A 55,170-nucleotide genomic window follows, 5' to 3' on the forward strand; every position below is an offset into this window, starting at 1 on the left:
CCCGCCGTCGCCCCCCCCCCGGCCGCCCCTCGTCTCCGCCCGCCTCGCCCCCGCCCCCCCCCGCCCCCCCCCCCCCCCCGCGGGGGGGGGGCCCCCGCCACGGGGTTTTCGGGGCGGGCGGGCGTTCGCGGGGCAGGTGGGGACGTGCCGTAGGCTCACCTGAAATCGCTGCGCCGTAGCCGCGCGGACCACCAGCGTGGCGGGGAGTACCCAGAGCAGATGAGCACGGCATCGAGCACCGAGTCGTCCAGCACCGAGCCCGGCGCGCCCGCGGCGCCGGAGGCGGAGCGGCCCGCGGAGCGCTCCGAGGAGCGGGCGGGCCGGCGGCCCGGGCGGTTCGGCACCCTGGTGGAGCGCTTCGCGCCCGCGCTCGGGGCGTACGCGGTGGTCAAGGCCATCGGCCTCACGGTCTTCATGCTGCTGCTGTCGCACACCGGGGACTACCTCAAGAAGAACCCGGGCCGCGGCGGCGGCGCCCAGCCGTGGGACGTGCTGGGCACCTGGGACGGCGTCTGGTACCAGCGGATCGCCGAGAACGGCTACGACCCGCAGCTGCTCCCGATGCACGGCTGGCCGCTGGCCTCCTACTACGAGAACTCGGCCGCCTTCTTCCCGCTCTACCCGTGGCTGATGCGGCTGGTCGGCGCGGTCACCGGGCTCGGCCCGTACGGCTCCGGGATCGCCGTCTCGGTGATCGCCTCGCTCGTCGCGGCGGCGGGGATCTTCGCGATCGCGGAGCGGCTCGGCGGCTTCCGGGCGGGCATGATCGCCGCGGTGATCTGGGGCCTGTTCCCGGGTTCGGGGGTGGAGTGGGCGGTCTACTCGGACTCGCTGTTCGTCGCGCTGTCCGCCTGGGCCTGCTACTGCGTGATGACCCGCCACTGGCTGACGGCCGGCGTGCTGGCGCTGGTGGCGGGCCTCAACCGGCCGACCGCCGCCGCGTTGATCGCCGCGGTGTCGATCGCCGCGCTGGTGGCGCTGATCCGGCGCACCGACGGGGTGGCCCGGCCGCTGACCGCGATGCTGATCACCCCGTGGGGCCTGATCGGGTACGTCGTCTGGGTCGGCTACCGGATGGGCGACTGGGGCGGCTACTTCAAGCTCCAGCGGGGCGCCTGGAACCGCTACTTCGACGGCGGCGCCTCCACGGTCCGCACCGTCATGGACGTGATCACCGGGCACTGGAACTTCTGGCAGTCCAACCCCACCCCGGACCTGATCGCGATCGCCCTGCTGATGGCCCTGCCCGGACTGCTGGTGCTGCTGTGGCGCACCCGGCCGCCGCTGGTGCTGGTGGTCTACACGGTGCTCACCATCGCCACCGCGCTGAGCAGCAACCAGATCTTCGGCAACATCTCGCGCTACCTGCTGCCGGCCTTCCCGCTGTTCATCGGCCTGGCGGTGGCACTGCGCCGGGTGCGGACGTCCTCGCTGGTCGGCCTGCTCGCGATGCCGGTGGTGGCGGCGGGCTGGTACGCGGGGTATGCGCTGTTCGAGTTGGGCATCCCGTAGACCCGGAGTTGGTTGCCAACGGGATCATCCGGCAGCGGACGGGCCGTTGCTAATCTCGGACGTATGACGACGACCCCGCCCGTGCGCCAGATCCGTGACATCTCCGGCCTGCTGGACCACGCGAGCCACGTGCTGGCGACCCGGATGGCGGCCGCCTTCACCGAGCTCGGGATCACCCCCCGCGCGTACTCCGTGCTGTTCCACGCGCAGGAGACCGAGCGCACCCAGATCCAGCTGGCCGAGCTGTCGGACCTGGACAAGACCACCATGGTGGTCACCGTGGACGAGCTGGAGAAGGCGGGCCTGGCCGAGCGCCGCCCGTCCGCGACCGACCGCCGGGCCAGGATCATCTCCGTCACCGAGGCGGGCGAGCGCGCCGTCGAGCGGGGCACCGCGATCGCCGACCGGGTGCACCGGGAGGTGCTGGAGTCGCTGCCCGGCCCGGAGCGGGACGTGTTCGTGTCGGCGCTGACGCGCCTGGTGGACGGGCCGCTGGCGGAGCCGGTGGAGAGCGAACGGGCGGTACGGCGGGCGCGCCGCGCCCGGACGAGCTGACGCGAGGTCACATCCCTTCGTCCCGGCCGCCGTTCGGCGGGCGGGGCGAAGGATTCCGGGAAGTCCTACGGCCAGACCAGGCAGTACAGCTGGTGCCCGGCCTCGTGGAGGCGGTTGGCGAAGTCCTGCCACTCGTGCAGCATGCTGTAGATCACGAAGGCGTCGCGCGGTCCGCGCCGGTCGGGGACGGTGGACCAGATGAAGGCGGCGGCGCCGAGTTCGGTCTCGTCGGCCTTGCGGAGCGGTTCGACGACGTTCTGCGGGAGTTGGACGACGGCGTAGTCGGGGTGCAGCACGACGAGTTCCAGCGGCGGGACCTGGTGCAGCGGGACGCCCTGGATGCCGGTGAGGACCATGGCGCTCATGGTCTCCGGCTTGATCTTGGTGGAGAGGTGGCCGTTGGGGGAGCCGCTGGTCTCCATCAGGTCCCCGAGCCGCCCGAGCGAGCCGAGTTCGCCGGCGTCCAGGCCGAGCCCGCCCGGTCCGAGGGCGGTGGGGACTCTGGCGGCGGTGGCGCGGTCCGGTGCGCCGAAGTACTTGTACGTCACCCCCACGCGTCCCTCACCCCGCCTCTCGCCGCCGCGGCGGCCACGACCCGTGCCCGCTCCCTTACCCCCGCGTGCGGTTTCGGCGGGCCTGCGGGAGCCCCCCGCAGCCTCGTCGTAGCCGTCCTGCGCCTCGGACACTCGGACCATCCTCACCGGAATTCGCCGGAATCGACAGACCCCCGCACGTCCGGCGTCCCTCCGGACGTGCTCCTTACCCGTCATGCGCCGCCGTACCCACTCGCGGTACGCGGCAGTCCTCTCCACACCCCTGCACACAACCGGAACACTTGCGCACTCTGAGTGCACAGTCTGACTGGTCCGTGCTCCGGAGCAGTCAGCGGCCCCGTCTGTACGGACCACCGTACAGACAACGGTGCCCGGATCATCGTTCCAGATGATCGGGTCCGACATGCAGAGCTCAAGGACACGATTTGAGACCATGTCTCCCGTGAGCTACCCCTACGAAGCCCCCCAGTCCCAGTCGCTGTTCGACCGCGCCTCCGTCGTGACGCCCGGCGGCGTCAACTCCCCGGTGCGCGCCTTCCGCGCGGTCGGCGGCACGCCGCGCTTCATGGTGTCCGGCACCGGCCCCTACCTCACCGACGCCGACGGCCGCGAGTACGTCGACCTGGTGTGCTCGTGGGGCCCGATGATCCTCGGCCACGCGCACCCCGCGGTGATCGACGCCGTCCAGCAGGCGGTCACCCGCGGCACCTCCTTCGGCACGCCCGGCCAGGGCGAGGTCGAGCTGGCCGAGGAGATCGTCGGCCGGGTCGCCCCGGTCGAGCAGGTCCGCCTGGTCTCCTCCGGCACCGAGGCCACCATGTCCGCGATCCGGCTGGCCCGCGGCTTCACCGGGCGCGCGAAGGTGGTGAAGTTCGCCGGCTGCTACCACGGCCACGTGGACGCCCTGCTGGCCGCCGCCGGTTCGGGCGTGGCCACCTTCGGCCTGCCGGACACCCCGGGCGTCACCGGCGCCCAGGCCGGCGACACCATCGTGCTGCCCTACAACGACCTGGCCGCCGTCGAGCAGGCCTTCGCCGCCCACCCGGGCGAGATCGCCTGCGTGATCACCGAGGCCTCGCCCGGCAACATGGGCGTCGTCCCGCCGCTGCCCGGCTTCAACGCGGGCCTGGCCCGGCTCTGCCGGACGAACGGCGCGCTGTTCGTCTCGGACGAGGTGATGACCGGCTTCCGCGTCTCCAAGGCCGGCTGGTACGGCCTGGAGGCGGCGAACGAGGGCTGGGCGCCGGACCTGCTGACCTTCGGCAAGGTCATGGGCGGCGGCTTCCCGGCCGCGGCCTTCGGAGGGCGCGCCGACGTGATGGCCCACCTGGCCCCGGCCGGCCCGGTCTACCAGGCGGGCACCCTGTCCGGTAACCCGATCGCCACCGCGGCCGGCCTGGCCCAACTGCGCGGCTGCACCGACGAGGTGTACGCGACCGTGGACAAGGTCGCCGCCGAGATCTCCGGCCTGGTGTCGGAGGCGCTCACCAAGGAGGGCGTGACGCACCGGCTGCAGACCGCCGGGAACATGTTCTCGGTGTTCTTCACCGAGGCCGCCGTCACCAACTACGACGAGGCCAAGACCCAGGAGGCGTACCGTTTCACCGCCTTCTTCCACGCGATGCTCGCCGAGGGTGTCTACCTGCCGCCGTCCGCCTTCGAGTCCTGGTTCGTCTCGGCGGCCCACGACGAGCGGGCGATCGAGCGGATCGCCGCCGCCCTTCCGGCCGCCGCCCGCGCGGCCGCCGCGGCCACGGTCTAGGCCGGACAGGACCCAGGCCCCGATCCATCCCTGCGAGCCCCAGGAGTACTGAGAAGTGAGCGCCAAAGAGATCACCGTCGTCCATCTGATGCGGCACGGTGAGGTGCACAACCCGGAGGGCATCCTGTACGGGCGCCTGCCGGGCTACCGGCTGTCCGAGCTGGGCCGGGAGATGGCCGAGCGGGTCGCCGAGGACCTGGCCGGCCGGGACATCACCCACGTGGTGGCGTCCCCGCTGGAGCGGGCCCAGGAGACCGCCGGGCCGATCGCCAAGGCGCACGGCCTGGACGTCGCGGCGGACGAGCGGCTGATCGAGGCGGACAACATCTTCGAGGGCAAGACCTTCGGCGTCGGCGACGGCTCGCTGCGGAACCCGGGCTACTGGAAGTACCTCACCAACCCGTTCAAGCCCTCCTGGGGAGAGCCCTACCTCGACCAGGTGGTGCGGATGATGGGCGCGCTCGGCGCCGCCCGGGACGCCGCGCGCGGGCACGAGGCGGTCTGCGTCAGCCACCAGCTGCCGATCTGGATCGTCCGCTCCTTCGTCGAGCGCCGCCGGCTCTGGCACGACCCGCGCCGCCGGCAGTGCTCGCTGGCCTCGCTGACCAGCTTCACCTTCGAGGGCGACAAGATCGTCTCGGTCGGCTACCGCGAGCCGGCCCGCGACCTGCTGCCCGCGCACCTGATCGGCAAGGGCGGCAAGGACAAGCCGGTGGGCAAGAGCTTCGGCGCGTGAGCCCGCGGGGCCGTTGGTAAACCCCGCGTAAGTATGGGATCGGGCCGCCCGGCGAGAGCCGGGCGGCCCGACTCCGTCACAGGTCAGAGGGGGTGCGACGCGCTAGGGAGGACCCCGGCGAACCTGCCCGGAACTCCATGCGAAACTTTTCACATGTCTGCCATGGCGCGCCCCCGTCCCCGTGTCGCCGCAGCTGCCGCCACTGTCGCCGCCGCTGCGCTCGTCCTCACCGGCTGTTCGTCCTCGGGCTCGTCGGGCAGCGGCGAAGGCCAGGTCGGCTTCGTCACCGTCAAGGGGACCAACCTGTCGAAGGTGGACACCGGCAAGCGCGGGAGCGCACCGGACATCTCCGGGGAGACCCTGGACGGCGGCCAGACCAAGCTCTCGGACTACCACGGCAAGGTCGTGGTGCTGAACGTCTGGGGCTCCTGGTGCGGGCCGTGCCGGGCCGAGGCGAAGAGCCTCCAGGCCGTCTCGGAGAAGTACAAGGACCAGGGCGTCCAGTTCCTCGGCGTCAACACCCGGGACAGCGACAAGACCAACGCCGTCCGCTTCGAGCAGGAGCAGGGCGTCACCTACCCGAGCATCTTCGACCCGGCGGGCACCCAGCTGCTCAAGTTCCCCAAGGGCAGCCTCAGCCTGCAGTCGCTCCCGACCACCCTGATCGTCGACCGCGACGGCAAGCTGGCCGCCCGCGCCGTCGGCGGCACGACCCAGGACGCGCTGGAGTCCATCCTCCAGCCGGTGGTCGCGGAGCCGAAGCAGTGAGCCTGCCGCTACAGCTCGCCGACAACACCGGGACCCTCCAGAGCGGGGCACTGCTGGTGGCCGCGCCGATCGCGCTGGCGGCCGGGCTGGTGTCGTTCTTCTCGCCCTGCGTGCTGCCGCTCGTCCCCGGCTACCTGTCGTACGTGACCGGCTTCTCCGCCGCAGACCTCGCGGACGCCCGCGGTGCGCGGCGCGGCCGGATGCTGCTCGGGGCGACGCTGTTCATCCTCGGCTTCACCGCGGTCTTCGTCTCGGGCGGGGCGCTGTTCGGCCAGTTCGGCGACACCCTCCAGGCGCACAAGCGGGTCATCTCGATCGTGCTCGGCGCGCTGACCATCGTGATGGGCCTCGCCTTCATGGGCCTCGTCCCCGGCCTGAGCATGCGCGAGGTGCGCTCCCACCGCCGCCCGGCGGTCGGCCTGCTGGGCGCCCCGCTGCTCGGCATGGTGTTCGGCGTCGGCTGGACGCCCTGCATCGGCCCGACCCTGGCGACCGTCCAGAACCTGGCCCTGAACCAGGCCGACGCGGAGCGCGGCGCCCTGCTGATGACCTTCTACTGCCTGGGACTGGGCGTACCGTTCATCGTGGCCGCGCTGGCCTTCCGCCGGGCCCTGGGTGCCTTCGGCTGGGTCAAGCGGCACTACCCGCTCGTCATGCGGATCGGCGGCGGCATGCTCGTCGCGGTCGGTCTGCTGCTCGTCACCGGCATCTGGGACTCGACGATGAGCGAACTGCAGTCCTGGACCGCCGACTTCTCGATCGGAATCTGACCGTGAGCAAGACCACGACCGAGGCCGAGCTGCCCCCGGCGCCGGACGACGCGGCCGCCGAGCGGCTCAGCAGCGCGCCGGTCGAGTCCGAGGGCCCGACCGGCATAGGGGTGTTGGGCTGGGCGCGCTGGATGTGGCGCCAGCTGACCTCGATGCGGGTCGCGCTGATCCTGCTCTTCCTGCTGTCGCTGGCCGCCATCCCGGGCTCGCTGATCCCGCAGTACCAGAACGGCCAGGGCCTGCTCAAGGTCGAGGCGTGGAAGACGCACCACACCACGGTCGCGCCGATCTACGAGAAGCTCCAGCTGTTCGACGTCTACAGCTCGGTCTGGTTCTCCGCGATCTACATCCTGCTGTTCGTCTCGCTGGCCGGCTGCATCGTCCCGCGCACCTGGCAGTTCGTCGGCGTGCTGCGGGCCCAGCCGCCGGCCGCGCCGCGCAACCTGACCCGGATGCCGGTCTACGCGGCCTGGCGCACCGAGGCGGACGCCGACGCGGTGAACGCCGCCGCCCACCGGCTGCTGCGCAAGCGCCGGTTCCGCGCCAACCTGGCCGGCGGCTCGGTGGCCGCAGAGAAGGGCTACCTGCGCGAGGTCGGCAACCTGCTCTTCCACATGTCGCTGTTCGCGCTGCTCGGCGGTTTCGCCTGGGCCAGCCTGGCGTCCGGCACCGGCGGCAAGCTGATGGTCGAGGGCGAGGGCTACTCCAACACCATCACCCAGCTCGACGACTTCAACGGCACGCGGTTCTACGGCACCGAGGACCTCGACCCCTTCTACCTGAAGCTGAACGGGTTCACCGCCAAGTTCCAGGACAAGGGCGACCAGATCGGCGCCGCCCGGCAGTTCACCGCGAACGTCGAGTACACGGCGGGCGAGGACACCTCGAAGCTCAAGCAGGGCACGATCGAGGTCAACCACCCGCTGGAGATCGGCGGCAGCAAGGTCTTCCTGATCGGCCACGGCTACGCCCCGGTCATCACCGTCAAGAACGGCAAGGGCGACGTCGTCTACCGGGGTGCCGTGCCGTTCCTGCCGCAGGACAGCAACCTGACCTCGACCGGTGTCGTGAAGGTCTCCGACTACGGCGCTGGCCCGGACGGCAACCCGACCCAGATGGGCTTCTCCGGCTTCTTCCTGCCGACCGCGCCGCTGAGCTTCGAGGGCACCGGCCCGGTCTCGCTCTACCCCGGCGACGCCGCCCCCGAGCTGGTGCTGAACGCCTTCGCGGGCGACCTGGGCACCGACTCCGGCCTGCCGCAGAACATCTACCAGCTCAACGACCGCAAGCTGACCCAGCTGACCCAGGACGGCCAGCCCGCCAAGGCCCGGCTCAAGCCCGGCCAGGCCTGGGACCTGCCGGACGGCTACGGCAGCGTCACCTTCGAGGGCTACAAGCAGTGGGCCAGCTTCAACGTCTCGCACCGCCCGGGCAACACGATCGCCCTGACCGGTGCGGTGCTGGCGATCCTCGGCCTGATCGGCTCGCTGTTCGTGCAGCGCCGCCGGATCTGGGTGCGCGCGGTCGCCCTGCCGGGCGGCGGCACCCAGGTGGAGCTGGCCGGTCTGGCCCGCAGTGAGTCGGCGAAGATCGCCGAGGAGCTGGCCGAACTCGCGGTGGACCTCCAGGACGACGCCCCGGCGTCGGAGGACGAGGACGACGCCGCACCCGAAGGCCCCGCGCCCGAGGATCCCGCAGCCGAGGATCCCGCAGCCGAGGCCCCCGGACCCGAGGCCGCCGCGGCTTCGGACGCACCCGCAGAACCCGCAGTCCCTGCCGACCAGAACTCCAAGGAGTAGACGGTGCATCTCGCCTCGGGGGTCGACCCACAGCTGGCCGACCTCTCCAACAAGCTGATCTATTCGGCGATGGTGGTCTACACGCTCGCCATGTTCGCCCACATGATCGAGTGGACCTTCGGCAGCAAGGGCGCCGTCGCCGTTCGCTCGACGGAGCAGTCGGGCAGCCTGTCCGAGACCGTCGCCGGGACGAAGGGCGCGAAGAAGGTCACCGTCACCGTGGCGGGGGCCGGCGGCGGCACCACCACGCTCACCCGCACCGCCCTGGCGGGCGAGGGCGCGACGGTGGTCACCAGCGGGCGCGGCGCGGACGAGGAGGACGGTCCGGGCGCGGCCGGCAACAGCACCCGGGCCGACCTGGCCGGCCGGATCGCGGTCTCGCTCACCGTGCTGGGCGCCCTGCTGCACGCCGGCGGCATCGTCACCCGCGGCCTCTCGGTCTCCCGCTGGCCGTGGGGCAACATGTACGAGTTCTCCTGCGCCTTCGCCTTCGCCATGACGGCGGCGTACCTGGTGCTGCTGGCCTCGAAGAAGAACGTCCGCTGGCTCGGCCTGCCGGTCGTGCTCGCGGGGCTGCTGACCCTCGGCATCGCCACCACGGTGCTCTACACCGACTCCGAGCAGCTCGTCCCGGCGCTGCACTCGCCGTGGCTGGCGATCCACGTCTCGACCGCGATCTTCTGCGGCGGCGCCTTCTACGCGGCGTTCATCGCCACGCTGCTCTACCTCGGCAAGGACTCCTTCGACAAGCGGATCGCGGCCGGCCTGACCACCGGCCCGCTGGGCACCCCGGCGTCGGTCTGGCGCCGGCTGCCCGCCGCGTCCACCTTCGACAAGCTGTCCTACCGGATCAACGCCCTGGTCTTCCCGCTCTGGACCTTCACCATCATCGCGGGCGCGATCTGGGCCGAGGCGGCCTGGGGCAAGTACTGGGAGTGGGACCCGAAGGAGACCTGGTCGTTCATCACCTGGGTCGCCTACGCCTGCTACCTGCACGCCCGCGCGACGGCCGGCTGGAAGGGCCGCAAGGCGGCCTACCTGGCGCTGGCGGCCTTCGCCTGCTGGCTCTTCAACTACTACGGCGTGAACATCTTCGTCACCGGCAAGCACTCCTACGCGGGGATCTGACCGGGGCACACAGTCACCCACCGGCCCGGCTCTCCGCAGAAGGTAGCCGGGCCGAGGTGCGACAGGGGTAGTTCGTGCCGGCCGCCGGCCGGCACGGGGAGGAACGAGGAGGAAATCGCGCAATGGAGTGCGACGAGGTCATGCTGACCGTCCGAATCACCGCCGCCGAGCGCACGTTGCTCCGCCGGCTCGCCCAGGGACACCGCAGCGACGTGTCCGAGGTGGTGGCCGACGGCCTGCTGGACATCATCCCCACGCTCAGCTCGCCGGTGGACGCCTACCGCCTGCTGGGCGCCCTGGCGGCGCCGGCGCCGTGCGCGCTGACGGTCTGGCTGCCGACCCCGCTGGCCGACCTGCTGGTGCCCGGCGCGGCACGGATCGCGCAGGTCACCGAGGTCCGGATCGAGTCGGCCAGCGCGATGCTGGGCGCGGCGCTGCGGCTCTGGCTGGCCCAGGACCCGGTCCGGCTGGCCACCAACCTCAGCGTGATGCACGCCGGTCGGCCGTCGGCGCTGGTCGCCGCCTAGCGGGCGGTCGAGGGAGCCCAGGGGGTGCTCAGGGGGCGCTCGGGGGAGGCCGGTTCAACTGGCCAGTGGCAGCCGGGGGCTGCCGATGCCCTGGCCGGCGGGGCGGTCGTCGAAGGCCTCCCGCCGGGCGGGCACCGTCGGCGGCTCGCCCGGTCTGTCGCCCGATCTGTCACCCCGCCTGTCGGCCGGCCTGTCCGCCGATCCGTCGGCGGGACCGTCGATCGGTTCGGTGAGCAGCCGGCAGTCGGCCGCCGTCCGCCCGTCCTGGACCAGCAGCACCCGGACGGGCAGCCGGCGGCCGTCCGGCGCCTGCTCGTGGACCGCCTGGACGAGGCAGGGCCGGTCCAGCTCGATGTAGCGGTCGAAGGACGTCACCAGCTCGACCGGCACCACCGGTTCGGGGTGGCGCAGCCGCTGGGCGGCCTGCCGGGCGGCCTCCAGCACCAGCATCCCGGGCACGTGGTCCAGCTCGTGGTCGAACAGCACCGGGTGCCCGGCGTCGGTGCGCAGCAGCCAGGTGTCGGGCCGCAGGGTGGGGCTGAGCACGACGTCCGTGGGCTGTGCGCGGCCGACCAGTTCGGGCGCGGTGGGCGCGGGCGGCCGGGGCAGGGTGGCGGCCCGCCGCTCGGGGCCGCGCAGCCGGGCGTAGGAGGCGGGGGAGACGACCCGCAACTGGCCGGAGCCGTGGCCGATCGGGTGGCCGTCCCGGGATATGTCGATGTGCACCCGCAGCGAGACCAGCCGCCCGTGCCGCATCCGGACGTCCTCGCAGCCGACCGCGAGCATCAGCGAGGCCGGTCCGGTGGTGACGGCCAGGCCGCGCAGGCCGTCCGGGCCGAGCGCGTAGGAGAGGTCCTCCATGACGAAGTGGTGGCCGCGCGGCACCCCGAAGCCGGCGTGGCCGATCAGCAGTCCGGCCTGCCGGATGGTCTCGGCCATCAGCACCGGGTCGTGGAAGCGGTCCCCGGGCAGGCGGTAGAAGGCGTGCAGCCGGGGCCACTGGGCGCCGAGCAGGAAGTCGTACGGACCGGTGGCCTGCCAGCCGGTGAGGAACACCTCGGACACCGAGGTGCGGTGCACCAGGTGGCGGGAGACGGTCCGCTCGTGGAAGTCGTAGCCGGGACCGGGGTGGGCGTACGGACCGTGGGCGTCCGGCTCTACGATCAATGGCATGACGGGCCCTACTCCAGGGTGGCGGTCGAGCGGCCGGTACGGCCGCCTGAAACAAAACATACAGACCACCCGGTTTCTCTTCTGCGTCTGGGGTGGCCCCTGCCGCGCAGCCCGACGCGACCACGCTACCCGGCCTCTGGACTGGGGTAATGGCCGCCCAGGGGGTGGCAGGCCCGGGGTGGGGGTGCTCCCCACTGGACGGCGGGGTCGGCGAAGGAGCTAGATTAGATACCAACCATGCGGTTTCGGTCGGCGCCGTCCGCATGCGAGGCGTCGCCCCCAACGGCGGCGCGCTGACAGCAGCGGGGCGGGCGGGGGGAAACGCGTCCGGCCGAGTCCGGAGGGGCCCAGTGGTCAAGCAGGAACGCGCGGGGCGGACCAGGCGTGCCGTGCTGCTCGCCGCGGCGGACACGTTCGCCGGCGTGGGCTTCGAGGCCGCCAGCCTGGTCGACATCAGCCGCCGGGCCGGGGTGAGCAAGGGCGCCCTCTACTTCCACTTCGTCTCCAAGCAGGCCCTCGCCGACGGCGTGCGCGCCGCCGCCGGGCGCGAGATCGGCTCGGCCGCGCTGCGCGCCCTGCGCTCCGGCGGACCGGCCCTCCAGGGCCTGATCGACTTCTCGCACGAACTCGCCCGGCTGCTGCGCGAGGACGTGATGGTCCGGGCCGGCGTCCGGCTCGGCCGCCAGGGCCCACCCCGGGCCGACACCCCGGACGGCCCGCCCGGCGCGGACGCCGCCTGGCGCAGCCTCACCGCCGTCGTCCACCGGCTGCTGGACCGCGCCGCCGAGGCCGGCGAGCTGCGCCCCGGGCTGGACCGCCGGGCCGCCGCCGAACTGCTGACGACGATGGCGGCCGGCCAGGTGCTGCTCGCCGCCGAGGAGGCCGACCGGCCCGGGCCGGAGGCCGTCGGCCGGCTCTGGGCGGCCGCGCTGCCGGCCCTGGTGGCGGTGGAGCACTGCGCCGGCTACCGGCTCCGAGCGGCCGTGGGCGGACAGCTCCGGCAAGCGCCCTGAGAAACGCCCGGGAGGCGTCGCGGGAGGTGCCCCGGAGCGCCCGGCGTGATCCGGAGGAGAGCCCCTGAGCCCCTAGGAGGGCACGCGCTCGGCGACGCTCAGCCGGGCGAGCGCGTGCGGCTGGACCAGGCCGGGCAGCACCAGCGTCCACAGGTCGGACATCCGCTGGATCAGGTCCCGCCGGTCGGTCAGCACCTGGGAGCTCAGCTGGATCCCGGTGACGGCCCCGGTGATCACCCCGGCGGCGGCCGCCAGATCGATCCCCGGGTGGAGGTCCCCGGCGTCCCGGGCGCGTTCCAGCAGCCCGCGGGCCACGTCGGACCAGCCCTGGTAGGCGGCGATCTGCGGCTGGGTGAAGCTGCCGTGCTCGATCGTCAGCCGGATGCTGCCGCGCACCAGCGGGTCGTCCTGGAGGGCGTGGGCGAAGGCGTACCCGAGGTCGATCAGGGTCTGCACCGGGCTGTCCGAGGACGGCTGCCAGGTGCCCAGCCAGGCGCCCTGCCCCTCGATGACGGCGAGCGCCAGCTCCTCCTTGGAGCGGAAGTGGAAGTACAGCGCGCCCTTGGTGACACCGGCCCGGTCCAGGATCTCGGACATCGTGGCGGCGGCGTAGCCCCGCTCGTCGAACACCTCGGCCGCCGCGAGGAGTACCGTCTGGCGGGTCGCCAGCGCGCGGGCCTGCCTGGCCATCGCAGCCTCCCTGGATAGTTCTGGTCCATCGGCAGCGGCCGATCCTATGGGGGCCGACGGGGCGGCGGGCCGCATACCGTCCAGTAGGTATTCTACCGAGCCGCGCCGGGGCGGAGCGGACACCCGGTGGTCGGACCGGCCGGGCCCGGTGGTCCGGGCCGCCGGGAAGGCCGGAAGGCCGGCCACCCGGGTGGGGTGACCGGCCGTCGCGGGAGGTTCCGGGCCGTCAGGCGGCCTGCTGCCAGCTGACCGGCGAGTAGTAGGCCGGGCGGCGCTCCAGGCGCTGCCAGTTGGCGATCGGCTCGACCTGCGCGGTCGCGGCGGCCTGCTGCGCGACGGCCGCCCGGGCCATCAGCACGGCGGTGAGGGCGGCCAGCTCCTCGTCGGAGAGCGAGCCGCGGACGATACGGACGAGGGGTTCGGCGGAAGCAGTCATGGTCTGGTTTTCTCCCCCGGTGGCTTGTGGTGTGTGGTGGTCGCTCGGAACTGCGTGCTGCGGGCCGCGCGTGGGCGCGGGCGTTACATCGGCGGGTTGCCGTGCTTGCGGCTGGGCAGGTCGGCGTGCTTGGTGCGGAGCATGGCCAGGGCGGAGGCGATCACCTGGCGGGTCTCGGCGGGGTCGATGACGTCGTCGACGAGGCCGCGTTCGGCCGCGTAGTACGGGTGCATCAGTTCGTTCTTGTATTCCTTGATCTTCTGGGCGCGCATGGCGTCGGGGTCTTCGGCGGCGCTGATGTCGCGGCGGAAGATGACGTTGGCGGCGCCTTCGGCGCCCATGACGGCGATCTCGTTGGTGGGCCAGGCGTAGGAGAGGTCGGCGCCGATGGAGCGGGAGTCCATGACGATGTAGGCGCCGCCGTAGGCCTTGCGCAGGATGAGCTGGATGCGGGGCACGGTGGCGTTGCAGTAGGCGTAGAGGAGTTTGGCGCCGTGGCGGATGATGCCGTCGTGCTCCTGGTCGACGCCGGGCAGGAAGCCGGGGACGTCGAGCATGGTGACGAGGGGGATGTTGAAGGCGTCGCACATCTGGACGAAGCGGGCGGCCTTCTCGCTGGCGTTGATGTCGAGGACGCCGGCGAGGGACTGGGGCTGGTTGGCGATGATGCCGGTGACGTGGCCGTCGATGCGGGCCAGGACGCACAGGACGTTGGTGGCCCAGCGTTCGTGGACTTCGAGGTATTCGCCGTGGTCGACGATCTCCTCGATGACCTTGCGCATGTCGTAGGGGCGGTTGCCGTCGGCGGGGACGAGGTCGAGGAGGGTGTCGTTGCGGCGCTCGACGGGGTCGTCGTTGACGGCGGGGGGCGGCATCTCGCGGTTGTTCTGGGGGAGCAGGGAGAGGAGGTAGCGGACTTCCTCGATGCAGGACTGCTCGTCGTCGTAGACGAAGTGGGAGACGCCGGAGACGCCGGCGTGGACGTCGGCGCCGCCGAGGCCGTTCTGGCTGATCTTCTCGCCGGTGACGGCCTGGACGACGTCGGGTCCGGTGATGAACATCTGGGAGGTCTCGCGGACCATGAAGACGAAGTCGGTCAGCGCGGGGGAGTAGGCGGCGCCGCCGGCGCAGGGGCCGAGCATGACGGAGATCTGCGGGATGACGCCGGAGGCCTTGGTGTTGCGCTGGAAGATGCCGCCGTAGCCGGCGAGGGCGGTGACGCCTTCCTGGATGCGGGCGCCGGCGCCGTCGTTGAGGGAGACCAGGGGGGCTCCGGCCGCGATGGCCATGTCCATGATCTTGTGGATCTTCTGCGCGTGGGCCTCGCCCAGCGCGCCGCCGAAGATCCGGAAGTCGTGCGCGTAGGTGAAGACGGTCCGCCCGTGCACGGTGCCCCAGCCGACGATCACGCCGTCGGTGTGCGGCTTCTTCGCCTCCAGGCCGAAGCCCTGGGCGCGGTGCCGGCGCAGCGGCTCGACCTCGTGGAAGGAGCCCTCGTCCAGCAGCAGGTCGATGCGCTCGCGGGCGGTCAGCTTGCCCTTCGCGTGCTGGGCCTCGGTGGCCTTCTCGCTGGGGCCGCGCCGCACCTTCTCGCGCAGTTCGTGCAGCTCGGCGACCCGCCCGCGGGCGTCGGCCGCGACCTCGGGGACCTCGCCGTCGACTGGCGCCTCATGCACAACCGTCATCTCGAACCACTCCAAGGGTGAGGGAACTGTCCGACAGCCAACGTCTGCTGTGCCCCCGGCTGCGAATCACTTTCTTCACTTATGACTGTACGAGGGGCCGTGCGTTGGTTTCGGCGTCGATTCCGTACAAGGTCAGGTCCGTTTAGATGTCAGGCCTGCACAGAAGGGGTGGTGTCGAAGCCGGAGCGCTGGGTGTCCGTTCGAATACCGGGGGCTGTCGGTCAGGTGATGGCCCGATGATCTGAACATGAAGAAAAGTGCAGGTCAGGGCTGTTGTTCAGTAATGTAGGGCGGCTCTCTTGCGCCTTGCTCAAGCCCCGCTCAAGTCCGGTCGGGCGCCGGTGCGGATCCGTGCTAGACGGCGCCGAGTCGTAGGGAAGCGCCAAAAACACCACAGCCCACCCGATGCCGTCCGGGTGGGCTGTCCGGGGGATCCCCCCAGTGGCTCCGATCAGCTCTTTCGGCCGTCCTCGGGCTCGTCCTCGCCCCGCAGCTCCTGCTCGCGGCGGCGCAAATCGGCCTCCCACTGCTTCAGCATGTCCTCGTGATCCTTGTCGCTCCTCTTCAACGAGGCGAGGAATTCGGGGTCGTCGTCCGGTGCGAGCGGGCGGCCGTCGCGCCGGACCGGCTGCCCCGGACGGCCGTCGGCGTCGTCGGCCGCCCCCGTCCGCAGGAGGCCGCGCTGCTTGCCGGCCACCAGCCAGGCGATCGGGCCCACCGGCGGGAACAGCAGCACGATGAGCACCCACAACGGCTTGGGCAGGTGCTTCACCTGGTCCTCGGGCGTGGTCAGGCAGTCGATGAACGCCCACACCCAGAGCGCGAGCGGAAGGATGATGGTCAGAAGAATTCTCAGCACGGCGGCGATCTCCCTGCGGGGCGGTCGGGGCGGGTGCCTTCCCGGGGCCCTTGACGGAGCCAGGCTATCCGGTGGCGGATACTGACAGGCATGGCATACGACGATCTCCGCTCGTTCCTGCGGGCACTCGACCGTGAGGGCGACCTCAAGCGCATCAAGGCAGAGGTGGACCCGCACCTGGAGATCGGCGAGATCGTCGACCGGGTCCAGAAGGCCAAGGGCCCCGCGCTGCTCTTCGAGAACGTCAAGGGCTCGTCGATGCCGCTCGCGATGAACGTCTTCGGCACCGAGCGGCGCCTCGCCAAGGCGCTCGGCCTCAAGGGCCCGGACGACATCTCGGAGAAGATCGCCGGCCTGCTCAAGCCCGAGCTGCCGCAGGGCTTCACCGGCTTCCGGGACGCCTTCGGCAAGCTCGCCTCGATGGCGCACGTGCCGCCCCGGCACGTGAAGTCCGGTGACGCGCCGGTCCAGGAGGTCGTGCTCACCGGCGACGACGTCAACCTGGACGAGCTGCCCGCCCTGTTCACCTGGCCGATGGACGGCGGCTCCTTCTTCAACCTGGGCCTCACCCACACCAAGGACCCGGACAGCGGCATCCGCAACCTCGGGCTCTACCGGCTCCAGCGGCACGACCGCCGCACCATCGGCATGCACTGGCAGATCCACAAGGACAGCCGCAACCACTACGCGGTGGCCGCGAAGCGCGGCGAGCGGCTGCCGGTCGCGATCGCCTTCGGCTGCCCGCCCGCCGTGACCTACGCGGCCACCGCGCCGCTGCCCGGCGACATCGACGAGTACCTGTTCGCCGGCTTCGTCGCCGGGGAGCGGGTGAAGATGGTCGACTGCAAGACCGTCCCGCTCCAGGTCCCGGCCGACGCCGAGGTGGTGCTGGAGGGCTGGCTGGAGCCCGGCGAGATGCTCCCCGAGGGCCCGTTCGGCGACCACACCGGCTTCTACACCCCGCAGGAGCCGTTCCCGGCGCTGAAGATCGACTGCGTGACGATGCGCCGCCGTCCGATCCTCCAGTCCATCGTGGTCGGCCGCCCGCCGACCGAGGACGGCCCGTTGGGCAAGTTCACCGAGCGGTTCTTCCTGCCGCTGCTGAAGATCATCATCCCGGACATCGTCGACTACGACCTGCCCGAGGCCGGCGGCTTCCACAACTGCGTGATCGTCTCGATCGACAAGAAGTACCCCAAGCACGCCCAGAAGACGATGCACGCCATCTGGGGCGCCCACATGATGTCGCTGACCAAGCTGATCATCGTGGTGGACTCCGACTGCGACGTGCACGACTACCAGGAGGTCGCCTGGCGGGCCTTCGGCAACGTCGACTACAGCCGCGACCTCACCGTCGTCGAGGGCCCGGTCGACCACCTCGACCACGCCTCCTACCAGCAGTTCTGGGGCGGCAAGGCCGGCATCGACGCGACCCGCAAGCTCCCCGAGGAGGGGTACACCCGGGACGGCGGGTGGCCCGAGATGGTCGAGTCGGACCCGGCCACCGCCGAACGAGTGACCCGTCGCTGGAAGGAATACGGACTGTGAGGAGATACGGCACTATGGGGTCGGACCAGACGCAGGGGGCTGCCGCTCCCCGCACCGGCGGGGGTCTCCCGGAGTACGGACTGTGAGCACCGCTGCGGTCGAGACGCCCGGGCGCACGAAGGCCTTCCTGCGCCTGGTGATGATCGAGCACTCGGTCTTCGCCCTGCCCTTCGCCTACACCGCCGCACTGACGGCCATGTTCCTCGCCGACAAGCGGGTGCACTGGGGCGAGCTGTTCATCGTCACCGTCTGCATGGTCGGCCTGCGCACCTTCGCCATGGCCGCCAACCGGATCATCGACCGCGAGATCGACGCCCGGAACCCGCGCACGGCCTCGCGCGAACTCGTCACGGGTGCGGTGTCGCTGAAGACGGCGTACGCCGGCTCGGCCGTGGCGCTGATCGTCTTCCTCGGCGCGGCGGCGATGCTCAACCCGCTCTGCCTGGCGCTCGCGCCGGTCGCCGTCGTGCCGATGGTGGTCTACCCGTACGGCAAGCGCTTCACCGACTTCCCGCAGGCCATCCTGGGCCTCGCCCAGGCCATGGGCCCGGTCGGCGCCTGGCTCGCGGTGACCGGCACCTGGTCGTGGGACGCCCTCGTACTGGGCGTCGCGGTCGGCGTGTGGATCGGCGGCTTCGACCTCATCTACGCCTGCCAGGACGTCGAGTCCGACCGGCACGGCAAGGTGCGGTCGGTACCGGCCCGCTTCGGCATCCCGGCGGCCATCCGGGGCGCGCGGGTGTGCCACCTCGTCACGACGCTCCTGCTGGGGTGGTTCGCGCTCCGGACCCACGCCGGCGCGGCGTTCTGGGTCGGCCTGGTCGTCGTCGCGGGGGCGTTCGTCTACGAGCACACCATCGTCAAGCCGAACGACCTGTCCAAGCTGAACCGGGCCTTCTTCCAGACCAACGGCTTCGTGGGCATCTCGCTGTTCGCCTTCGCCCTGCTGGACCTGATCATCCGCGGGCTCGGGGTCTGAGCCCCGCGGAGTCACGTGCGTGGACCCCGTCGCCTCGGGAGACCTGGATCAGGTGAGCGGCGGGGTCAGCTGGCAGACGACGACGAGTTCGAGTCGGGGGACGATGTAGCAAGTGATCAGTCCTCCGGCGACGTCGAGGCACTGCATGGGCTCGCCACTGCCCTCGTACGTGGTGCCATCCAGGTAGAGCGCTTCGGCTGCCCGAACCAGTTCGGCGGCCTTCTGCTCGACTGCCGAGAGGAAACCGGCCGGTGCCCCGCCGGTGACGTGCTCCTCGCTGGGCAGGTACTCCCAGCTCCAGCTCACCCGTTCACCGCCGAGAAGGCGGACCGGTACAGCACGGCGACCTCCGTGGCGTGTCGGCGGCACTCCTCAACGGTTGCGGCGTGGTTGGCCAGGTAGTTCTCCCGGTGGTAGGTCTGCGCCGTGGCCGGGACCCGCTCGATCTCCACCACGGTGGCCCAGTGGGCAACGAACGCGCGGATCGGGTTGACGCTGCCTGCCTCGATGGCCGCCGCCATGGCTCTGGTCTGCCCCTCCACCATCTCCGGAAGCCGGTCGGCAGCCACCACGGCGAGCGCGGCCTTGATCGCCGCGGGGGTCTTCTCAGGCCGAGGGATGAGTTCGGTTCCATTCGACACCGGCTGACTCACAGGGCGCTCCTCTCGTCTCGTCCGAGCCTAGCCGGGTCAGCGGAACAGGGCGGCGTGATCCGTGGCCCAGGTGCGGAAGTTGCGGGGTGGGTGGCCGGTGAGGTCCTGGACCGTCGTGGTGGCCGGGTTCGGGGTGGTGATGCGGGCGTGGACGAAGTCCAGTGCGCTGTCGACGGCCGCTCCGGGCCGACCGGTGGCGGACATGCGGCGGCGGGCCGCCTCGCGGGGGATCTCCTGCCACTTCACCGGGCGGCCGGCGGCCTCGCCGATGATGTCCACCTGTTCCGCCTGGGTGGGGCACTCCGGGCCGGTGAGCAGGTAGCGCGCGCCGTCGTGGCCGTCCTCGGTGAGGGCGCGGACGGCGACCGCCGCGATGTCCCGCTCGTCCACCGGGTTCAGTCCGGCCGCGCCGCCGTAGCCCTGTACGGCGCCCCCGGAGCGGATCTCCTCCGCCCACTGGAGCGCGGCGGTGAACCCGTGCGCCCGCAGCACCGTGTGCCGGACCCCGCTCCCGGCGAGCAGCGCCTCCACCTCGCCCTCGGCCCGGACGGCCGGCGAGGAGAGGAGCACCACCCGCCCGGCCTCCCGGGCCAGCACCCCCACCGCGTCCGCCGCCTCGTCCGCCGTGGGGAACGGCCACCCCAGCAGTACCGCGCCTGCCCCCTGGACCGCCGCCTCCAGCGATGCCGGGTCGAGCAGGGCCCGCTGCGTCAGCGTCCGCACCCGCACCCCGGCGGCGGCGAGCTGCAGCCCGACGTGTCGCTCGACCGCTCCGGGGACGCCGACCGCCAGCACAGGTGACGTGCCATCAACTCGCTTATCTGTCATGTCTCGAACGTAGGCGAGAACCATGAGACGCCCCATGCTTGCGGGTCTCCGGTTCATGCGCCATCGTCTATCAGGCGCGCGCCAACTCGCGTGCGCCCCCGAGTGCTTCGCGCGCCGACCTCGCCCTGGCCTCCGCCACCTGACCGGGTGCTGGCTGCGCACAGGAAGTCGGCGAGTCCGACTTCCTGTGCGCTCGGCCCGGGGCGGCTACTCCGAACGGTCGGAGATGAAGGCCTCGTACTGGGCGGCCGTGAGCAACTGCTTCAGCTCGTCGGGCTTGGTGGCGGTGAGCTCGACGATCCAGCCGTCGCCGTACGGGTCCGTGTTGATCAGCTCGGGTTCGTCGCTCAGGCCCTCGTTCACCGCGGTGACCGTTCCGGTGAGCGGCATGAAGATATCGCTCACCGACTTGACCGACTCCACCGTGCCGAACGCTTCGTCGGATTCGAGCTGCTTTCCCGCGGTGGGGACGTCGACGAAGACGATGTCACCGAGCTGCTTCTGCGCGAAGTCGGTGATGCCCACCTGGGCCTTGTCCTTGCCGGTGGTCCGCACCCACTCGTGGTTCTTGGTGTACTTGAGGTCTTTCGGGACGTTGGCCATGGAGATCTCCGCGAGGTCGAGGCGACTGCACTGACGGATCGTCAGTCATGCGGACGAGCCTGCTACAGGTCCCCGCCCCTCGCCGCGAAGCGCACCCGGTCGGGTGAAGGCGGGTGTCAGTTGTGCAGGAAGGACTCCAGTGAGGTGGCCAGCGCCACCGGCGTCTCGTACATCGGGTAGTGGCCGCTGCCGCCGAGCTCCTCCAGTTCGGCGTTGGGGTAGTGGGCGAGCCAGGTGCCGCGCATCACGTCGGCGGTCAGGGCGAGGTCGTGTGCGCCCACGATCACCTTGACGGGGACGGGGTTTCCGCTGATGCGGCGTTCCAGGTCGGCCGTCGCCCAGTCCCGCACGTACCCGCCGAAGGCCTCGGGCGTGGAGAGTCGGAGCGACTGGTCGACCATGCGGTCCAGCCAGACCCGGCCCGCCCGCTGTCCGGTGACCAGGTCGAGGATCGCGTACCGCTTCTCGCGGTCCTCGGCGGCGCCGTAGAACAGCGCCTCGCCGTCGGCGTCCAGCGGGTAGGCCCCGGCGGGGACGGGTGCCAGGCCGACGAGCTTGCGCACCCGCAGCGGCGCCTCGGCCAGCACCTGCTGCGCGGCCTTGCCGCCCATCGAGTGGCCGATCAGCGAGAAGCGGTCCCAGCCGAGCTGGTCGGCCAGGGCGAGCGTGTCGGCGGCGATCTCGGCGAGCGTGTAGGAGCCGGTGACGTCCTTGCGCTCCCCGTAGCCCCGGTAGTCGAGGAACGCGTAGCTGAAGGCCCTGCCGTCGAGGTAGTCGAGGAAGGGCCCCCAGCCCGCGCTGGTGCCGAACCAGTCGTGCAGGACCAGGACGTGGTGGTCGCCGGTGCCGGTCGAGCGGTGAGGGATCGTCATGCCCTCGGTCCTTCCCCGGAAGCCTCCCGCCCGAACGGCCGGTCTCCGGCCCGTACGGCGGCCGGCTACGCCGTGGGCCGTCGGGCGAAGGCCGGGGCGTGTTCGGGGCGGGGGCCGAAGGCGATCAGGCGGGAGATGCCCAGCCGGACCGCCGGGACGTGGCGGACGAGCGCGGCGAATCCCATCGGCGGGCCGGACCGCCGGCCGGTGAGCGCCGGGGCGAACATCACGCCGTGCAGGATCCGCTGCAACCGCTGGATGACCACGGTCGGCATCTGGCGCCGCCGTTGCACCCGGGCGAGTGCGGCGGTGGTCGGGCGGCCGCGCAGCAGCGGCTCGGCGAGCAGGGTGGCGGCCGCGACGGCGTCCTGGATGGCGAGGTTGATGCCCACCCCGCCGGCCGGGGACATCGCGTGGGCGGCGTCGCCGATCAGCAGCAGGCCGTCGGTGTACCAGCGGTCCAGCCGGTTGAGCCGGGCGTCGAGCATGTGGACGTCGTCCATGCCCGCCAACTGGTCGACGCGGTCGGCGTACTGGGGCAGCAGCCGGGCGATCCGCTCGCGGAAGCGCTCCACGCCCTCGGCGCGCAGCTGCGGGTCGGAGCCCTTGGGCTTGAAGTAGGCGATCTGGAAGTAGCCGTCGCGGGCGATGCTGAGGGCCAGTTCGCCGTTGCCGAAGCCGGCGACGAGGCTGGGCGGCGCGGCCTGCTCCTCCGCGTGCCGGGGCAGGCGGAACCACCAGACGTCGAAGGGCACCGGGTACTCCTCGGCCACCAGGCCGGCCGCCTTGCGCAGGGTCGAGTGCCGGCCGTCGGTGCCGACGGTGAGGTCGGCGCGGAGCTCGCCCTGCTCGCCGTCCCGGGTGCGGTAGCGCACGCCGGCCACCCGGCCGTTCTCCTGGATCAGCCCGGTGGCCTCGGTGTTCATCCGCAGGGTGAAGGTGGGCTCCTGCCGGGCTTCCTCGACCAGGAAGTTGAGCAGGTCCCACTGCGGCATCATCGCGATGTAGTTGTACGGCGCGGGCAGCCGGTCGTAGGCGCTCAGCGGGACTTGGCCGACGCCGGGCACCGGCACCACCAGGTTGCCGAGCCGGCTCTGCGGCAGCGCGGCGAACTTCCGGCCGAGGCCGAGTTCGTCCATCAGTCGCACGGTGGAGGCGTGGACGGTGTCGCCGCGGAAGTCCCGCAGGAAGTCCCCGTGCTTCTCCAGCACGGTCACCTCGACACCCGCCCGGGCCAGCAGCAGGCCCAACATCATTCCGGCCGGTCCGCCCCCGGAGATCACGACGCTCATGGCTCTCTCCCTTGCTGTGCTCGGTTGATCACCTTCCGTGTGGAACTTGCATTTACAGAGTCTCTGGAACCGTCTCAGGTGTCAAGTAGTATGCTGCTTCACATGAAGGATCTGGTGGCGGCCGCCCTCGCGGCGGCGAAGGACCGGGGCCAGGACGTCGCGGACGTCCCGCTGACGGCGATCGCCGCGACGGCCGGAATCTCCCGCAGTACCCTGCTGCGCAGGCTCGGCGGCTGCCGGGCACCGCTGGACGAGGCGGTCCGGCAGGCGGGCGTCGACCCGGGCGGACGGCCGCCGGTACGGGAGCGCGCGATCGCGGCGGCGGCCGGGCTGGTGGCCGAACGCGGCCTGGGCGGGGTCACCCTGGACGCCGTGGCGGACCGCGCCGAGTGCTCGCTGCCCAGCCTGCACACCGTCTTCGAGGGCCGGGACGGCCTGCTCACCGCCGTCTTCCTCCAGTACGGCCCGCTGCCGGACCTGGAAGCGCTCGCCGCGAACCCGCCGGAGTGCCTGGAGGACACCGTCCGGGCACTTCACCGCGCCTTCGCCGCGGCCTTCGACCGTCGGCCCCGGGTCATGCCGGCGGTCTTCGCCGACCTGTTCGCCCGGCCGGACGGCCCCGCCTCCCGGATGATGGCGGCCCACCTGCCGCGACTGTTCGACGGCCTCGGCCGGCTGCTGCTGCCGCACGTCGAGGCCGGACGGCTGCGGCCGCTGCCGCTCCCGGTGCTGGGCCAGCTGCTGTTCGGCCCGCTGATCAACCACATCCTGCTGCGGCCGGTCCACGAACCGGTGCTCGGCGCCGGACTGCCCTCGCTGGAGGAGTCCATCGACCTCTTCGCCGAGGCCTACCTGCGGGCGGTCGCCCTGCCGTAGCGGCGCCGGGAGACTGCCTGATCCGTTCCTGGGCCCTGGGACGTGTCCCCCGGAAAGCGCCGAGCCCCGGCTCGCCGGGCGGAGCCGGGGAGCCGGGGCTCGGACGGGGGTGGTCAGGCGCTGCGGCGGCGGCGCGCGACGAAGAGCGCGCCGATGCCGCTGACGAGCAGGGCGGCGGCGCCCGCCGCGGTCCTGATGACGCCGTCCGACCCGGTGTGGGCGAGCTGGCCGCCCGCCAGCTGGGCGGTGGTGCCCGTAGTGCCCGTGGTGCCGGTGGTGTCGGTCTCGTCGGCGGTGCCGGTGGTGTAGGTGGTCCGGATGACGGGGCCGGTGTCGACGCCGGAGGTGTCGGCGGTCGCAGCGGTGAGCTGGATCGCGCTGCCCTGCGGGCCCGCGTCGGCGGCGTGGGCGGTGCCCTCGTTGATGAGGGCGGACGGGTTGACGAAGGTCTGGCCGACCTTGGCCTCGGCGGTGTAGGCGAGGCGGACGTGCTTGGTGATGGTCGCGCCTGCCGCGAGGCCGTCGCCGCTGAGGAGGTAGCGGGCGGGGCCGCCGGACTGGGGGCCCGGGGTGCCGGGCACGGTCTCCCAGGCGCCGTCGGCCTTCTGCATCTCCAGGACGCTGTGCGGGTCGACCCACAGGATGGTGGCGAGCTTGCCGAACCGGGAGGCGCTGGGGTTGTCGACGGTGACGTCGAACTCGACCGGGGCGCCGCCGACGACGGCGGTGGTCGGCGCGTTCCTGAGCTGGACGGCCAGCGACTTCACCGCGACGTCCTTGGTGGCCTCGGCGAGCACGGTGTCCTCGGCCGCCGGGTCGACGACGGCGGAGTAGAGCTTGGTCGGCTGGTTGTAGCCGCCCGCGTCGTTGTTGCCCACGGCGGCGAGCCGCAGCTGGACGGTCCTGGTGGCGCCGGCGGGGACGGTCAGGCCGGTGACCTTGCCGCTGAAGTTGAAGGCCCTGTCGCTCTGCTCGAAGGTCAGCTCGACCGGCTTCCAGGTGCCGTCGGCGTCGCGGTACTCGATGGCGAACGCGTCGCGCACCCGGGCGTGCACGTTGCTCACGTTGAGCTTCAGGGTGAACGGGGCCTCGGCGGTGCCCGGGTTGGTGACGGTCTCGGAGAACTCGACGGGCTCGCCGCCGAACCCGATCGGGGACGGCTCCTGGACGGTCAGCGCCGGCTTGGCGGTGGCCGGGGCGGCGGTGACGTCGATCGCGACGAACTGGGGGCCGACGATCGCCTGCATGGCCCCGCTGCCCTGGTCGACCATCGCCCACGGGTGGATGTAGGCCGTGCCGAGCGGGGCGTCGGCGGTGAACGCGAAGCGGACGTGCCGGGTGTCGCTGCTGCCGGCGGCGATGGTCCTGTCGTCGGTGAGGTGGTACGTGACCCGGTCGGAGCCCGGCTGGCTGCTGGGGGTGCCGGTGATGTTCTCCCAGGTGCCGTCGGCCTTCCGCACCTGGAGCGTGCTGTGCTGGTCCGCCTCCACGACCTTGTCGACGGTGGTGTAGCGGGAGGCGCTGGGGTTGGTCACGGTGACGTCGAACTCGACCGGGGCGCCGCCGGCGACGGCGGTGGTCGGCGCGTCCTTGACCTGCACGGTGAGGGCCTTGGCCGCGACCTGGTCGGTGCTCCCGTCGAGGACGGTGGTACCGGTCGCGTCGAGGACGGCGGAGCTGAGCGTGACGGTCGAGTCCTGGTTGGACCAGTAGGCGGCGAGCTCGGTGGTGAGGCGCAGCTGGACGGTCCTGGTGGCGCCGGCGGCGACGGTCAGGCCGGGGACGGTGTCGGCGACGGGCTTCCAGGTGCCGTCCGCGTCGCGGTAGTCGACCTTGATGGCGTGCGTCGCGATGGGGCCCGCGCCGCTCGTGCCGATCCTCAGGGTGAACGAGGCCTCGGTGGTGCCGGGGTTCGTGATGGTCTCGGTGAACTCGACCGGCTGTCCGCCGCGGCCGACCGTCGCCGGTGCGTTGACCTTCAGCGACGGCTTGTCGGCCGTGGCCGGCGCGGCGGGGGCGGTCGCGGCGGCCTTCGCGGTGCCCTCTGCCGGGGCGGGGGCGGTGGCGGCGGCCGGCGCCTGGGAGGCGTACGCGGCCGGGGAGGAAAGCACCGCGCCGGTGGCCAGCAGCACGCCGAGGGTGGCGGCGGTGAGGACGGTGGAGCGGGAACGACGGGCGCGGACAGCAGACAAGGAAATACCCCCCGGGGTTTTCTGCCGTCGGTATTTCAGCCGCCGGCCGGTACATGTGGTGGAAGTCGGACCCGAAGTTCGAGGGCGTCGCCCCCAGCGCCTCTCGCGGTCCGGGTTCGGCGGGCTTCCCCGCCTCTCACTGACATAGACGTGCGGCGGCCGCTGGGGTTGCAGCTGATCCAGAAGTTTTTTCGAAAATCTCTGAGACCGCCCTGACCTGAGGTTCTTCTCCCCGGCTCCCGCCGGTCTCAGTGCAGCGCGAGCTCGTCGCCCACGCTCAGCCGCCCGGGGGCGGCGACCTCGGCGAGGGCGTCGAGCCGGCCGTCGTGGGCGTGCACGATCGCCTTGAGGATCTCGGCGGCGTGCGGCAGCCCCGGCTGCGGGGCGCCGGTCATCGCGCAGCGCTCGCTGGAGCGGACGAAGGCGAGGCGGGCGTCGGTGCCGCCGTGGCCCTCCCGGCCGAACCAGCGGTCCTCGACGAAGGGCGGGGTGCCCGGGGGCGTCCGCAGCAGGATGTTGGGGCGGAACCGGCGCTCGTCGACCACCGTGAAGGGGGCGGCCTCGCGGACCCAGTCCAGGGTGGCGGTGGTGAGCACGCTGACCGGCAGCTGGTCGAAGTGGGAGACGGCGTCCTCGCGGGCGAGTTCGACGTCCTCGCGCTGGAGGTAGGCGCGCAGGAACGCGGCCGGGTCGGCGACCGGGCGGCCGAGCGGGTCGAACAGTTCGGGGCCGTCGATCCGGTGGCCGAGGCGGGCGGAGAGGCGGAGCAGGCCGTCCATCCGGCGGAAGCGGCGGGTGTTCTTGCCCGAGCCGAGCTTGCCGTCCGCGTCGCGGACGGCGTAGAGGCGGTCGCCGGCCAGGCCGCGCTCGTCCACCTCGACGGAGTCGAGCCGTTCGCCGCCGGTGGACTTCACGGGGTAGCGCCAGAGTCGCTCGATCACTCCGATGATCTCTGCCATGGGCGGACAGCGTAGCGGCGGCGCCGGGGGATGGTCTAGACCAAGTCCCGTGCGGCGACTGGCCGGAGCGGCCCAGGGCGTGTCTTCGAACCCCCGTCGGCGCGCGGGCGGAGGCTTGGAGACACGCCCTAGCCCAGCCGGGCCACCGCCCGGACCGGCGCACCGTCCGCCGCCGCCAGCCGCAGGGGGAACAGTGACACCTCGACCGGCCGCCCGGCCTCCTGGGCGTCCAGCAGCGCCCGCAGATCGGTCAGGTTCTCGGCGATCACCCCGCCGCCGGGCGCCCCCAGCAGCACCCGGTGCGCGGCGAGGGTCGGCTCGTCGGCACCGGGCTGGTCGTGCTCGTCGGTGAGGTCCGCGAGCAGCGCGGCGACCGCCGGGTCGCCCGGGCCCGGGTCGGGGGTGGGGTCGACGCTCAGCGCGTCCACCCCGACGGTCCGCACCCCGGCGGCGACGATCGCCTCGGCGGCGTCCGCGGTCAGGCTGGGGTGCGCGAGGTAGGCGTCGGTGCCCCAGTGCCGGGCCCAGCCGGTGGCGAGCAGCAGGACGGACCCCTCGCCGACGCGCGCCAGGGCGGGCGCGAGCAACTCGGGGGTGACGGCGGCCCGGGGCTCCAGCCCGCGCAGGTCGGCGAGCACCGCGGGGCCGGTGAACCGCTCCAGCGGCAGCCCGTCCAGGGTCGGCCAGGTGACGTCCACGTGGTACGGCGCGTCCACGTGCGTCCCGGACTGCGAGCCGAGGTGCAGGGCCAGCACGTTCACCCCGGCGGTGGCGGTGGTGAGCGCGGGCTCCAACAGGACGGCCGGATCGCCGGGGTAGACCGGCATCGCGGTGGTCACCTGATGGGTGAGGTCGACGAGGGTCGCTGCCATGCCCCCATCCTTCCAGGGGAGCCCGCGGATGAGGCCCGACCGGGTGAGTCCGGATAGAAATGGGACATGGGAACAGTCAAGCGTCAGCCGTGGGTGGTCGGGGTCTCTGGTGCGTCGGGGACGCCGTACGCCGCCTCGGTGATCCGGGCGCTGCTCGCCGCCGGGGAGCCGGTGGACCTGATCGTCAGCCGAGCCGCCCGGCTCACCATCCTCGACGAGACCGGCATCTCCTTCCGGGACGCCCACTGGCGCGCCGACCTGGCCGCCTGGCTGGGCTCCGACGAGGGCCTGGACGACGTCCGCTACTGGCCCGCCGGGGACTTCGCGGCCGGCCCGTCCAGCGGCTCGTACCCGGCCAAGGGCATGCTGGTGGTGCCCGCGACCACCGGCGCGGTGGCCGGGATCGCGCTCGGCCTGAGCAAGGACCTGCTGCAGCGGGTGGCCAGCGTCACCCTCAAGGAGCGCCGCCCGCTGGTCGTGTGCGTGCGCGAGACGCCACTCAACGGGGTGACGTTGAAGCACCTGGTGGAGCTCGACGCGCAGGGCGCCGTCGTCCTCCCCGCCTCGCCCGGTTTCTACGCCGGCGGCTCGACCGTGCGGGAACTCGTCGACTTCGTGGCCGGCCGGGTGCTGGACGCGGTCGGCGTCCCGCATTCCCTGTACCTGCGCTGGGAAGGGGAGTTGGGGGCGGCGGCCCGCCGGGCCGACGAGAACGGCAGCGTGTCGACTGAGGGGGAGTGAGGAGGCCGGGGGCGGGAGAGTATCTTCTCTGCGATATCCGGGTTGTTCCGCGCATGGCGCCTTGGAATCCGGATAATGATCTGTGGGTCTGGTGAGGTTCGGAAGGACGCGGACGGTATATGGACACGGTGGACAGACAGCTCATCCAGGCGCTCCGGGAGAACGGCCGCGCGTCCTACGCCGAGCTGGGCCGGCTGGTCGGACTCTCCGGCCCGAGCGTCACGGACCGGATCAACCGACTGGAGCAGGCCGGCGTCATCACCGGCTACCGCGCGACGGTCAATCCGGCCTCGCTCGGTTTCGGCGTCACGGCCCTGATCGGCCTTCAGCTGACCGACGCCGCCGATCACGAGGACGTCGCGCACCGGCTCAAGGACCTCAACGAGGTCGAGGACTGCTGGTTCATCGCGGGTGACGACTCCTACATGCTCAAGGTCCGGGTGGCCGACGTGGCGGGCCTGGAGTCGGTGGTCAAGCGGATCTCGGGCACGAAAGGCGTGGCCCGCACCCGCACCACCGTCGTACTCTCCACGAAGTGGGAGAACCGGGTGAGCGAACTCCCTCCCGAAGGAGAGTGACGGATGGCACTGGTCGGTCTGGAGGAGCTGCGCGCCGCTCGGCAGCGGATCGCGGGGGTGGCCGTGCGCACCCCGCTGGTTCCCGCCCCGTGGGCGGACGAGGGGGAGCGCCGGCTCTGGCTGAAGCCCGAGAACCTCCAGCCGACCGGGGCCTTCAAGACCCGCGGCGCGTACAACCGGCTGGCCGCGCTCACCGAGGCCGAGCGGGCCCGCGGCGTGGTCGCCCAGTCGAGCGGCAACCACGCGCAGGCGGTGGCGTACGCGGCGGCGCTGCTCGGCGTCAAGGCCGTGATCGTGATGCCGGACACCTCGCCGGCGGTGAAGGTGGAGTCCACCCGGGGGTTCGGCGCCGAGGTGGTCCTGGTGTCGCCGGAGGAGCGGGACACCCTGCCCGCCGAGCTGGCCGAGCGGCACGGCTACGTCTGGGTGCCGCCGTACGACGACCCGTTCATCATCGCGGGCCAGGGCACGGTCGGCCTGGAGATCGCCGAGGACGCCCCGGCCGGGCTGGACACCGTCCTGGTGCCGGTCAGCGGCGGCGGCCTGATCTCCGGGACGGCGGCCGCGCTCAAGCTCACCCGCCCGGGCATCCGGGTGATCGGCGTGGAACCGGAGCTGGCCGCCGACGCCCAGGCCAGCTTCCGGGCCGGCCGCCGGCTGGCCTGGCCGGTCGCCGACACCTACCGGACCATCGCGGACGGCCTGCGCACCCCGTCGGTCGGCGAGCTTCCCTTCGAGCACCTGACCGCGTACGTGGACGACATCGTCACCGTCACCGAGGACGAGATCCGCGCCACCGTCGCCCTGCTGGCCCGTCGCGGCCGGCTGGTCGCCGAGCCCTCCGGCGCGGTCGCCCCGGCGGCCTACTTCCACCGCGCCGCCGAGACCGGGGGCCGGACGGTCGCGGCCGTGGTCAGTGGTGGCAACATCGACCCTGTGCTGCTCGCTGAGCTGCTGTCGGACCGTCCCGGGCCGAAGGGCGCGCCGGTGCCGAAAGCGACGAGCGACTAGCGCCGCAGGAGCGCCGGGGCGAGGAGCGTCGGCACCGGGTCGGAGCGGCCCGGGGGCGAGCGGACGAGTGACGTACGCTCGGTCCGGCAAGGAATCGAAGTCGGAGGAGGCGGGGCACCGCATGGACGCAGGGCTGAAGCGCGAGCTGGAGGCGAAGGTCTACGCGGGTGAGCGGCTGACCCGCGAGGACGGGATCGCGCTCTACGAGAGCGACGACCTGGCCTGGCTGGGCGGTCTGGCCCACCACGTGCGGACGCGGAAGAACGGCGACGTCGTCCACTTCAACGTCAACCGCCACCTCAACATGACCAACGTGTGCAGCGCGTCCTGCGCGTACTGCTCGTTCCAGCGCAAGCCGGGCGAGAAGGACGCCTACACGATGCGCATCGAGGAGGCCGTCCGGCTCGCCAAGGCGATGGAGGTCGACTCCCTCACCGAGCTGCACATCGTCAACGGCCTGCACCCGACCCTGCCCTGGCGCTACTACCCGCGCTCGCTGCGGGAGCTCAAGGCGGCCCTGCCGAACGTCTCGCTGAAGGCCTTCACCGCCACCGAGATCCACTGGTTCGAGAAGATCAGCGGCCTGCCCGCCGACGAGATCCTGGACGAGCTGATCGACGCCGGCCTGGAGTCGCTGACCGGCGGCGGCGCGGAGATCTTCGACTGGGAGGTCCGCCAGCACATCGTCGACCACGACACCCACTGGGAGGACTGGTCGCGGATCCACCGCCTCGCCCACAGCAAGGGCCTCAAGACGCCGGCCACCATGCTGTACGGCCACATCGAGGAGCCCCGCCACCGGGTGGACCACGTGCTGCGGCTGCGCGAGCTGCAGGACGAGACCGGCGGCTTCCAGGTCTTCATCCCGCTGCGCTACCAGCACGACTTCCACGACTCCAAGGACGGCGTCGTGCGCAACAAGCTGATGGCCCGCACCGAGATGGCCACCGGCGCCGAGGCGCTGAAGACCTTCGCGGTCTCCCGGCTGCTCTTCGACAACGTCCCGCACGTCAAGGTCTTCTGGGTGATGCACGGCGTCACCACCGCCCAGCTGGCGCTCAGCCACGGCGCGGACGACATGGACGGCTCGGTGGTCGAGTACAAGATCACCCACGACGCGGACAACTTCGGCACCCCGAACAAGCTGGGCCGCGACGACCTGCTCGACCTGATCCGCGACGCCGGCTTCCGCCCGGTCGAGCGCAACACCCGCTACGAGATCATCCGCGAGTACGAGGGCCCGGACCTGGGGCGCCGTGAGGCCCCGCAGGCGATGCGCCTCTGACCGTCGACCTCCCCGCCGCCCGGGCCCCGGCCCGGGCGGCGGCGTTTCTTCACCGCCCCCGCACCTGCCCCGGGTTTACCAACCGGTACACCGTTTGGCAGGATCGGCGGTATGTCCGGTTCTCATCGCGCCACCACGTACCCGTCGTACGAGCCGATACCGGAGCCGGTGTACGGGGCGCCGCAGCAGCCGTACGGGGCGGGTGAGCCGTACCAGCAGCCCGTCCGGCAGGACCACTACGGCGAGTACGGGCAGCTCCCGCAGGCCCCTGACGGGTACTTCGAGGCGTACGAGCAGCCGTTCCAGCCGTCCCAGCCGTACGCCGCCGGGCCCGACCCGCTCGTCGCCCCCGAGCCGGTGTACGCCCCCGGGCCGGCGTACGACGCCGAGCCGGTGTACGCCCCCGAGTCGGTGTACGACGCCGAACCGGTGTACGCGTTCGAGCCGGAGCCCGTCCGGCAGCCCACGCCCCCGCCCGCCGCGGTCCCCGTGGGCGCCCGGGCGGCCGCCCGGGGTCACCGCCGGAAGGCGAAGAAGAAGCGCCACGGCAAGGCGGTGATGGCCGGCACCGCGCTGCTGGTCGCGGCCACCGCCGGCTGGTACACCGTCGGCCAGGACGACGCCAAGCCCGTCGCCGCGGCCGCCGACGGCCCCGGCCCGGAGGGCGTCAGCACGCCCGACCAGCCGGCGCCCGCCGCCCGGGCCGCCGCCGACCGGCAGACCCAGCCCCCGGCCGCCGACCGCAGCCAGGTCCGTTCGGACGGCTCGGTCGCCGCGATACCCGGCCTCGGCGCCGACTTCGTCGCGAAGATCCCCGCCGAGACCACCCAGGTGGTGCTCGCCTCCGGCCAGGACAAGAACGGCAACAAGAACACCGTCACCCTGTGGACCCGCACCCCCGGGGGCCGTTGGCTGGCCGGCGAGACCTGGCAGGGCCACAACGGCAACAACGGCTGGACCGCCGACCACAACGAGGGCGACCTGCGCAGCCCGATCGGCGTCTTCGCGCTCACCGACGCGGGCGGCCGCAAGGCCGACCCGGGCAGCAAGCTCCCGTACGACAAGGACCCGAGCTTCGTGGTCTCCGGGACGGGCTTCTTCGGCGACCAGCTGGCCGGCTCCTTCGACTACGTGGTCGCGATCAACTACAACCGGGTGCCCGGAAACTCTCCGCTGGACCCGCGCCGCCCGATGGGGGCGAAGAAGGGCGGCGGGATCTGGATCCACGTCGACCACGACGGCCCCACCCACGGCTGCGTCTCGATCCCCGAGGACAAGATGGCCGAGCTGATCCGCACCCTGGACCCGGCGGCCCACCCGGTCATCGTGATGGGCGACGCCACCTCGCTGTCCGCCTGACCCCGGCGTTCCGGCCCCGGCCTGATCCTGGCCTGACCCCGGCCTTCCCCCGGCCCGACCCCGGCGTTCCGGCGGCGTCCGCGCGGCGTTCCGGGCGGCGCGGGGCCCGTCACCGGCGGCGGTGCCCGCCCCCTCGTCCGCCTCGGCGTCGACCCCGGCGCGTCCGGAGGCCAGTCGCCGCAACGCCCCTTGTCGGGCTCCTACAGATCGCGGGGGCGGATCCTGTAGCCGGGCGCGCCCCGCTGACCAGTGGGTAACCCGGTTCCATGGCACTATGAGCGGTTCGCGCATTGTGGCACTCGGCCACTACCAGCCCCCCAAGGTCCTCTCCAACGACGACCTGGAGGCGCTCGTCGACACCAACGACGAGTGGATCCGTAGCCGGGTGGGTGTCAGAACCCGGCACATCGCCGAGGGCGAGACCCTGGTCGACCTCGCCACCGAGGCCGCGCAGAAGGCGCTCGCCAAGAGCGGCCGGACGGCCGACGAGATCGACCTGATCGTGGTCGCCACCTGCACCGCGGTCGAGCGCAGCCCCAACACCGCCGCCGCCGTGGCCGCCCGGCTCGGCGTCCGGGCGCCCGCCGCGTACGACATCAACACGGTCTGCTCCGGCTTCTCGTACGCCCTGGCCACCGCCGACCACGCGATCCGGGCCGGCGCGGCCCGCCGCGCGCTGGTGATCGGCGCCGAGCGGATGTCCGACACGCTGGACTGGACCGACCGCACCACCTGCGTGATCTTCGGCGACGGCGCGGGCGCCGCGGTGGTCGAGGCCCAGGAGGACGGCGCCGAGCCCGGCATCGGCCCGGTGGTCTGGGGCTCCGAGCCGGAGAAGGGCGACGCCGTGGTGATCACCGGCTGGGACCCGGTGATCAGCCAGCAGGGCCAGTCGGTGTTCCGCTGGGCCACCACCCAGCTCGCCCCGCTGGCGCGCCGGGCCTGCGAGCAGGCCGGGATCGACCCGTCGGAGCTGAAGGGCTTCGTGCCGCACCAGGCCAACCTGCGGATCATCGACTCGATCGCCGCCAAGCTGGGCCTCACCGACGCGGTGGTGGCCCGGGACGTGGTCGACTCCGGCAACACCTCGGCCGCCTCGATCCCGCTGGCCTTCTCCAAGCTGGTCGAACGCGGCGAGCTGTCCCCGGGCGACCCGGTCCTGCTCTTCGGCTTCGGCGGCGGGCTCGCCTACGCCGGCCAGGTGGTCCGCTGCCCCTGACGGCGCGGAGCCGGGCGTCCGAGGGCCCCTGAGGGGCCGCAACGCGAACATGCCGGTGGGCGGGCACCCTGTGTGAGGGGTGCCCGCCCACCGGCATGTCTGGCGCGCGTGCGGTACGTCGGCGGACCTCCCCCGAGGACACGGCCGCCGTCCGTCGTACCCCGGACAGGAGGCCGGGGCTGCGCGCGGAGCGGATGGTCGGTTGAGCGGATGGTCTACTTGGGCGGCTTCTTGCCGGTGACGCCCAGGTACACCAGGGGAGCGAGGTTGGGCTTGAGGTCCTTGACCTTGACGCCCCAGGAGGTGAAGGCCTTCTGGTGCTCGGCCGCCGAGGCGAGCAGCGAGACCAGGGCCCCGGCGACGGCGTTCGGGTCGAGCGACTTGTCGGCCTGGCCCTTCGCCTGGAGTTCCTTGACGGCCTCCGCGAGCGGCTTGGCGACCGCGTTGAGGACCGTCATGCGGATCTTGAAGAACCGCTTGTCCCCTTCGGCGGCACCGAGCGTGACCACTCGGAGAATGGCGTCGTTCTTGCGCCAGAAGGCGAGGAATCCGTCGACCAGTTCTTCCGAAGTGGTCGGACCGGACTTCCCTGCCCAGGACTTTCCGGCCACCAGCTCTTTGAGGGTGTCGGCGTCCTTGGCCATTTCCTCGGCGATTTCGAGGACAGCGCCCTCGACATCCGGGAAGTACTGGTAGAAGGTCGCGGGGGAGGTACCCGCCATACGGGCGACGTCGATGACCTTGACGTCCCGGTACGGCGACGTGCTGAGCATCTCGCGGAGGCAGTCGAGCAGCTTCTGCCGCGTTTCCTGTCCGCGTCGCCCGGCGACGCGACCGTCGACGGTGCGAACTTGTCCTGTCATGCCGTCAGCTTACCGTGGCACGATCTTGGCGCGATTCGGTGATGCGACTATTACTCCGCACGGGGGGTTGCTATAGGGGCATGAACCACTTCGGACGGATATTCACCGCGCTCCGCAGGTGTCGTTGAAGCCCCCCCGTGTGCCTTTGACCCCACAGCGTGACGGCGAGTCCGCTGAGGGGTGGTCGAGTGACAGAGCGTGACGATCGGCGGCGTCGGAAGATCGGCGCCGAAGTGGAGGGTCCGGGCGTCCGGGTGCAAACCGCGGCCGGAACGGGCGTCAGAATCCGGCCGTTCCGTCATCACCGGCCGGACGGCGGCGCTCCCGGGGCCGCCGTCGGCTCTGGGCGGGGGAGGTTGGAGATGGGCCGGGCGGCATTGGAGAATCGGGTCCGGCACCACGCGGCGGGTGCGGAAAACGGGGAGGTGGCAGCGGAGTGGACCAGCTGACGGCGCACGATCCGAGGCGGATCGGGCCCTTCGAGGTGCTGGGGCGGCTCGGCGCGGGTGGGATGGGGCTGGTCTACCTGGCGCGCTCCGCCTCCGGCCGGCGGGTGGCCATCAAGACCGTCCGGGCGGAACTGGCCGAGGACGAGCTGTTCCGCGTCCGCTTCGCCCGCGAGATCGAGGCGGCCAAGACGGTCGGCGGTTTCTACACCGCGGCCGTGGTGGACGCCGACGCGGACGCCCGGGTGCCCTGGCTGGCCACCGCGTACATCCCGGCCCCCTCCCTGGAGGACCTGGTCGAGGAGTGCGGTCCGCTGCCGGTGGACGCCACCCGCTGGCTGATCGCGGGCATCGCCGAGGCGCTGCAGTCCATCCACGCGGCCGGGCTGATCCACCGGGACCTCAAGCCCTCCAACGTGCTGGTGGTCGAGGACGGCCCGAAGGTGATCGACTTCGGCATCGCCTCCGGCGTCTCCAGCACCCGGCTCACCATGACCAACGTCGCGGTCGGCACCCCCGCCTACATGTCCCCCGAGCAGGCCAAGGACAGCCGTAACGTCCGGGGCGCCAGCGACGTCTTCTCGCTCGGCTCGCTGATGGTGTTCTGCGCGACCGGGCACCCGCCCTTCGGCGGCTCCAACCCGGTCGAGACGGTGTTCCAGCTGCTGCGCGAGGAGCCGGACCTGTCCGGGATGCCGCGCGAGCTGATGGACCTGGTCCGCGCCTGCATGCGGCCCTCGCCCGAGCACCGGCCCAGCCCGGCGCAGATCCAGGCCGAACTGGCCCCGCACCTGTTCTCCCGGGACGACGCCGCCGGCGAGGTCGGCGACTGGCTCCCCGTGAACGCGCTGGAGCTGATCGAGCGCAAGCGCGGCCGCCGCCCGAGCGTGCCGCCCCGGGCCGTCCAGCTGCCGGCCGGCGCGCCGCCGCCCCCGGCCGGGCCGCCGCAGGCCGGCCCGCTCCAGCCCCACCAGCCGCCGCAGCCGCACCAGCCGGTCCCGGTGCAGCGCCCCGGCCTGGACGACCCGCGCACCCACCCGGGCGGGGGGCACGCGCCGCCGCCGTCCGGGCCGGTGCACACGGGGCCGCGGCGGGGCCCGGTGTCCGACGGCGAGATCCCGACCGCGAAGATCGCCTCCCCCAACAAGCACCGCGCGCCGGGCGGCGGCGGGGCCGTCGAGGTGCGGCTGTCCGGAGCCTCGGTGCGGATAGGCCCCGGACCGCGGGCCGAGCACGAGCAGACCGGCCCGGGCACCGCCCCGGCCGAGACCGACTGGGTCCGCCGGGTCACCCCGCCGCCGGTGCCGGCCGCCCGCTGGCGCCCCTGGCGGTTCCGGATGTCCAACGACGTCTGGGGCACCCCCGTGGTCGCCGACGGCACGCTCTTCGTCTCCAGCTTCGAGGTGCACGCGCTGGACATCGCCTCCGGCGAGCGGCGCTACAAGACCCGGGACGTCGCCTGGGCGCTCGCGGTGGACGCCGGCCGGGTGCACGCGGCCGACGGCCCGCACCTGTACACCGTGGACGTCGCGGACGGCACCGAGCGCTGGCGCACCTCACTGGACGGCTGGGTCTACTCGCTCTCCGCCGCCGACGGGGTGCTGTGCTGCGGCGTCCGCGGCGGCGGCGTCCAGCTGCGCTCGGCCGCCAGCGGCGCTGAGCTGTGGCGGGCCGACGACGCCCAGCAGGACTACGAGAACCCGCAGTCCGGACCGGTCCTGGTGGCCGGCGCGGCCTACTACTACGGGGCCGGGCGGCTGCGCTGCGTCGACCCGCACGGCGCCGGCCTGCGCTGGTCCTTCCCGGTCGGCGAGGACGTGCCCTCGCACCCGGTCGAGCGCGGCGGCGTGCTGTACGTGACGGCCGGCCCCAGGGTGTACGCGCTGGACGCGGCCAGCGGGGCCGAGCGCTGGCGCTTCGAGGCCCCGGTGGTGCTGTTCACCCCGCCCGCGCTGGACGCCGACGCGGTCTACGTGGCCGACTACCTCGGGACGGTGTACGCGCTGGACGCGGCCACCGGCCGGGACCGCTGGCGCGGGGTCACCGGCAACCGCCAGGGCGCCGAGCCGGTGGTGGTAGGGGACGGCATGGTGCTGGTCGGCAGCGGCGGGGTGCTGTACGCCTTCGAGGCGGCGAGCGGCCGGGAGCGCTGGCGCTACACGGCGCGCGGCGAGATCGTCGGCTCCCCGGCGGTGGCCGACGGCCTGGTGCACCTGGGCAGCCGGGACCACTCGCTGCACACCCTGGACCTGGCGAGCGGTCAGCTGCGCTGGGAGCTCGGCACCAAGGGAGAGCTGACCGGCTCGCCGGTCGCGGTCGGCGGCCGGGTCTTCGTCGGCTCCAAGGACCGCTGCGTGTACGCGCTGGACGCCTTCTACGGCACGGCCGTCCCGGCGCGCTGAACCGGCGCGGCGGCGGGGCGGGCGCCCCGCCGCCGTCGGACGCGTCCGGTCAGGCCTTGCGGGCCCCGGGGTGGCGGCTGCACCAGCCGTCCCACGCGGAGGCCACCATCTCCGCCACGTCGTGGCGGGCGCCCCAGCCCAGCTCGCGGCGGATCAGGTCGGCCGAGGCCACCACCCGCGCGGGGTCGCCGGCGCGGCGCGGGGTCACCTCGGGGGTGGTGTCGTAACCGGTGACCTTGCCGATCACCTCCAGCATCTCCTTGACGCTGACGCCCTCGCCGCGGCCGATGTTGAGCACCAGCGAGGTCTCGCCGGCCGGGTCGGCGGCCAGCCGCTTGGCGGCGGCGACGTGGGCCGAGGCGATGTCGGAGACGTGGATGAAGTCGCGGACGCAGCTGCCGTCCTGGGTCGGGTAGTCGTCGCCGAAGACCCGCGGGGCCTCGCCGGCGGTGAGCCGCTCGAAGACCATCGGGATCAGGTTGAAGACCCCGGTGTCGGACAGCTCGGGGGAGGCCGCGCCGGCCACGTTGAAGTAGCGCAGCGCCACGGTGGAGATGCCGTGGGCCTTCCCGGCCGCGGCGACCAGCCACTCGCCGGCCAGCTTGGTCTCGCCGTACGGGCTCATCGGGGCGCACGGGGTCGACTCGGTGACCAGGTCGACGTCCGGCATGCCGTAGACGGCGGCGGAGGAGGAGAAGAGGAAGCGCTTGACCCCGCCCTCGGCGGCGGCCTCCAGGACGGTCTGCAGGCCGATCATGTTCTCCCGGTAGTAGAAGAACGGCTGCTCGACGGACTCGCCGACCTGCTTCTTGGCGGCGAAGTGCAGGATGCCCTCGATCGCGTGCTCGCGGATGGCGGCGTCCAGGACGGCCCGGTCCAGGGTGGAGCCCTCGACCAGGGCGACGCCCTCCGGCAGGCGGGAGGCGTCGCCGGTGCTGAGGTCGTCCAGGACGGCGACGCGCTCACCGGCGTCGAGCAGCTGGCGGACGACGTGCCCGCCGATGTATCCGGCACCGCCGGTGATCAACCAAGTCATGGGCCGATTCTAGGGTGTTCGGGTTTCCGTGGTGAGTGCCGGGCGAGTCAAGCCGTCAAATCGGACAAATCGGTGAAATGCTGACAAAGATTTCCGTGCTCCCAGCGTGGTGACGAATCGGAGGCAGCCAGGTGAGCCGCAAGAAGGAACACGCCCGCCCCCTGCCGGCCGGGCCCCGGCCGACCGGACCCAGGACGGTCCACGGCCGGCTGCTCGTACCCGGCGCGGTGGCCGTACTGACCGCGCTGGCGCTGGCCGGGTGCAGCAGCGGCTCCTCCACGTCCGCCTCGTCGGCCGCGGGCTCCCCGTCGGGCTCCGGCTCGGCCAGGCCGGCCTCGTCGGCCCCCGCGCGGTCGGCCGACGGGAACCAGTTGCAGGACGACTACCAGCGGGTCATCGCCGACGTGCTGCCCTCGGTGGTGCAGATCACCACCGGCGACAGCCTCGGCTCCGGGATCGTCTACGACGACAAGGGCGACATCGTCACCAACGCCCACGTGGTGGGCACCGCGACCACCTTCACCGTCACCCTCGCCAACAGCACCAGGTCGCTGGACGCCACCCTGGTCGGCAGCTACCCCGACACCGACCTCGCGGTGATCAAGCTGAGCAGCCCGCCGAGCGGCCTCAAGCCGGCCGCCTTCGGCGACTCCGGCAAGGTCCAGCTCGGCCAGATCACCCTGGCCATGGGCAGCCCGCTCGGCCTCTCCAGCAGCGTCACCCAGGGCATCGTCTCGGCCACCGGACGGACCGTCTCCGAGCCCAGGGGCGGCGGCTCGCCCGGCGCCACCATCGGCAACATGGTGCAGACCTCGGCCGCGATCAACCCGGGCAACAGCGGCGGCGCGCTGGTCAACCTGGACAGCCAGGTGATCGGCATCAACACGCTCGCGGCGACGGAGCCCGAGGCCAACGGCGCGGCCGCGCCCGGCATCGGCTTCGCCATCCCGGCGTCCACCATCACCAACATCACCGACCAGCTGATCAAGCAGGGCAAGGTCACCAACTCCGGCCGGGCCGCGCTCGGCATCACCGCCCGGACCAGCTTCAACCAGCAGTTCAAGCCTGCCGGCGCGGTCATCGTGGCGGTCACCGCGGGCGGCCCGGCCGCCTCGGCGGGGATGCAGGCCGGCGACGTGATCACCAAGATCGGGGACGTCGCGGTCGACTCGCTGAACGCGCTCACCACCGCGCTCGCCTCGCTCACCCCGGGCGACAAGGTCACCGTCGCCTACACCAGGGACGGCAGCAGCCAGACCGCCACCGTCACCCTCGGCACCCTGGAGACCCCCTAAGGGCCCGTCCGGCCGGGCCGCACGCCGCGCAGGGGCTCCGCGGACCGGCCGCCCCACCGGACCGGCGCCGGGACCTCGTCACTGCCTCGACGAGGTCCCGGCGCCGTGCCGCGCTCCGGCTCAGCGGCGGGCGGTGCGGGTGCGCCAGGGCAGTTCGACGGTGATGCTGCTCGGGCCGCCCTCCGGGCTCTGCACCAGGAGCACCCCGTCCACCGCGCGGATCCGCTCGGTCAGCCCGGCCAGGCCGCTGCCCGGGTAGGGGGCGGCGCCGCCCTTGCCGTCGTCCTGGACCAGCACCATCAGCTGGTTGTCGGAGCGCCAGACGTCGACCGAGGCGGTGCGGGCCCCGGCGTGCTTGGAGACGTTGGTCAGCAGCTCGCTGACGGTGAAGTACGCGATGCCCTCGACCGCCGAGTCCGGGCGCTCGGCCCGGCCGTCCGGCCCCTTCAGGTCGACGTTCACCTTGACCCCGCCGGGGACGGTGCAGCGGGCGGCGACCGCGGACAGGGCCGCGTCCAGGCCGCGGTCGGTGAGCACCGCCGGGTGGATGCCCCGGGCCAGGTCGCGCAGCTCCTGGAGGGCCAGCTTCACCTCGCCGTGCGCGTTGTCGACCATCTTCGTGGCGGCCGCCACGTCGTCCTCGGTCTCGACCTCGCGCAGCCGCTCCTTGGCCATGCCCAGGTCCATGGCCAGCGCGACCAGGCGGGCCTGGGCGCCGTCGTGCAGGTCGCGCTCGATCCGGCGCAGGTCGGCGGCGGCGGTGTCGACCACCGTGCCTCGGTCGTCCTCCAGCTCGCGCACCCGCTCGGCCAGGGCGCCCGGGAAGAGCAGCGACTCGATCAGGATCCGGTCGATCGCCGCCAGCGCCCGGATCACCCAGGGCAGCACCGGCCACATCACGGTGACCGCGACCAGGGTCACCGTGAAGCTCAGGATGCCCCAGGGCAGCATCAGCACGTTGTAGAGCGCCGAGCGCCAGTTCAGCAGGTCGGTCAGGTGGGCGATGGTGAAGCCCACCACCCCCGGCCGGCGCGGCCGCACCGGCTCCGGCTCGTGGATCGCGGAGTCGTACGCCGCCCGGGCCCGCCGGCGGCCCAGCCCGCCCAGGGAGCGGGAGACGGCCAGCCCGCCGGCCAGCAGCGGCAGGCCGACCACGGTGATCGACATCCCCAGGCCGGCCGTGAGCGTGATGGCGGTGAGCGCGAAGCCGGCGACGCCGAGCGGCAGGTTGAGCAGCAGCTGGCCGACCTGCCGCCACATCCGCGCACCGTACAGCGGCGAGCGGCCCATCTGAGCGTCCTGCTCCTTGATGGCGTCCACGGTGCGGCGGTGCAGCGGCTTCATCTGGATCTACCGTCCCTCTTGGTCGAGCTGGTGGACCAAGCTTCCCGAACCCGGGGCGGAAGATGCCATGGGGGTGATACATCTTCCGGGACGGGGGTTATCCCTACCCCCGTCCTGGTCGTCGGGCCACTGCCCGGTGCTCGCGGGAGTGTCCACCGGACGTCTTGCGGAGCGGGCAGGGTTCGGGCGGAGCGGAGCCGTCCCCTTAGACTCACGCATTGGCCATGATTATGACCGTGCGAGGAAACGTCGTAGAACTGCCTTGAGGGGCTGTTCACGGCCGAGGTGGAGGGCGAAGGCATGGAGGGGCAGCATGCGGCTGCCGTCGCGGCCGACCCGGCGGTCGGCGGCGGCTACTTCGACGCGTACGCCGCGATGGGCCTGCTGGCCGTCGTCGGGGTGCTCTTCGTCGCCGTGGCGTTCACGGCCAACCGACTGCTGCGGCCGGTGGTCTACTCGCCCGAGAAACTCCTCGCCTACGAGTGCGGGGTGGACCCGGTGGGCGAGGACTGGGCGCACACCCAGATCCGCTACTACGTGTACGCCTTCCTGTACGTGATCTTCGCGGTCGACGCGATCTACCTGTTCCCGTGGGCGACGGTCTTCGCCACCGCCGGATACGGCGCCGGAACGCTGATCGAGATGTTCCTCTTCATCGGCTTCCTCGCGGTCGGCCTGCTCTACGCCTGGAAGAAGGGCGTTCTGGAATGGACGTGACGCACACCCACTCGCACGGCGCCCAGGGCGGCCCGGTCCCGCTCGGCCTCCCGGACCCGTCGCGCCCCGGCGCCGTCGAGCGCCGTGGCATCGGCCCGCTGGCCCGGCTCGCGCCCGACCCGGTCAAGGTCGTGCTCAACTGGGGCCGCCGCTACAGCCTCTGGTGCTTCAACTTCGGCCTGGCCTGTTGCGCGATCGAGTTCATCGCCGCGTCCATGGCCAAACACGACTTCATCCGGATGGGTGTCATTCCGTTCGCGCCCGGACCCCGTCAGGCCGACCTGATGATCGTCTCGGGGACGGTGACCGACAAGATGGCGCCCGCCGTCAAGCGCCTCTACGAGCAGATGCCCGAGCCGAAGTACGTCATCTCCTTCGGCGCCTGCTCCAACTCCGGCGGCCCGTACTGGGACTCCTACTCGGTGACCAAGGGCGTGGACCAGATCATCCCGGTCGACGTCTACGTGCCCGGCTGCCCGCCCCGGCCCGAGGCGCTGCTCCAGGGCATCCTCAAGCTCCAGGAGAAGATCGCCGCCGAGTCGCTGCCCGACCGCTACACCGCGCCCGCGGCGGCGCTGCGCCGCCCGCTGGTGACGGGGCCTTCGACCGAGGGAGGGGTCTCGTGACTTCCGCCGAGCAGTACGCGGCGTCGGTCGGGGAGTGGGCGACCGGCGCCGAGGCTTACGGGCTGGTCACCGTCGACGTCCCCGCCGAGCACTGGATCGAGGCGCTCACCGGTGCCCGCGACACGCTCGGCCTGGGCTACTTCGACTGGCTGAGCGCCGTCGACGAACTGGCCGAGGGCTTCTCCGTGGTCGCCCACCTCGCCTCCGCCGACGCCCCGGGCGTGCGCCACCTGGCGCTGCGCACCCGGGTGCCGCGGGACAAGGCCGCGCTGCCCACCGCCGTCCCGGTCTACGCGGGCGCCGCCTGGCACGAGCGCGAGACCCACGAGATGTTCGGCATCGACTTCCCCGGACACCCCTACCTCGCCACCCTGCTGCTGCCGGACGGCTTCGAGGGGTACCCGCTGCGCAAGGAGTTCGTGCTCGCGGCCCGGGTCGCCAAGGCCTGGCCGGGCGCCAAGGAGCCGGGCGAGTCCGACCACGGCGACGGGCCCGCCCGGCGCAAGATGCAGCCGGCCGGGGTGCCGGACCCGAACGAGTGGGGGCCGCTGAAGGGCACCCTGCCGCCGGTCGCCGAGCGGCCCGCGCGCGGTGCGCGGGCGGCGGGCGCGGCCGGGCGGACGCCCCGGGCTGCTGGGGCTGCTGGTGCTGGTGCTGGTGCCGGTGCTGCTGCCGGTGCCGAGGGCGCGGCGGTGCGGGCGGACCGGCCGCGGCGGACCAGGACGGTGGCGGAGGGGTCGGCGAGTCAGGCGGGGGCCGAGGCTGCCGGTGCCGGTGCTCCGGCTGCTACTCCGAGCGCTGCTCCGGCCGCTGCTCCGGCCGCCGGCGAGGCGGCGCCCGTGGTGCGGGCGGACCGGCCGCGCCGGGTCAGGTCGGTGTCCGACGGATCGGTCAGCCAGGCTGCGGAGCCGGCGCCCGCCGAGGCCGCCGAGGCCGCTGCGCCTGCCGAGCCGAAGGCCGGGGGCGCGGCGTCGCCGCGGACCCGGTCCTCGGACGCGCCCTGGCACAACCCGGTGCCCGCACACGACGAGCCCGCGAAGTCCGCCGAGGCGCAGGCCCCGGCCGAGCCCGCGAAGCCTGCGGAGGAGCCTGCCGAGGAGCAGGCGCCCGCCGAGCCGGCGAAGCCCGCCACGCCTGCGGGCGAGCAGGACGAGACGTCGGCCGGACCGGCCGGCCAGGACGGAGACGGCGCGTGAACCTGCTCGACACGGTGCTGCGCTGCGTCGCCACCCTGGTCGTCTTCCTCACCTTCCCGCTGGTCATCGGCCAGACCGAGCACAAGGTCATGGCGCACATGCAGGGCCGGCTCGGCCCGATGTACGCGGGCGGCTTCCACGGCTGGGCGCAGCTCGTCGCGGACGGCGTGAAGTTCGCGCAGAAGGAGGACATCGTCCCGGCCGGGGCGGACCGCCGGATCTTCCAGCTGGCGCCCGCCGTCTCGCTGCTGCCGTACCTCTTCGTGCTGCTGGCGATCCCGGTCGGCCCGAACGGCTTCGTCGGCCAGGCGATCGACGCCGGCCTGTTCTTCGTGCTGGCCGTGATGGGCGTCGGTGTGATCGGCAAGCTGATGGCCGGCTGGGCCTCGGCGAACAAGTTCTCGCTGCTCGGCGGCCTGCGCACGGCCGCGCAGCTGATGTCGTACGAGCTGCCGATGGTGCTGGCGGCGGCCTCGGTGGCGATGGCCGCCGGCACGCTCTCGCTGCCCGGGATCGTGGACGCCTGGGAGTGGTACTGGCTGCCCTGGCAGCTCATCGGCGCGTTCGTGTTCTTCACGGCCGGTCTGGCCGAGCTCCAGCGCCCGCCGTTCGACATGCCGGTCGCCGACTCGGAGATCATCTTCGGCGCGTACACCGAGTACACGGGCCTGCGCTTCGCACTGTTCCTGCTGTCCGAGTACGTGGGCATCCTGGTGGTGTCGGCGCTGACCGCGGTGCTCTTCCTGGGCGGCTGGCACGGCCCGCTGGCGGACCAGCTCGGCTGGCTCTGGATGATCCTGAAGACCTTCGCGCTGGCCTTCGTGGTCATCTGGTTGCGGGTCACCTACCCGCGTCTGCGCGAGGACCAGCTGATGCGCTTCGCGTGGACCGTGCTGATCCCGCTCGCCCTCGTCCAGCTGGCCCTGACCGGCGTCATCAAGGTGGCGATCTCATGAGTTTTCCCGGTGCCGGCCTGGCCAAGGGCCTGGCCGTGACCCTGCGGACGATGACGAAGAAGACCGTCACCGCGCAGTACCCCGATGTGCAGCCGGTGCTGCCGCCGCGTTCGCGCGGCGTCATCGCGCTGCTGGAGGAGAACTGCACGGTGTGCATGCTCTGCGCGCGCGAGTGCCCGGACTGGTGCATCTACATCGACTCCCACAAGGAGACGCTGCCGGCCGCCGAGCCGAACGCGCGGGCCCGCACCCGTAACGTGCTGGACCGGTTCGCCATCGACTTCTCGCTCTGCATGTACTGCGGGATCTGCATCGAGGTGTGTCCCTTCGACGCGCTGTTCTGGTCGCCCGAGTTCGAGTACGCCGAGACCGACATCCTGGAGCTGACCCACGAGCGGGACAAGCTCCGCGAGTGGATGTGGACCGTCCCGGCGCCGCCGGCGCTGGACCCGGCGGCCGAGGAGCCCAAGGAGATCGCCACCGCGCGCAAGGCTGCGGACAAGCTGGCGGCCGCCGCGATCGCCGCAGCCGCCTCGGCGGCCTCGGCGGCCTCGGATGAGGGGGAGGCCCAGTGAGCGCCGCCGCCCTGCTCGCGGCGACCGGCTCGCTGGAGCCGGCCGCCCGTTCGTTCCTGTCCCCGACCGGGGTGGAGATCGTCTTCCTGCTGGTCGGCATCGCCGTGCTCGGCTCGGCCGTGGTCGCCGTCAGCACCAAGCAGCTGGTGCACGCCGCGCTCTGGCTGGTGGTCGCGCTGGGCGGGCTGGCGGTGGAGTTCCTGCTGCTCACCGCCGAGTTCATCGCCTGGGTGCAGGTGCTGATCTACCTCGGCTCGGTGATCGTCCTGGTGCTGTTCGGGCTGATGCTCACCAAGGCACCGATCGGGCGCTCGCCGGACGCCGACTCCAAGAACCGCTGGGTGGCCCTGGCCGTGGCGCTCGCCTCGGCCGGGACGCTGGTGACGCTGGTCGTCGACGCCTTCCGGACCTCCTGGATCGACCTCGGCGCGGGGGGCGGCTCGGCCGCCGTCACCGGGGCGAGCCTGTTCCGCCACTGGGTGCTGCCCTTCGAAGCCCTTTCCGTGCTGCTGCTGGCGGCGCTGGTCGGCGCGATCGTGCTGTCGCGCGGGTCGAAGCGGCGGGTGCCGCCGCCCCGGGCGGGCCGGCTGCGCGCCGGCCGGCCGGTGGGCTCGAACGGGACCGTCGCCGCCACCGTGCCCCGGCCGGCGCCGGAGAGCCCGGCGGCCGCAGAGGCTGCGCCGTCCGCGCCGGAGGAGAGCTGATGCACCTCGCCTACCCCGTCGTCCTCGCCGCGCTGCTGTTCAGCGTCGGCGTGTACGGCGTGCTCGCCCGGCGCAACGCCGTCCTGGTCCTGATGTCCGTCGAGCTGATGCTCAACGCCGTCAACCTCAACCTGGTCGCCTTCGACACCTGGCTGCGCGACTCGCTGCACGCCGGCCAGGCGCTCACCCTGTTCACCATCACCGTCGCCGCCGCCGAGATCGGGCTGGGGCTCGCCATCGTCCTGCTGCTGTTCCGGGCCCGGGGCACCGCGGACATCGACCGGGCCACCGCGCTCGGCGATCCGGCGGAGCCGCTCGCCGAGGAGACGCCGGCCGGAGCCGAGGCGCTGAAGGGCCAGGCCGCCGCATGAACCTCGCCCTGCCCGCCCTCGTCCCCGCGCTGCCCGCACTCGGGGCCGCCGCGACCCTGGCCGTCGGCAAGAAGGCGCCCGGCCTGGCCCGGCCGCTGGCCATCGTGCCGGTCGCCGTCTCGGCCGTGCTCGCCCTGGTCGTCGCCCTCCAGCTCGGCACCGGCCAAGCGCTGGACGCCGCCACCCGGCTCACCCCGACCGGCGGCCCGGACATCGCGCTCGCCCTCCACCTGGACGGCTTCAGCTCGCTGATCTCCGTGCTGGTCGGCCTGGTCGCCACCTGCGTGCAGGTCTACTCGACCGCGTACCTCAGGAAGGACCCGCGCTACCCGTCGTACGCCGCGCTGGTCTCGCTGTTCACCGCGGCGATGTTCCTGGTGGTCTACTCGGGCGACCTGATCGTGCTGCTGGTCGGCTGGGAGGTCATGGGCATCTGCTCGTACTTCCTGATCGGCCACCACTGGGAGACCGAGGACGCCCGCTCGGCCTCGCTCAAGGCCTTCCTGGTCACCAAGCTCGGCGACGTGCCGTTCCTGTTCGGGATCTTCCTGCTCGGCGCGGACGCCGGCAGCTTCCGGATCCCCGACGTGCTGGCCGCCGCGACCGACGGGCGGCTCGGCCACCCGACGCTGATCGCCCTGCTGCTGCTCGCCGGGGTGGCCGGCAAGAGCGCGCAGTTCCCGCTGCACACCTGGCTCCCGGACGCCATGGCCGGCCCGACGCCGGTCTCCGCGCTGATCCACGCCGCCACCATGGTCGCGGCCGGCATCTACCTGGTCGCCCGGCTGCTGCCGGTGTTCCTGCTGTCGGGTGCGGCGCTGGTCGTGCTGGCCGTGATGGCCGCCGTGACGATGATCGGCTCGGCGCTCTGCGCGCTCGCCCAGGACGACCTCAAACGGGTGCTCGCCTACTCCACCGTCGGCCAGCTCGGTTACATGGCCGGGGCGCTGGCCGCCGGCGACCGCGAGGCCTCCGTCTTCCACCTGGTCAGCCACGGCGCCTTCAAGGCGCTGCTGTTCCTGGCCGCCGGCGTGGTGATCCACGCCGCGCACACCAACTCGATCTCCGCGATGTCCCGGATCCCCGGGCTGCGCAAGCGCGTCCCGGACGCCTACTGGACGATGGGCATCGCGCTCGTCGCCCTGGTCGGGCTGCCGCCGTTCTCCGGCTTCTTCAGCAAGGAGGCGGTGCTGACCGCCGCCGAGCACGCCGCCAACGGCGAGGCGCTCACCAACGGGCTCGGCCCGGCCTCGGCCGTGCCGGAGGCCGCCGGGTGGATCGTGCTGATCTCCGCCGGACTCACCGCGCTGCTCACCGCCGCGTACGCGACCCGGCTCTTCCTGGTCAGCTTCCACAGCCCGCAGGCTGAAGGGGCGCAGGCTGCCGGGGCGTCTCAGGCCGCAGCGTCTCAGGCCGGAGCGTCGCAGGCCGTGGCGCCTGCGGCCGGGCACGAGGCGGACGCGCCGTACTCGCCAGAGCTCGACGAGGCCGACCCGGCCACCGCCGAGCCGCCCGCGATGCGCTGGCCGCTCTGGGTGCTGGCCATCCCGACCATGGGCTTCGGCGTCGCCGGGCTGCGCTCGGACTGGCTGCCCGCGCTGCTGGACGGCGGCTCGCTGCGCCCCTCGGCCGTCACCGCCGTCATCGGCACCGGGCTCGCCGTGGTCGGCGTGCTCGCGGCGTACGGCGCCTGGCGCTCGGCGACCGCGCGGCTGGCCACCGGCCGCCCGGCCCCGGCCGACGCCGGCCGGGTGCCCGAGCAGGCCGGAGCCCCGGCCGCCGAGGTGATCGTCGCCGACCCCGGGCGCACCCTGCTCGGCCCGCTGTTCGGCCCGGCCCGGCACGGCTTCGGCGTCGACCGGCTGTACCACGCGCTGTTCGTCCGCCCGGTGACCTCCGCCGCCCGGCTGGTCCGCTTCCTCGACCGCGAGGTCGTCGAGACCTACGTGCGCGGCAGCGGGGTCGGCGCCAACCTGCTCGGCCGGGCCGTCCGGCTCGCGCAGACCGGCAACGCGCAGACCTACCTCAGTGCGCTGCTCGCCGGCGTCGTCCTGCTGGCCGTCCTGGTGGCGGTGTAGCGGATGCCGTACCCCCTCTCCCCGGTTCCCCCGATTCCGACCGCCGCCCGTAGGAGCCCCCGATGAACGCAGTCCTCATCGCCCTCCTGGTGCTGCCGCTGCTCGGCGCCGCGCTCACCCTGGCGCCGGTGTTCGGCCGGGAGCCGGCCGCCGCCGACCGGCGGGCGCTGCGGCTGAACACCGTCGTCACCGGCGCGGTGCTGCTGCTCACCGTCGCCCTGGCGGCCGGGTTCGACCACGACGAACCCGCCCGGATGCAGGCCACCACCGACGTGTCCTGGATCCCGGCCCTCAACGTGCGCCTCCACCTCGGCGTGGACGGCGTCTCGCTGCCGCTGATCGTGCTGACCGCACTGCTCACCTTCCTCTGCGCGCTGTACTCGGAGAAGCGGCTGCCGGGCGGGGACGCCCGGGGCGAGGCCGCTGATGGGCGCCGTCCGTCGGCGAAGGCCTTCGTCGGGCTGTTCCTCCTCCTCGAAGTCGGCATGCTCGCCACCTTCGCGGTGCTGGACCTCCTGCTCTTCTTCCTGGCCTTCGAGATCGTGCTGATCCCGATGTACTTCCTGATCGCCCGCTGGGGGAGCGGCGCGAAGGCCCCGGCCGCCAACCGGTTCATCCTGTACACGCTGCTCGGCTCGGCCGTGATGCTGCTCGGCTTCCTGCTGATCGGCAGCAAGGCCGGGACCTTCGACATGCAGGCCCTGGCCGCCGCGCACGGCAACGGCCTGAGCCACACCACCCAGGTGATCGCCGCCCTGGCGATCATGGTCGGGCTCGCGGTCAAGGCCCCCGCCTGGCCGCTGCACAGCTGGCTCCCGGACGCGCACACCGCCGCTCCGACGGTCGGCTCGGTGCTGCTCGCCGGCGTGCTGCTGAAGATGGGCACGTACGGTCTGGTCCGCGTCCTCCTCCCGGTCGTGCCCGACGGCACCGCGACGCTCGCCCCCTACCTGGGCGCGTTCGCCGCCGTCGGCATCGTCTACGGATCACTGGCCTGTCTGGCGCTGGCCCGCCCCGGCGCCAAGGGCGACCTCAAGCGCCTGATCGCGTACTCCTCCGTCGGCCACATGGGCTTCGTGCTGCTGGGCATCGCCTCCCTCACTCCGGTGGGCGTCAACGGCGCGCTGTTCGCCAACATCGCCCACGGTCTGATCACCGGTCTGCTGTTCTTCCTCGTCGGCGCCCTCAAGGACCGCTACGGCACGGCGGACCTCGACACCCTCTCCGGCGCCACCGGCGCCGCCCTGTACGGCCGCGCCCCGCGGATCGGCGCGCTGCTCGCCTTCGCCGCCGTCGCCAGTCTCGGCCTGCCCGGCCTGGCCGGCTTCTGGGGCGAGCTGCTCGCCATGTTCGGCGCGTTCGACCCGGCCGACGGCCTGTCGCGCCCCGCGTTCGTCACCTACATGGTCCTGGCCGGTCTCGGCACCCTCCTCACGGCCGCCTACCTGCTGATCGTGGTCAAGCGCGTCTGCATGGGCGACCCCAAGCAGCCCGCCCCGGTGGACCAGGTCGCCGACCTGCGCCCGTACGAGGCCGTCAGCTGGACGCCGCTGGCCGCCCTCACCCTGCTCGCCGGCCTCTGGCCCGCGCTCCTGCTCGGCCTCTCCGACCCCGCCGTCAAGCACCTCCTCGGGGGTGGCTGACCGTGCTCGGAGCCCAGATCGCCGCACTCGGACCTCACTCCACGGGGCAGCACACTGTGACCTCCCTCGCCGTAGCCAACCCGGGCAGCCTGATCCAGTCCGTGGACTGGGTGGCGATCGCGCCCCCGCTGATCGCCGCGGTGGCCGCCCTCGCCGTCCTGCTCACCGACCTGTTCCTGCCCGAGCGGCACCGGAAGTGGCTCGGCCGCCTCGCCGCGGCCGGACTCGCCCTCGCCCTCATCGCACTCCTCCCCCTCACCGGGGGATCACCCCGGGCGACCTTCTGTGTGCAGAACGTAGCAGGGGGGTCTGACAACGCGGGCTGCTCGTACGTCGCCGACCACTTCGCCCTGGTGTTCCAGCTGCTCGCCCTCGGCGGTGCGCTGATCGCCGCGCTGCTCTCCGCACACACCGTCGAGGAGGAGAAGCTGCCCGGCGGCGAGTACTGGTTCCTGCTGCTCTCCAGCGCCACCGGCGCCGCACTGCTGCCCGCCTCCCGCGACCTCGCCACCATGGTGATCGCGCTGGAGGTCGCCTCGCTGCCCGCCTTCGCCCTGGTCGCGCTGCGCCGGGACGGCCGGGGCGCCGAGGCCGCGCTCAAGTTCTTCGTCTCCTCCGTCACCGCCACGGCCGTGATGCTGCTCGGCGTCGGCTTCGTCTACGCGGCCAGCGGCAGCCTGCACCTCGGCGCCGTCGCCCAGGGCCTGGAACACGCCCCCGGGCAGCTCAAGCCGCTGGCCGAGGCGGGCGCCGTGCTGACCCTGGTCGGCTTCGCCTTCAAGGTCGCCGCCGTCCCGTTCCACTTCTGGGTGCCCGACACCTACACCGGCGCCCCGCTGCCGGTGGCCGGTTACCTCTCGGTGGTCGGCAAGGCGGCCGGCCTGTCCGGCCTCGCGCTCGCCACCACCATCGCCTTCCGCCCGTACGCGCACACCTGGGGCCTGGCGCTCGCCGTGCTGGCCGCCGTCACCATGACGGTGGGCAACGTCGGCGCGCTGCGCCAGCGCTTCGACACCCGCTACAGCGCGGTGCGGCTGCTCGCCTGGTCGTCCGTCGGCCAGGCCGGCTACCTGCTGGTGCCGCTCGCCGCCGCCGGCTACGCGCCCACCGGGGTCGATCCGCTCGGCGCCACCGCCGCGTACGCGCTGATCTACGGCGTGGTGAACCTCGGCGCGTTCGGCGTGGTCGCGGCGGTCGGCCGCCGGGCCGGGACCAGCGTGGACGACTTTCGCGGCCTGTTCGCCCGGCGCCGCTGGACGGCCCTCGCGCTCGCCTTCTTCCTGCTCTGCCTGGCCGGGCTGCCCCCGGGCGTGATCGGCCTGTTCGGCAAGGTCGTGGTGTTCCGCGCGGCCGTCGACGCCGGGCTGGGCTGGCTGGCCGTCGTGATGGCCGTCAACGTGGTGGTCGCGCTGTACTACTACCTGCTCTGGACGACCCGGCTGTTCGCCCCGGCGCCGGGTGCCGAGGAAGGTGCCGAACCGGGCGCCGCTCCGGTCGGCGGGGCCGGGGCCGAAGGTCGGCTGCCGGCCACCCTGACCGCCACGCTGGGGCTCACCGCCTCGGTGGCCGTGGTCCTCTCCTTCGCCCCGCAGCTGGTCCTCCAGGTCGCCGGCGGAAGCCTGTTCTGAGCGCGCGCCCGCCCGGCCGGCCGGCGCGGTCCGGCCCGGCGGGGCGCCGCGGTGGTGTCACGCCGGTCACAAGGGAACAAGGCCCGGGCCCCCACCCGTTGACCGGGCAAGAGGGACGAGGCAGAAAGGGCTTCCCCACCGCACCATTGGAGGGCCTGACGTGCACCGCCGGCACAACGGACTGAGGACCGCCGTCCTGCTCGGCGGCCTCTCGGCGCTCATCTTGGTGATCGGCGGATTCTTCGGCCGAACCGGCTTGGTGATCGCCCTGCTGGTCGCCCTCGGCACCAACGCCTACGCCTACTGGAACAGCGACAAGCTCGCGCTGCGGGCCATGCGGGCCCGGCCGGTCAGCGAGATCGAGGCGCCACGGCTCTACCGGATCGTCCGCGAGCTCTCCACCGCGGCCCGCCAGCCGATGCCGCGCCTCTACATCTCCCCGACCCCCGCGCCGAACGCCTTCGCCACCGGCCGCAACCCGCGCAACGCGGCCGTCTGCTGCACCGACGGCATCCTGCAGCTGCTGGACGAACGCGAGCTGCGGGGCGTGCTCGGGCACGAGCTGAGCCACGTCTACAACCGGGACATCCTGATCTCCTCGGTCGCCGGGGCGCTCGCCTCGGTGGTGATGTTCCTGGTGAACTTCGCCTGGCTGATCCCCTTCGGCCGCAGCGACGACGACGACGGGCCCGGCCTCTTCGGCATGCTCGCCATCATGATCCTCGGCCCGCTGGCAGCCGGGCTCATCCAACTGGCCGTCAGCCGCTCCCGCGAGTACCAGGCCGATGCCGACGGTGCCCGGATCACCGGCGACCCGCTCGCCCTGGCCGGCGCCCTGCGCAAGCTCGACGCCGGCACCCGCCGGCTGCCCCTCCCGCCGGAGCCGCAGATCCAGACCGCCAGCCACATGATGATCGCCAGCCCCTTCCGCCCCGGCGAGGCCGGCGCCCGGCTCTTCTCCACCCACCCGCCGATGGCGGAGCGCATCGCCCGGCTGGAGCGGATGGCGGGCTACGGGCGCTGAGGCCCGCGCTCCGCGCGGGGCCGGAGGTCAGGCCGGCAGGTCCTCGTAGGCCCGGCGGAGGCGGTGGATCCCCTCGGCGGTGTGCGCGGAGCTCTCGGCGGCCGCGTAGCTGAGGCGCAGGTGCGGGGCCGGGGGTTCGGCCGCGTGGTACGGGCGGCCGGGGGTGACCTGGACGCCGGCGCGCAGGGCGGCGGCGGTGAGGGCGCCGTCGTCGACGCCGTCCGGGAGCCGCAGCCACAGGTGGTAGCCACCGGGCCGGTAGGTGCCGAGCAGGCCGGGCAGTTCGCGGTGCAGGGCGGCGACGGTGGCGGTGCGGCGGGTCCGCAGTTCCGCCCCGAGGGCGCGCAGGTGGCGGGCCCAGCCGGGGTCGGCGACCAGTTCCAGCGTCGCCTCCTGGAGCGGCCGGGGCACGAAGAAGCTGTCCACCACCTGGGTGGCCCGCAGCCGGGCCAGGGCCGGGCCGCGCGCGGTGAGCGCGCCGACCCGCAGATTGGGCGAGGCGGCCTTGGTCAGCGACCGCAGGTGCACCACGACCCCGTCCTGGTCGTCGGCGGCGAGCGGGCGCGGCAGCGCGGGGGCGTCCGCGTGGACGAGCAGGCGGGCGAAGTCGTCCTCGACGACGAACGCGCCGGCCGCCCGGGCGATCCGCAGCACCTCGGAGCGCCGGGTGGGGGAGAGCACCGCGCCGGTCGGGTTCTGGAACAGCGGCTGGCAGACGAAGACCCGCGCCCGGGTGGCCTCGAAGGCGTCGGCCAGCAGGTCGGTGCGCACGCCGTCGGCGTCGACCGGGACGGGGACGGGCCGCAGCCCGGCCGCGCGGACGACCGCCAGGATGCCCGAGTAGGTCGGCGACTCCACCAGGACGGGCGCGCCGGGCGCGGCGAGCGAGCGCATGGCCACGGTGAGCCCGCCCTGGCCGCCGGAGGTGATCAGAACGTCCCCGGCGCCGATCGGCCCGCCGGTGCCGCCGATGTCGCGGGCGAACCAGCCGCGCAACTCGGTGAGGCCGTCGGTGGGCGGCCGGTTCCAGGCGCCCGGGCGCCGTCCGGCCCGGGCGAGGGCGGTGGCCAGCAGGCGTTCGGGCAGCAGCGAGGCGTGCGGGTAGCCGCTGTTGAGGTCGATGACGTCGGGCGGGGGCACGCGGAGGGTGGCGAACACCGGGGCGGCCAGCAGGTCGCGGGGGTCGGAGTCGGCGCTGAGCGCGACCTCCTGCCAGGAGAGGTCGCCGGGACGGGCGGCGGGCGCGGCGGTGCCGGCCGGGCGCCCGGCGAAGGCCGCCGCCCGGAACACCCCGGCGCCCGGCCGGGAGACCACCAGGCCCTCGGCCGCGAGGACCGCGATGGCCCGGGAGACCGTCACCGGGCTGACCTGGTGGTGCTCCACCAGTACTCGGCTGGACGGCAGCTTTCGCCCCTCCGGATAGCGCTCGACCTCCCGTCGCAGCCTGTCGGCGAGTTCGGTCACACTGCTACGCTCGTTCATGACGGCACAAGATAGCGCTACCCACCCGTCGGCGGTAGCACCGCGAAGCCCCGCCTCCGGCACCGCCCTGGCCGCCCTCGGGGTGGCCTCCTTCTCCCTCAGCTTCCCCGCCACCGCGTGGGCCCTGACCGGCTTCGGGCCGTGGACCGCGACCGGGCTGCGCGGCGTCGTGGCCGGCCTGCTCGCCGCGCTCTACCTGGCGGCCGTCCGCGCCCCGCTGCCGCCCCGGCGGCACTGGCCCGCCCTGCTGGTGGTGTCGGGGGGCTGCGTGCTGGGCTTCCCGCTGCTGACCACGCTCGCCCTGCGGACCTCCTCGACGGCCCACTCCGCGGTGGTCATCGGCGTGCTGCCGCTGGCCACCGCGGTGTGCGCGGCGCTGCGCACCGGGCGCCGGCCGTCCCGGGCGTTCTGGGCGGCGGCGCTGGCCGGGGCGGCGGCGGTGCTCACCTTCACCCTGCTGCAGAGCCACGGCCGGCCGACCACCGCCGACCTCTACCTGTTCGCGGGGCTGCTGGTGTGCGCGGCCGGGTACGCGGAGGGCGGGCGGCTCTCCCGGGACCTGCCGGGCGCCCGGGTGATCGCCTGGGCGGTGGTGGCCGCGCTGCCGGTGACGCTGCTGACCACCGCCCTCGCGCTGCCCGCCGAGCCGGTCCACCTCGGGGCGAAGGCGCTGACCGGGCTGGCGTACACGGCGGCGGTGTCGCAGTTCGGCGGGTTCGTGCTCTGGTACCGGGGGATGGCGGAGATCGGGGTGCCGAGGGCCAGCCAACTGCAACTCGCACAGCCGCTGTTGACCCTGGTCTGGTCGGTGCTGCTGCTGGGCGAGGACCTGCCCGCGGCCGCACCGGTCACGGCGGTGGTGGTGCTGGTCTGCATCGCGGTCACCCAGCGGGCCCGGACCTGAGACGGGTCCGGGCGCGCGGACCACCGGGTCGTCAGAGCGCGGTGCC

General features: G+C 72.9%; 53 protein-coding genes (1 of these 53 cut by a window edge). 33 read left to right on the plus strand and 20 right to left on the minus strand.

The features are described 5' to 3' along the window. Window positions 1-219 precede the first annotated feature (219 nt). On the plus strand, window positions 220-1,512 hold the full coding sequence (locus AB0O19_RS04830) for a glycosyltransferase family 39 protein (RefSeq protein WP_363617829.1): 1,293 nt from the start codon (window positions 220-222) through the stop codon (window positions 1,510-1,512). A gap of 63 nt (window positions 1,513-1,575) precedes the next feature. Beyond that, complete coding sequence (locus AB0O19_RS04835) at window positions 1,576-2,067, plus strand: MarR family transcriptional regulator (protein WP_363579938.1); 492 nt, start codon at window positions 1,576-1,578, stop codon at window positions 2,065-2,067. 65 nt (window positions 2,068-2,132) lie between these two features. Here the strand turns inward: AB0O19_RS04835 and AB0O19_RS04840 are convergent, their stop codons facing one another. Next, window positions 2,133-2,621 carry a hypothetical protein gene (locus tag AB0O19_RS04840; RefSeq protein WP_063348869.1) on the minus strand — a complete coding sequence of 163 codons (489 nt, stop codon included), beginning with the start codon at window positions 2,619-2,621 and terminating at the stop codon, window positions 2,133-2,135. 433 nt (window positions 2,622-3,054) lie between these two features. On the opposite strand from AB0O19_RS04840, the gene hemL reads away from it, so the two are divergent. From hemL to AB0O19_RS04875, 7 genes are all read left to right on the plus strand, one after another. Further along, a complete protein-coding gene (gene hemL, locus AB0O19_RS04845; protein ID WP_363579939.1) occupies window positions 3,055-4,383 on the plus strand; it encodes a glutamate-1-semialdehyde 2,1-aminomutase in 1,329 nt (442 codons plus the stop codon). Between the two features lie 88 nt (window positions 4,384-4,471). Beyond that, window positions 4,472-5,119: a histidine phosphatase family protein gene (locus tag AB0O19_RS04850; RefSeq protein WP_079136296.1), complete on the plus strand. Its 648-nt coding sequence runs from the start codon at window positions 4,472-4,474 to the stop codon at window positions 5,117-5,119. A 162-nt stretch (window positions 5,120-5,281) separates the two neighbouring features. Further along, complete coding sequence (locus AB0O19_RS04855; RefSeq protein WP_363617831.1) at window positions 5,282-5,887, plus strand: TlpA disulfide reductase family protein; 606 nt, start codon at window positions 5,282-5,284, stop codon at window positions 5,885-5,887. Continuing rightward, window positions 5,884-6,657, plus strand: a complete 774-nt coding sequence (locus AB0O19_RS04860) for a cytochrome c biogenesis protein CcdA (RefSeq protein WP_363579941.1) — start codon at window positions 5,884-5,886, stop codon at window positions 6,655-6,657. The genes AB0O19_RS04855 and AB0O19_RS04860 overlap by 4 nt, the downstream gene beginning before the upstream one ends. 2 nt (window positions 6,658-6,659) lie before the next feature. Further along, entirely contained in the window at window positions 6,660-8,456 is a 1,797-nt protein-coding gene (locus tag AB0O19_RS04865; RefSeq protein ID WP_363617833.1) for a cytochrome c biogenesis protein ResB, read from the plus strand. Between the two features lie 3 nt (window positions 8,457-8,459). Continuing rightward, complete coding sequence (gene ccsB, locus AB0O19_RS04870; RefSeq protein WP_063348874.1) at window positions 8,460-9,584, plus strand: c-type cytochrome biogenesis protein CcsB; 1,125 nt, start codon at window positions 8,460-8,462, stop codon at window positions 9,582-9,584. A gap of 140 nt (window positions 9,585-9,724) precedes the next feature. Then, window positions 9,725-10,111, plus strand: a complete 387-nt coding sequence (locus AB0O19_RS04875; RefSeq protein ID WP_363579943.1) for a hypothetical protein — start codon at window positions 9,725-9,727, stop codon at window positions 10,109-10,111. A gap of 54 nt (window positions 10,112-10,165) precedes the next feature. Here AB0O19_RS04875 and AB0O19_RS04880 read toward each other — a convergent pair whose 3' ends face one another. Next, window positions 10,166-11,284 carry a ScbA/BarX family gamma-butyrolactone biosynthesis protein gene (locus tag AB0O19_RS04880; protein WP_363617835.1) on the minus strand — a complete coding sequence of 373 codons (1,119 nt, stop codon included), beginning with the start codon at window positions 11,282-11,284 and terminating at the stop codon, window positions 10,166-10,168. A gap of 350 nt (window positions 11,285-11,634) precedes the next feature. On the opposite strand from AB0O19_RS04880, the gene AB0O19_RS04885 reads away from it, so the two are divergent. Beyond that, a complete protein-coding gene (locus AB0O19_RS04885; protein WP_363617837.1) occupies window positions 11,635-12,297 on the plus strand; it encodes a ScbR family autoregulator-binding transcription factor in 663 nt (220 codons plus the stop codon). A 72-nt stretch (window positions 12,298-12,369) separates the two neighbouring features. On the opposite strand, the gene AB0O19_RS04890 is transcribed toward AB0O19_RS04885, so the two are convergent. From AB0O19_RS04890 to AB0O19_RS04905, 4 genes are all read right to left on the minus strand, one after another. After that, window positions 12,370-12,987, minus strand: coding sequence for a ScbR family autoregulator-binding transcription factor (locus tag AB0O19_RS04890; RefSeq protein ID WP_350878465.1), 618 nt, complete (start codon window positions 12,985-12,987; stop codon window positions 12,370-12,372). A 226-nt stretch (window positions 12,988-13,213) separates the two neighbouring features. After that, entirely contained in the window at window positions 13,214-13,423 is a 210-nt protein-coding gene (locus AB0O19_RS04895; RefSeq protein WP_063348879.1) for an acyl-CoA carboxylase subunit epsilon, read from the minus strand. An 83-nt stretch (window positions 13,424-13,506) separates the two neighbouring features. After that, window positions 13,507-15,108, minus strand: a complete 1,602-nt coding sequence (locus AB0O19_RS04900; protein ID WP_363617839.1) for an acyl-CoA carboxylase subunit beta — start codon at window positions 15,106-15,108, stop codon at window positions 13,507-13,509. 451 nt (window positions 15,109-15,559) lie between these two features. Then, on the minus strand, window positions 15,560-15,967 hold the full coding sequence (locus tag AB0O19_RS04905) for a PLD nuclease N-terminal domain-containing protein (RefSeq protein WP_363617841.1): 408 nt from the start codon (window positions 15,965-15,967) through the stop codon (window positions 15,560-15,562). Window positions 15,968-16,057: 90 nt separating this feature from the next. On the opposite strand from AB0O19_RS04905, the gene AB0O19_RS04910 reads away from it, so the two are divergent. Together AB0O19_RS04910 and mqnP are read left to right on the plus strand one after the other, a co-directional pair. After that, window positions 16,058-17,515: a menaquinone biosynthesis decarboxylase gene (locus tag AB0O19_RS04910; RefSeq protein ID WP_363617843.1), complete on the plus strand. Its 1,458-nt coding sequence runs from the start codon at window positions 16,058-16,060 to the stop codon at window positions 17,513-17,515. Between the two features lie 82 nt (window positions 17,516-17,597). Continuing rightward, window positions 17,598-18,494, plus strand: coding sequence for a menaquinone biosynthesis prenyltransferase MqnP (gene mqnP, locus AB0O19_RS04915; RefSeq protein ID WP_363579948.1), 897 nt, complete (start codon window positions 17,598-17,600; stop codon window positions 18,492-18,494). A gap of 48 nt (window positions 18,495-18,542) precedes the next feature. On the opposite strand, the gene AB0O19_RS04920 is transcribed toward mqnP, so the two are convergent. The 6 genes from AB0O19_RS04920 to AB0O19_RS04945 all read right to left on the minus strand — a co-directional run bounded on the left by AB0O19_RS04920 (window position 18,543) and on the right by AB0O19_RS04945 (window position 22,742). Next, window positions 18,543-18,800: a hypothetical protein gene (locus AB0O19_RS04920; protein ID WP_363617845.1), complete on the minus strand. Its 258-nt coding sequence runs from the start codon at window positions 18,798-18,800 to the stop codon at window positions 18,543-18,545. Then, complete coding sequence (locus AB0O19_RS04925; protein WP_363579950.1) at window positions 18,797-19,147, minus strand: hypothetical protein; 351 nt, start codon at window positions 19,145-19,147, stop codon at window positions 18,797-18,799. Before AB0O19_RS04925 ends, AB0O19_RS04920 begins: the two co-directional genes overlap by 4 nt. A 36-nt stretch (window positions 19,148-19,183) precedes the next feature. Next, window positions 19,184-19,975 carry a hypothetical protein gene (locus AB0O19_RS04930; RefSeq protein WP_363617847.1) on the minus strand — a complete coding sequence of 264 codons (792 nt, stop codon included), beginning with the start codon at window positions 19,973-19,975 and terminating at the stop codon, window positions 19,184-19,186. A gap of 207 nt (window positions 19,976-20,182) precedes the next feature. Next, a complete protein-coding gene (gene gcvH, locus AB0O19_RS04935) occupies window positions 20,183-20,578 on the minus strand; it encodes a glycine cleavage system protein GcvH (protein ID WP_363617849.1) in 396 nt (131 codons plus the stop codon). A gap of 116 nt (window positions 20,579-20,694) precedes the next feature. Then, window positions 20,695-21,450, minus strand: coding sequence for an alpha/beta hydrolase (locus AB0O19_RS04940; protein WP_363579953.1), 756 nt, complete (start codon window positions 21,448-21,450; stop codon window positions 20,695-20,697). A gap of 65 nt (window positions 21,451-21,515) precedes the next feature. Next, entirely contained in the window at window positions 21,516-22,742 is a 1,227-nt protein-coding gene (locus AB0O19_RS04945; protein ID WP_363617851.1) for an FAD-dependent oxidoreductase, read from the minus strand. 102 nt (window positions 22,743-22,844) lie between these two features. On the opposite strand from AB0O19_RS04945, the gene AB0O19_RS04950 reads away from it, so the two are divergent. After that, a complete protein-coding gene (locus AB0O19_RS04950; RefSeq protein ID WP_350878474.1) occupies window positions 22,845-23,618 on the plus strand; it encodes a TetR/AcrR family transcriptional regulator in 774 nt (257 codons plus the stop codon). Between the two features lie 113 nt (window positions 23,619-23,731). Here AB0O19_RS04950 and AB0O19_RS04955 read toward each other — a convergent pair whose 3' ends face one another. The 3 genes from AB0O19_RS04955 to AB0O19_RS04965 form a co-directional block, all read right to left on the minus strand. After that, window positions 23,732-25,810, minus strand: a complete 2,079-nt coding sequence (locus tag AB0O19_RS04955; RefSeq protein ID WP_363617853.1) for a hypothetical protein — start codon at window positions 25,808-25,810, stop codon at window positions 23,732-23,734. Between the two features lie 248 nt (window positions 25,811-26,058). Then, window positions 26,059-26,769 carry an MOSC N-terminal beta barrel domain-containing protein gene (locus AB0O19_RS04960; protein WP_363617855.1) on the minus strand — a complete coding sequence of 237 codons (711 nt, stop codon included), beginning with the start codon at window positions 26,767-26,769 and terminating at the stop codon, window positions 26,059-26,061. Between the two features lie 128 nt (window positions 26,770-26,897). Further along, window positions 26,898-27,641 (minus strand): cyclase family protein, encoded by a 744-nt coding sequence (locus AB0O19_RS04965; protein ID WP_363617857.1) that lies wholly within the window; start codon window positions 27,639-27,641, stop codon window positions 26,898-26,900. A 66-nt stretch (window positions 27,642-27,707) separates the two neighbouring features. Between AB0O19_RS04965 and AB0O19_RS04970 the strand changes: the two genes are divergently transcribed. The 6 genes from AB0O19_RS04970 (at window position 27,708) to AB0O19_RS04995 (ending at window position 33,834) form a co-directional block, all read left to right on the plus strand. Next, window positions 27,708-28,382 carry a UbiX family flavin prenyltransferase gene (locus tag AB0O19_RS04970; RefSeq protein WP_350878478.1) on the plus strand — a complete coding sequence of 225 codons (675 nt, stop codon included), beginning with the start codon at window positions 27,708-27,710 and terminating at the stop codon, window positions 28,380-28,382. A 119-nt stretch (window positions 28,383-28,501) separates the two neighbouring features. After that, the gene (locus AB0O19_RS04975) at window positions 28,502-28,960 is read left to right on the plus strand and encodes an Lrp/AsnC family transcriptional regulator (RefSeq protein WP_063348891.1); all 459 of its coding nucleotides are present in this window, start codon (window positions 28,502-28,504) and stop codon (window positions 28,958-28,960) included. Between the two features lie 3 nt (window positions 28,961-28,963). After that, on the plus strand, window positions 28,964-29,971 hold the full coding sequence (locus AB0O19_RS04980; RefSeq protein WP_363617859.1) for a threonine/serine dehydratase: 1,008 nt from the start codon (window positions 28,964-28,966) through the stop codon (window positions 29,969-29,971). Between the two features lie 121 nt (window positions 29,972-30,092). Next, window positions 30,093-31,256: an aminofutalosine synthase MqnE gene (mqnE, locus tag AB0O19_RS04985; protein ID WP_063348893.1), complete on the plus strand. Its 1,164-nt coding sequence runs from the start codon at window positions 30,093-30,095 to the stop codon at window positions 31,254-31,256. Between the two features lie 111 nt (window positions 31,257-31,367). Next, complete coding sequence (locus tag AB0O19_RS04990) at window positions 31,368-32,615, plus strand: L,D-transpeptidase family protein (RefSeq protein WP_363617861.1); 1,248 nt, start codon at window positions 31,368-31,370, stop codon at window positions 32,613-32,615. 274 nt (window positions 32,616-32,889) lie between these two features. Next, window positions 32,890-33,834: a beta-ketoacyl-ACP synthase III gene (locus AB0O19_RS04995; protein ID WP_363579960.1), complete on the plus strand. Its 945-nt coding sequence runs from the start codon at window positions 32,890-32,892 to the stop codon at window positions 33,832-33,834. 215 nt (window positions 33,835-34,049) lie between these two features. On the opposite strand, the gene AB0O19_RS05000 is transcribed toward AB0O19_RS04995, so the two are convergent. Then, on the minus strand, window positions 34,050-34,697 hold the full coding sequence (locus AB0O19_RS05000; protein ID WP_030055725.1) for a TetR family transcriptional regulator: 648 nt from the start codon (window positions 34,695-34,697) through the stop codon (window positions 34,050-34,052). A gap of 436 nt (window positions 34,698-35,133) precedes the next feature. On the opposite strand from AB0O19_RS05000, the gene AB0O19_RS05005 reads away from it, so the two are divergent. After that, window positions 35,134-37,545, plus strand: a complete 2,412-nt coding sequence (locus AB0O19_RS05005) for a PQQ-binding-like beta-propeller repeat protein (protein WP_363617863.1) — start codon at window positions 35,134-35,136, stop codon at window positions 37,543-37,545. 49 nt (window positions 37,546-37,594) lie between these two features. On the opposite strand, the gene galE is transcribed toward AB0O19_RS05005, so the two are convergent. Beyond that, the gene (gene galE, locus AB0O19_RS05010; RefSeq protein WP_350876964.1) at window positions 37,595-38,581 is read right to left on the minus strand and encodes a UDP-glucose 4-epimerase GalE; all 987 of its coding nucleotides are present in this window, start codon (window positions 38,579-38,581) and stop codon (window positions 37,595-37,597) included. 245 nt (window positions 38,582-38,826) lie between these two features. Here galE and AB0O19_RS05015 point away from each other — a divergent pair, with 245 nt between their 5' ends. Beyond that, window positions 38,827-39,876, plus strand: coding sequence for a trypsin-like peptidase domain-containing protein (locus AB0O19_RS05015; protein WP_363618045.1), 1,050 nt, complete (start codon window positions 38,827-38,829; stop codon window positions 39,874-39,876). A 120-nt stretch (window positions 39,877-39,996) separates the two neighbouring features. Here the strand turns inward: AB0O19_RS05015 and AB0O19_RS05020 are convergent, their stop codons facing one another. Beyond that, window positions 39,997-41,166 (minus strand): sensor domain-containing protein, encoded by a 1,170-nt coding sequence (locus AB0O19_RS05020; RefSeq protein ID WP_363618047.1) that lies wholly within the window; start codon window positions 41,164-41,166, stop codon window positions 39,997-39,999. Window positions 41,167-41,520: 354 nt separating this feature from the next. Here AB0O19_RS05020 and AB0O19_RS05025 point away from each other — a divergent pair, with 354 nt between their 5' ends. From AB0O19_RS05025 to htpX, 11 genes are all read left to right on the plus strand, one after another. Beyond that, window positions 41,521-41,937: an NADH-quinone oxidoreductase subunit A gene (locus AB0O19_RS05025; RefSeq protein WP_280675333.1), complete on the plus strand. Its 417-nt coding sequence runs from the start codon at window positions 41,521-41,523 to the stop codon at window positions 41,935-41,937. Further along, window positions 41,928-42,563 (plus strand): NADH-quinone oxidoreductase subunit B family protein, encoded by a 636-nt coding sequence (locus tag AB0O19_RS05030; protein ID WP_363579962.1) that lies wholly within the window; start codon window positions 41,928-41,930, stop codon window positions 42,561-42,563. The genes AB0O19_RS05025 and AB0O19_RS05030 overlap by 10 nt, the downstream gene beginning before the upstream one ends. After that, window positions 42,560-43,759: an NADH-quinone oxidoreductase subunit C gene (locus AB0O19_RS05035; protein ID WP_363617865.1), complete on the plus strand. Its 1,200-nt coding sequence runs from the start codon at window positions 42,560-42,562 to the stop codon at window positions 43,757-43,759. The genes AB0O19_RS05030 and AB0O19_RS05035 overlap by 4 nt, the downstream gene beginning before the upstream one ends. A 2-nt stretch (window positions 43,760-43,761) precedes the next feature. Then, window positions 43,762-44,715 carry an NADH-quinone oxidoreductase subunit NuoH gene (nuoH, locus tag AB0O19_RS05040; RefSeq protein ID WP_350877389.1) on the plus strand — a complete coding sequence of 318 codons (954 nt, stop codon included), beginning with the start codon at window positions 43,762-43,764 and terminating at the stop codon, window positions 44,713-44,715. After that, window positions 44,712-45,290, plus strand: a complete 579-nt coding sequence (locus tag AB0O19_RS05045) for an NADH-quinone oxidoreductase subunit I (RefSeq protein WP_363617867.1) — start codon at window positions 44,712-44,714, stop codon at window positions 45,288-45,290. The genes nuoH and AB0O19_RS05045 overlap by 4 nt, the downstream gene beginning before the upstream one ends. After that, window positions 45,287-45,994 carry an NADH-quinone oxidoreductase subunit J gene (locus AB0O19_RS05050; protein WP_363617869.1) on the plus strand — a complete coding sequence of 236 codons (708 nt, stop codon included), beginning with the start codon at window positions 45,287-45,289 and terminating at the stop codon, window positions 45,992-45,994. The genes AB0O19_RS05045 and AB0O19_RS05050 overlap by 4 nt, the downstream gene beginning before the upstream one ends. Further along, window positions 45,994-46,365, plus strand: a complete 372-nt coding sequence (gene nuoK / locus AB0O19_RS05055) for an NADH-quinone oxidoreductase subunit NuoK (protein WP_350876976.1) — start codon at window positions 45,994-45,996, stop codon at window positions 46,363-46,365. Before AB0O19_RS05050 ends, nuoK begins: the two co-directional genes overlap by 1 nt. Continuing rightward, window positions 46,362-48,443, plus strand: a complete 2,082-nt coding sequence (locus AB0O19_RS05060) for an NADH-quinone oxidoreductase subunit L (RefSeq protein WP_363617871.1) — start codon at window positions 46,362-46,364, stop codon at window positions 48,441-48,443. The genes nuoK and AB0O19_RS05060 overlap by 4 nt, the downstream gene beginning before the upstream one ends. Window positions 48,444-48,505: 62 nt before the next feature. After that, entirely contained in the window at window positions 48,506-50,086 is a 1,581-nt protein-coding gene (locus tag AB0O19_RS05065; protein WP_363617873.1) for an NADH-quinone oxidoreductase subunit M, read from the plus strand. A 56-nt stretch (window positions 50,087-50,142) separates the two neighbouring features. After that, window positions 50,143-51,714, plus strand: a complete 1,572-nt coding sequence (locus tag AB0O19_RS05070) for an NADH-quinone oxidoreductase subunit N (protein ID WP_363617875.1) — start codon at window positions 50,143-50,145, stop codon at window positions 51,712-51,714. 160 nt (window positions 51,715-51,874) lie between these two features. Further along, on the plus strand, window positions 51,875-52,738 hold the full coding sequence (htpX, locus tag AB0O19_RS05075; protein ID WP_350876984.1) for a zinc metalloprotease HtpX: 864 nt from the start codon (window positions 51,875-51,877) through the stop codon (window positions 52,736-52,738). 27 nt (window positions 52,739-52,765) lie between these two features. Here the strand turns inward: htpX and AB0O19_RS05080 are convergent, their stop codons facing one another. Continuing rightward, on the minus strand, window positions 52,766-54,220 hold the full coding sequence (locus AB0O19_RS05080; protein WP_363617877.1) for a PLP-dependent aminotransferase family protein: 1,455 nt from the start codon (window positions 54,218-54,220) through the stop codon (window positions 52,766-52,768). Here AB0O19_RS05080 and AB0O19_RS05085 point away from each other — a divergent pair. Then, window positions 54,219-55,124, plus strand: coding sequence for a DMT family transporter (locus AB0O19_RS05085; RefSeq protein ID WP_363617879.1), 906 nt, complete (start codon window positions 54,219-54,221; stop codon window positions 55,122-55,124). The two genes, AB0O19_RS05080 and AB0O19_RS05085, sit on opposite strands and share 2 nt — an antisense overlap. Before the next feature lie 31 nt (window positions 55,125-55,155). On the opposite strand, the gene AB0O19_RS05090 is transcribed toward AB0O19_RS05085, so the two are convergent. Next, window positions 55,156-55,170, minus strand: the 3' end of a protein-coding gene (locus AB0O19_RS05090; RefSeq protein ID WP_363617881.1) for a hypothetical protein. It continues 525 nt past the right edge of the window; only the last 15 of its 540 coding nucleotides appear in the window; its start codon lies off the right edge, out of view — the gene reads right to left on this strand; its stop codon occupies window positions 55,156-55,158.

Source organism: Kitasatospora sp. NPDC091276, from assembly GCF_040684355.1.
Taxonomy (GTDB): Bacteria; Actinomycetota; Actinomycetes; order Streptomycetales; family Streptomycetaceae; genus Kitasatospora.

Bases quoted from the DNA above. Each gene is read 5' to 3' on its own strand.
- AB0O19_RS05000 (WP_030055725.1), bottom strand. From the start codon at position 34,697: ATGACAGGACAAGTTCGCACCGTCGACGGTCGCGTCGCCGGGCGACGC.
- nuoK (WP_350876976.1), top strand. From the start codon at position 45,994: ATGCACCTCGCCTACCCCGTCGTCCTCGCCGCGCTGCTGTTCAGCGTC.
- AB0O19_RS05085 (WP_363617879.1), top strand. From the start codon at position 54,219: ATGACGGCACAAGATAGCGCTACCCACCCGTCGGCGGTAGCACCGCGA.
- AB0O19_RS04990 (WP_363617861.1), top strand. From the start codon at position 31,368: ATGTCCGGTTCTCATCGCGCCACCACGTACCCGTCGTACGAGCCGATA.
- AB0O19_RS05080 (WP_363617877.1), bottom strand. From the start codon at position 54,220: ATGAACGAGCGTAGCAGTGTGACCGAACTCGCCGACAGGCTGCGACGG.
- AB0O19_RS04940 (WP_363579953.1), bottom strand. From the start codon at position 21,450: ATGACGATCCCTCACCGCTCGACCGGCACCGGCGACCACCACGTCCTG.
- AB0O19_RS04835 (WP_363579938.1), top strand. From the start codon at position 1,576: ATGACGACGACCCCGCCCGTGCGCCAGATCCGTGACATCTCCGGCCTG.
- AB0O19_RS04930 (WP_363617847.1), bottom strand. From the start codon at position 19,975: ATGACAGATAAGCGAGTTGATGGCACGTCACCTGTGCTGGCGGTCGGC.
- AB0O19_RS05045 (WP_363617867.1), top strand. From the start codon at position 44,712: ATGAGTTTTCCCGGTGCCGGCCTGGCCAAGGGCCTGGCCGTGACCCTG.
- AB0O19_RS04975 (WP_063348891.1), top strand. From the start codon at position 28,502: ATGGACACGGTGGACAGACAGCTCATCCAGGCGCTCCGGGAGAACGGC.
- hemL (WP_363579939.1), top strand. From the start codon at position 3,055: ATGTCTCCCGTGAGCTACCCCTACGAAGCCCCCCAGTCCCAGTCGCTG.
- AB0O19_RS04895 (WP_063348879.1), bottom strand. From the start codon at position 13,423: ATGACTGCTTCCGCCGAACCCCTCGTCCGTATCGTCCGCGGCTCGCTC.
- AB0O19_RS04890 (WP_350878465.1), bottom strand. From the start codon at position 12,987: ATGGCCAGGCAGGCCCGCGCGCTGGCGACCCGCCAGACGGTACTCCTC.
- AB0O19_RS04830 (WP_363617829.1), top strand. From the start codon at position 220: ATGAGCACGGCATCGAGCACCGAGTCGTCCAGCACCGAGCCCGGCGCG.
- AB0O19_RS04855 (WP_363617831.1), top strand. From the start codon at position 5,282: ATGGCGCGCCCCCGTCCCCGTGTCGCCGCAGCTGCCGCCACTGTCGCC.
- AB0O19_RS05060 (WP_363617871.1), top strand. From the start codon at position 46,362: ATGAACCTCGCCCTGCCCGCCCTCGTCCCCGCGCTGCCCGCACTCGGG.
- gcvH (WP_363617849.1), bottom strand. From the start codon at position 20,578: ATGGCCAACGTCCCGAAAGACCTCAAGTACACCAAGAACCACGAGTGG.
- AB0O19_RS04995 (WP_363579960.1), top strand. From the start codon at position 32,890: ATGAGCGGTTCGCGCATTGTGGCACTCGGCCACTACCAGCCCCCCAAG.
- AB0O19_RS04960 (WP_363617855.1), bottom strand. From the start codon at position 26,769: ATGGCAGAGATCATCGGAGTGATCGAGCGACTCTGGCGCTACCCCGTG.
- AB0O19_RS04950 (WP_350878474.1), top strand. From the start codon at position 22,845: ATGAAGGATCTGGTGGCGGCCGCCCTCGCGGCGGCGAAGGACCGGGGC.
- galE (WP_350876964.1), bottom strand. From the start codon at position 38,581: ATGACTTGGTTGATCACCGGCGGTGCCGGATACATCGGCGGGCACGTC.
- AB0O19_RS05025 (WP_280675333.1), top strand. From the start codon at position 41,521: ATGGAGGGGCAGCATGCGGCTGCCGTCGCGGCCGACCCGGCGGTCGGC.
- AB0O19_RS04970 (WP_350878478.1), top strand. From the start codon at position 27,708: ATGGGAACAGTCAAGCGTCAGCCGTGGGTGGTCGGGGTCTCTGGTGCG.
- AB0O19_RS04945 (WP_363617851.1), bottom strand. From the start codon at position 22,742: ATGAGCGTCGTGATCTCCGGGGGCGGACCGGCCGGAATGATGTTGGGC.
- AB0O19_RS05065 (WP_363617873.1), top strand. From the start codon at position 48,506: ATGAACGCAGTCCTCATCGCCCTCCTGGTGCTGCCGCTGCTCGGCGCC.
- AB0O19_RS04875 (WP_363579943.1), top strand. From the start codon at position 9,725: ATGCTGACCGTCCGAATCACCGCCGCCGAGCGCACGTTGCTCCGCCGG.
- AB0O19_RS04850 (WP_079136296.1), top strand. From the start codon at position 4,472: ATGCGGCACGGTGAGGTGCACAACCCGGAGGGCATCCTGTACGGGCGC.
- AB0O19_RS04880 (WP_363617835.1), bottom strand. From the start codon at position 11,284: ATGCCATTGATCGTAGAGCCGGACGCCCACGGTCCGTACGCCCACCCC.
- AB0O19_RS05020 (WP_363618047.1), bottom strand. From the start codon at position 41,166: ATGGGCCGCTCGCCGCTGTACGGTGCGCGGATGTGGCGGCAGGTCGGC.
- AB0O19_RS05030 (WP_363579962.1), top strand. From the start codon at position 41,928: ATGGACGTGACGCACACCCACTCGCACGGCGCCCAGGGCGGCCCGGTC.
- mqnE (WP_063348893.1), top strand. From the start codon at position 30,093: ATGGACGCAGGGCTGAAGCGCGAGCTGGAGGCGAAGGTCTACGCGGGT.
- AB0O19_RS04965 (WP_363617857.1), bottom strand. From the start codon at position 27,641: ATGGCAGCGACCCTCGTCGACCTCACCCATCAGGTGACCACCGCGATG.
- AB0O19_RS04980 (WP_363617859.1), top strand. From the start codon at position 28,964: ATGGCACTGGTCGGTCTGGAGGAGCTGCGCGCCGCTCGGCAGCGGATC.
- AB0O19_RS04910 (WP_363617843.1), top strand. From the start codon at position 16,058: ATGGCATACGACGATCTCCGCTCGTTCCTGCGGGCACTCGACCGTGAG.
- AB0O19_RS04900 (WP_363617839.1), bottom strand. From the start codon at position 15,108: ATGACGGTTGTGCATGAGGCGCCAGTCGACGGCGAGGTCCCCGAGGTC.